At 41.1% G+C, this 45,655-nt stretch carries 35 protein-coding genes and 1 CRISPR repeat array (1 of these 36 only partly in view); of the genes, 21 read left to right on the plus strand and 14 right to left on the minus strand.

Features of this window, described 5'->3' with window-relative positions:
• A protein-coding gene (locus RMZ41_RS18415; RefSeq protein ID WP_322641535.1) for a DUF4347 domain-containing protein crosses the window boundary here: on the minus strand, nt 1-1,195 show its 5' portion. It extends 767 nt beyond the left edge of the window; only the first 1,195 of its 1,962 coding nucleotides appear in the window; it begins with the start codon at nt 1,193-1,195; its stop codon lies off the left edge, out of view.
• Between the two features lie 931 nt (nt 1,196-2,126).
• Here RMZ41_RS18415 and RMZ41_RS18420 point away from each other — a divergent pair.
• Nucleotides 2,127-3,482: a lipid-A-disaccharide synthase gene (locus RMZ41_RS18420; protein ID WP_322641534.1), complete on the plus strand. Its 1,356-nt coding sequence runs from the start codon at nt 2,127-2,129 to the stop codon at nt 3,480-3,482.
• A 124-nt stretch (nt 3,483-3,606) separates the two neighbouring features.
• On the opposite strand, the gene RMZ41_RS18425 is transcribed toward RMZ41_RS18420, so the two are convergent.
• Together RMZ41_RS18425 and RMZ41_RS18430 are read right to left on the minus strand one after the other, a co-directional pair.
• On the minus strand, nt 3,607-3,993 hold the full coding sequence (locus tag RMZ41_RS18425; RefSeq protein ID WP_322641533.1) for a hypothetical protein: 387 nt from the start codon (nt 3,991-3,993) through the stop codon (nt 3,607-3,609).
• Nucleotides 3,994-4,328: 335 nt separating this feature from the next.
• Entirely contained in the window at nt 4,329-5,276 is a 948-nt protein-coding gene (locus RMZ41_RS18430; RefSeq protein WP_322641532.1) for an NAD-dependent epimerase/dehydratase family protein, read from the minus strand.
• 396 nt (nt 5,277-5,672) lie between these two features.
• Here RMZ41_RS18430 and purD point away from each other — a divergent pair, with 396 nt between their 5' ends.
• Together purD and nblS are read left to right on the plus strand one after the other, a co-directional pair.
• Nucleotides 5,673-6,950 carry a phosphoribosylamine--glycine ligase gene (gene purD / locus RMZ41_RS18435; RefSeq protein WP_322641531.1) on the plus strand — a complete coding sequence of 426 codons (1,278 nt, stop codon included), beginning with the start codon at nt 5,673-5,675 and terminating at the stop codon, nt 6,948-6,950.
• Between the two features lie 137 nt (nt 6,951-7,087).
• Nucleotides 7,088-9,034, plus strand: a complete 1,947-nt coding sequence (nblS, locus tag RMZ41_RS18440; RefSeq protein ID WP_322641530.1) for a two-component system sensor histidine kinase NblS — start codon at nt 7,088-7,090, stop codon at nt 9,032-9,034.
• 72 nt (nt 9,035-9,106) lie between these two features.
• Here nblS and RMZ41_RS18445 read toward each other — a convergent pair whose 3' ends face one another.
• Nucleotides 9,107-9,478, minus strand: a complete 372-nt coding sequence (locus tag RMZ41_RS18445; protein ID WP_322641529.1) for a zinc ribbon domain-containing protein — start codon at nt 9,476-9,478, stop codon at nt 9,107-9,109.
• 261 nt (nt 9,479-9,739) lie between these two features.
• Between RMZ41_RS18445 and RMZ41_RS18450 the strand changes: the two genes are divergently transcribed.
• Nucleotides 9,740-11,125: an AAA family ATPase gene (locus RMZ41_RS18450; RefSeq protein WP_322641528.1), complete on the plus strand. Its 1,386-nt coding sequence runs from the start codon at nt 9,740-9,742 to the stop codon at nt 11,123-11,125.
• The gene (locus RMZ41_RS18455) at nt 11,122-11,829 is read left to right on the plus strand and encodes a chromosome partitioning protein ParB (protein ID WP_322641527.1); all 708 of its coding nucleotides are present in this window, start codon (nt 11,122-11,124) and stop codon (nt 11,827-11,829) included. Before RMZ41_RS18450 ends, RMZ41_RS18455 begins: the two co-directional genes overlap by 4 nt.
• A gap of 206 nt (nt 11,830-12,035) precedes the next feature.
• On the opposite strand, the gene RMZ41_RS18460 is transcribed toward RMZ41_RS18455, so the two are convergent.
• Together RMZ41_RS18460 and RMZ41_RS18465 are read right to left on the minus strand one after the other, a co-directional pair.
• Nucleotides 12,036-12,983, minus strand: a complete 948-nt coding sequence (locus RMZ41_RS18460; RefSeq protein WP_322641526.1) for a glycosyltransferase family 2 protein — start codon at nt 12,981-12,983, stop codon at nt 12,036-12,038.
• A gap of 74 nt (nt 12,984-13,057) precedes the next feature.
• On the minus strand, nt 13,058-14,077 hold the full coding sequence (locus tag RMZ41_RS18465; protein WP_322641525.1) for an Npun_R2821/Npun_R2822 family protein: 1,020 nt from the start codon (nt 14,075-14,077) through the stop codon (nt 13,058-13,060).
• A gap of 687 nt (nt 14,078-14,764) precedes the next feature.
• On the opposite strand from RMZ41_RS18465, the gene RMZ41_RS18470 reads away from it, so the two are divergent.
• Nucleotides 14,765-15,172, plus strand: a complete 408-nt coding sequence (locus tag RMZ41_RS18470) for a hypothetical protein (protein ID WP_322641524.1) — start codon at nt 14,765-14,767, stop codon at nt 15,170-15,172.
• A 595-nt stretch (nt 15,173-15,767) separates the two neighbouring features.
• Nucleotides 15,768-16,067, plus strand: coding sequence for a hypothetical protein (locus tag RMZ41_RS18475; RefSeq protein WP_322641523.1), 300 nt, complete (start codon nt 15,768-15,770; stop codon nt 16,065-16,067).
• 114 nt (nt 16,068-16,181) lie between these two features.
• A CRISPR array of direct repeats spans nt 16,182-19,105; the repeat unit is 37 nt; unit sequence GTTTCCATTAATTCCACTTCTAAATGATAGAAGTGAC.
• A 420-nt stretch (nt 19,106-19,525) separates the two neighbouring features.
• On the opposite strand, the gene RMZ41_RS18480 is transcribed toward RMZ41_RS18475, so the two are convergent.
• Complete coding sequence (locus RMZ41_RS18480) at nt 19,526-21,076, minus strand: metallophosphoesterase (RefSeq protein ID WP_322641522.1); 1,551 nt, start codon at nt 21,074-21,076, stop codon at nt 19,526-19,528.
• Nucleotides 21,077-21,228: 152 nt separating this feature from the next.
• A complete protein-coding gene (locus tag RMZ41_RS18485) occupies nt 21,229-22,200 on the minus strand; it encodes a YegS/Rv2252/BmrU family lipid kinase (protein ID WP_322641521.1) in 972 nt (323 codons plus the stop codon).
• Nucleotides 22,201-22,478: 278 nt separating this feature from the next.
• Here RMZ41_RS18485 and RMZ41_RS18490 point away from each other — a divergent pair, with 278 nt between their 5' ends.
• Nucleotides 22,479-22,901 (plus strand): lysozyme inhibitor LprI family protein, encoded by a 423-nt coding sequence (locus tag RMZ41_RS18490; RefSeq protein WP_322641520.1) that lies wholly within the window; start codon nt 22,479-22,481, stop codon nt 22,899-22,901.
• Between the two features lie 184 nt (nt 22,902-23,085).
• Here RMZ41_RS18490 and RMZ41_RS18495 read toward each other — a convergent pair whose 3' ends face one another.
• Nucleotides 23,086-23,733 (minus strand): response regulator transcription factor, encoded by a 648-nt coding sequence (locus RMZ41_RS18495; protein ID WP_322641519.1) that lies wholly within the window; start codon nt 23,731-23,733, stop codon nt 23,086-23,088.
• Nucleotides 23,734-23,874: 141 nt separating this feature from the next.
• Nucleotides 23,875-25,089, minus strand: coding sequence for a sensor histidine kinase (locus RMZ41_RS18500; RefSeq protein WP_322641518.1), 1,215 nt, complete (start codon nt 25,087-25,089; stop codon nt 23,875-23,877).
• A gap of 415 nt (nt 25,090-25,504) precedes the next feature.
• Between RMZ41_RS18500 and RMZ41_RS18505 the strand changes: the two genes are divergently transcribed.
• From RMZ41_RS18505 to RMZ41_RS18555, 11 genes are all read left to right on the plus strand, one after another.
• Nucleotides 25,505-25,876, plus strand: coding sequence for a hypothetical protein (locus RMZ41_RS18505; RefSeq protein ID WP_322641517.1), 372 nt, complete (start codon nt 25,505-25,507; stop codon nt 25,874-25,876).
• Between the two features lie 202 nt (nt 25,877-26,078).
• The gene (locus tag RMZ41_RS18510) at nt 26,079-27,359 is read left to right on the plus strand and encodes a S41 family peptidase (protein WP_322641516.1); all 1,281 of its coding nucleotides are present in this window, start codon (nt 26,079-26,081) and stop codon (nt 27,357-27,359) included.
• A 275-nt stretch (nt 27,360-27,634) separates the two neighbouring features.
• Entirely contained in the window at nt 27,635-28,600 is a 966-nt protein-coding gene (locus RMZ41_RS18515) for an RNA polymerase sigma factor, RpoD/SigA family (protein WP_322641515.1), read from the plus strand.
• Nucleotides 28,601-28,798: 198 nt separating this feature from the next.
• The gene (locus RMZ41_RS18520) at nt 28,799-30,316 is read left to right on the plus strand and encodes an efflux RND transporter periplasmic adaptor subunit (RefSeq protein WP_322641514.1); all 1,518 of its coding nucleotides are present in this window, start codon (nt 28,799-28,801) and stop codon (nt 30,314-30,316) included.
• Nucleotides 30,313-33,435, plus strand: a complete 3,123-nt coding sequence (locus RMZ41_RS18525; RefSeq protein ID WP_322641513.1) for an efflux RND transporter permease subunit — start codon at nt 30,313-30,315, stop codon at nt 33,433-33,435. Before RMZ41_RS18520 ends, RMZ41_RS18525 begins: the two co-directional genes overlap by 4 nt.
• A gap of 174 nt (nt 33,436-33,609) precedes the next feature.
• Entirely contained in the window at nt 33,610-33,768 is a 159-nt protein-coding gene (locus tag RMZ41_RS18530) for a hypothetical protein (RefSeq protein WP_322734344.1), read from the plus strand.
• 203 nt (nt 33,769-33,971) lie between these two features.
• Nucleotides 33,972-34,295, plus strand: a complete 324-nt coding sequence (locus RMZ41_RS18535; protein WP_322641511.1) for a DUF433 domain-containing protein — start codon at nt 33,972-33,974, stop codon at nt 34,293-34,295.
• 15 nt (nt 34,296-34,310) lie between these two features.
• Entirely contained in the window at nt 34,311-34,661 is a 351-nt protein-coding gene (locus RMZ41_RS18540) for a DUF5615 family PIN-like protein (RefSeq protein WP_322641510.1), read from the plus strand.
• Between the two features lie 201 nt (nt 34,662-34,862).
• Nucleotides 34,863-37,979, plus strand: a complete 3,117-nt coding sequence (locus RMZ41_RS18545) for an efflux RND transporter permease subunit (protein WP_322641509.1) — start codon at nt 34,863-34,865, stop codon at nt 37,977-37,979.
• A gap of 455 nt (nt 37,980-38,434) precedes the next feature.
• Nucleotides 38,435-38,959, plus strand: coding sequence for a GNAT family N-acetyltransferase (locus RMZ41_RS18550; RefSeq protein ID WP_322641508.1), 525 nt, complete (start codon nt 38,435-38,437; stop codon nt 38,957-38,959).
• A 245-nt stretch (nt 38,960-39,204) separates the two neighbouring features.
• Nucleotides 39,205-39,834, plus strand: coding sequence for a TetR/AcrR family transcriptional regulator (locus tag RMZ41_RS18555; protein WP_322641507.1), 630 nt, complete (start codon nt 39,205-39,207; stop codon nt 39,832-39,834).
• A gap of 115 nt (nt 39,835-39,949) precedes the next feature.
• Here RMZ41_RS18555 and RMZ41_RS18560 read toward each other — a convergent pair whose 3' ends face one another.
• A complete protein-coding gene (locus tag RMZ41_RS18560; RefSeq protein ID WP_322641506.1) occupies nt 39,950-40,663 on the minus strand; it encodes a gamma-glutamylcyclotransferase in 714 nt (237 codons plus the stop codon).
• Nucleotides 40,664-40,826: 163 nt separating this feature from the next.
• On the opposite strand from RMZ41_RS18560, the gene RMZ41_RS18565 reads away from it, so the two are divergent.
• On the plus strand, nt 40,827-41,609 hold the full coding sequence (locus RMZ41_RS18565) for a hypothetical protein (RefSeq protein WP_322641505.1): 783 nt from the start codon (nt 40,827-40,829) through the stop codon (nt 41,607-41,609).
• Between the two features lie 52 nt (nt 41,610-41,661).
• On the opposite strand, the gene RMZ41_RS18570 is transcribed toward RMZ41_RS18565, so the two are convergent.
• A complete protein-coding gene (locus tag RMZ41_RS18570; protein ID WP_322641504.1) occupies nt 41,662-42,411 on the minus strand; it encodes an SDR family NAD(P)-dependent oxidoreductase in 750 nt (249 codons plus the stop codon).
• A 68-nt stretch (nt 42,412-42,479) separates the two neighbouring features.
• A complete protein-coding gene (locus tag RMZ41_RS18575) occupies nt 42,480-43,964 on the minus strand; it encodes an MFS transporter (protein WP_322641503.1) in 1,485 nt (494 codons plus the stop codon).
• A 338-nt stretch (nt 43,965-44,302) separates the two neighbouring features.
• Here RMZ41_RS18575 and RMZ41_RS18580 point away from each other — a divergent pair, with 338 nt between their 5' ends.
• Nucleotides 44,303-44,506 (plus strand): hypothetical protein, encoded by a 204-nt coding sequence (locus RMZ41_RS18580; protein WP_322641502.1) that lies wholly within the window; start codon nt 44,303-44,305, stop codon nt 44,504-44,506.
• Nucleotides 44,507-44,915: 409 nt separating this feature from the next.
• On the opposite strand, the gene RMZ41_RS18585 is transcribed toward RMZ41_RS18580, so the two are convergent.
• Nucleotides 44,916-45,350 carry a CAAD domain-containing protein gene (locus RMZ41_RS18585; protein ID WP_322641501.1) on the minus strand — a complete coding sequence of 145 codons (435 nt, stop codon included), beginning with the start codon at nt 45,348-45,350 and terminating at the stop codon, nt 44,916-44,918.
• Nucleotides 45,351-45,655 lie beyond the last annotated feature (305 nt).

Here is a 45,655-nt window from a genome sequence, read left to right on the forward strand (position 1 = left end):
TGTAGGAAAGTGCTGCCTTGGCGGTTGGAAGTTTAGTCCCATTTTGGGAAAGGAAAACATCCAGTTTGTCGGTATTGCCATCGTACTCAATCCAAGCATTAATTGCCGTACCGGAGTTTAGATCAATTGGTGTACCTAAGTTAGAATCAGTGACACTACTCGTAGTTGCAAGCGCAGTATTCACATTACCATCTCGCAGCACTGCAATGTTGTTGTTGTTAGGATCTGTTCCATTCTTAAAAGTGTCAAACTTGATGGCCAGACTCTTAGTAATAGCGGTAGAAATCCCGCCATAGCCTAAGTTGCCACCAATACTACCCTTCGCATTCTCCTTTGCTGCACTATTTTGCAGCACAAAGGTAAATCCATCTGCTCCAAGAGTTCCACCTGTCAATTGAAATTGGAACTTGGTTTTAAAGGAAGTATTAGTATCGAATGCAATCGGAGTAGTATAGAAAACACTACCGGACTGAGATGAAGAGGCTGGAGTCAAACGCAATGCAGTACCAAATTGGGCTGAACTGCCGTTAAGTTTGAGTCCACTCGTGCTGGTAAAATTCGTGAAGTCAAAGCTAGCCAGCAGCCCATTATAGTTATTTAAAAGCGAAGGCTTTATGGCTAAAGGAGATTCAATTGTACCAGTTGTATACTCTAGTTCCCAGTTGCCACCTTGGGATACATTGCCAGTTAAATCTGTCGATGCAGCTACATCAGCCCCAGTCAATTGCCCCAGTCTAGAAACAAAAGTACTACCTGTTGTACCTTCTGCAACATTACAACCGTAGAGCAAGATATCAGCATCAGACACCAAAGCATCTGCCCAGGTTTCTAAGTCTTGACTTCGGCTGTTGAGTGTCTCAAGATTGACTAGAGAATCCCCAAACTTCAGTTCCCCAGAACTGCCGTGAGAAATAACGTGAACTCCTAAAAGATTGTCATAATCAGAAAGCGTCTCAGTGATTTGGGTAATACTATCTCGATCGGGCTGAAGGCCAACAATGAGGTCAGCACTTACACCTTGAAGAATTTGTTGTACATCAGGAAGACTTAAATCAACGAAGGCAATTGATTGAATATTTCGTAACTGTGCCTCATTTGAAAATGACTTAGTAATCAAGTCTGGTAGCATACTCTGATTTGAGGAAAAATCATTAAGCAAAGCTGCCGAATTATCGAAAACGTTTGTATCAAACATGTACGAGGCTTCTCAAATAAACTTGTACGAAAATTAAATTTCTGACCAAAAAGAAGAAGAAATTCCTGAAAACCACCTATGTTACGGAGCTAAGGGAAGAGGGGTATGATATTTTTTAAGTATCATATAAAAAGCACACTCAATTAGAGTACAGGATACTGACAGCAATTCCAAATTAAAATTTTCATAACGAGTACAGTTTAAGTAAGTCAGCGTCCAAAGTTGTAGTTGGAATAAATTAATAGATAAGAGGCAAAAGACTGTAGCTGAAAGGATTTTGTCTTTGTTTTTCTTATTTACATAGTTTGGTTTAATTTACTGACTTACTTGGCTGGGAGCCATGAATACTGCTGGTTTAAGGAACTTGTAAAGAATATTCTTATTTGAGCTAAATCTAAATTCACAAAAGTTGATTAAATGTAATCAGTAGCCTTTTTGATAACATTAGTAGTGCTATTTGATAGTTAATAAGATGTTAATTAAGTAATTGCTGTTGAAGTATCTGAGGTATAGCAAGGGACTGGGTGAAAAGTCCTTTTGTGTCTAAGTTTCATCATCTGTTGATGTCCTAACCACCTTGACCGTTGCTATAACTGAACAGAGCGATCGCCTTAATCCAGAGCGCAGGGTAGAATGCAATACGGTTCGGATAAGTATTTTTTATTTTCCTTGTGGTTTGGAGAAAGGTCAGATATCTAGCGCATAGATTTGCACCTCAGTGCTATTTAATTTGGCGATCGCTAAGGCATCATTCTGTGGCACATTATCGGTAAGCTATTTAATTGTTTAGCCAAAGTGAGTTAGGCAAAAGTGTTCTAATTGGGGTGCAACAGTTATGACTAACAAGCTACAGTATATACTGATGAGATCGGAATGAATTTATTAATATTTGCCTCTTGACTAATTACCCCTAACTCTTGAACATTAACTAATGACTCAAGTAGATATTCTCGTATTATCAAATGGCCCAGGTGAGATCACAACCTGGGTACGTCCAGTAGTAAAAGTTTTGCGGCAAAAACTAGGTGATGACCGTTCTGCGGTCAGAATTTCAGTGGTATTATCACCTTGTCCAAATGCTACTGGTAAAGAAGCAGCGATCGCACTTTCTTACCCAGAAGTAGATAGAGTACAAGGAGCAGAGCATTTTTGGCAATTTTTGCTCTGGGGTAAAACTTTTGATAATTGGGACTGGAGAAGTCAGGGTGTAGTTGTTTTTCTCGGTGGCGATCAAATTTTCCCCGTAGTCATAGGTAAAAAGCTGGGATATCGGACAGTGGTTTACGCCGAATGGGAAGCGCGGTGGTATAAGTGGATCGATCGCTTTGGCGTGATGAAACCCAAAGTTGCTGCTGCTGTTCCCCAAAAATATGCTCACAAATTCACCGTTGTAGGTGATTTGATGCTAGAAGCTAGTACTCAAGAGTCATTAGTCATTAGTCATACCCTGCGGGAAGGCGAAACGCCTATGTCCTTAGCAAACGAGAAAGGACAAATAACTAATGACAAAGATGCGTCAACAGCTTCCCACAAGGTAGAACAAGAGATTGAATTGATTGGTTTACTTCCCGGATCAAAAGCGGCAAAATTAGCTCAAGGAGTGCCATTATGTTTAGCGAGCGCTGAATACATACACGCTAAAAGGCCCCAAACTAAATTTGTGATTCCTGTAGCCCCAACTTTGGATTTACAAACTTTAGCTAGTTTTGCCGATCCCAAAAAGAATTTTATTGCTGAAATTTTTGGCTTTGGCGGTGCTTCCTTAATTGTTCCAAAGGACTCTACAGGTAAAGCATTACTCAAAACAACAACGGGCTTGACTGTGGAATTGTGGGAAGAAAATCCTGCATATCACTTATTATCACAGTGCTGTATATGCTTGACTACGGTGGGGGCAAACACTGCCGAACTCGGTGCTTTAGGAATGCCAATGATTGTTTTGCTGCCAACCCAGCAACTTGATGCCATGCGTTCTTGGGATGGTTTACCTGGGTTATTGGCAAATCTGCCAGGAGTAGGTACGGCATTTGCCAACGCTATCAATTGGTTATTCCTAACATTCGTCAGGCGTAAAGGTTTATTAGCATGGCCAAATATCTGGGCACAAGAAGAGATAGTGCCAGAACTTATGGGTAAACTCCAAGCGCCAGAAATTGGGGAAATGGTTTTAGAGTTTTTAACTCATCCAGAAAAATTGAATGAGATGCGAACCAAGCTACAAAGCATACGCGGCGAAAGTGGTGCAGCCCAAAAGATCGCACAGATTGTTAGTGAAGAAATTGGGTAATAATTACAGACCATTAGATCATAAATAGACCCCTACAGTAGGGACAATTAATAAATTGCCCTAAGAAGAAAATCAGGATTTCGGCTAGTGTTTGCGTAAGTCTTGAAATAGTCTGTCAACTGCCTTAATCTGAAGACTCTCCATCTCTACGCCCAAGTTCATAAATGCCAGCGCCCATACAAGCTAAGATTCCTGTACTAATTCCCCAACTTTCACCTAAACTAATTTCCAATCCCCAGTTACATAAAGCGCCGACTATCAAAAAAGGTACAATGCTAAATAATGAGGCGTAGAAAGCATTTTGGGATTCTCTAGCTTTCCGAGTCTTTTCAAACTCTGTTTGGCTGGTATAAAGCGATCGCTCGGCAAAGTTAAACCAACGGTTGAGTTGTTCGATTACCCATTGATTAACTGAGGAAAAACCTAGATATAGCGCCAATGACCACAAACTCGCTCCGGCGATGGCGATCGTATTTAACTCAAAGGAAAAAGGTAAAATTTCAGTCAGCATTGCTTATGAGAGTCCTGCAAAGGGTTAACTTTAGCTGTTAGTAGATGCTAAACAAACCTCTTGTGCAATTTTAAGCATAAAGGTTAACAAGATTTCAACTAGTTGCTAACTCCCCTGCTCTTTTAAGAACTCACAAAAGTCCCCACCCTCGAACAACTCTTGCTAGGGTGGGGATATGAAGCGGGTAATGACGATTAAAACGCAACTCGGCCGATCTCTTCTGCATACAGCAGATTGCAAGTAATTCAGATACAAAATCCAGAACTCAAAAGCAGAGAAAAAAGAATTTCTATCTCCTGCCCCCTGCTCCCTGCCCCCTGCTCCCTGCTCCCTGCTCAATACAACGACTTAATCCACTGCCATTCTTGCGTCAAACCCTCTTTTAAAGAGACTTTAGGCTGATATCCAAGAATTTTTTGCGCTTTAGATACATCAGCAGCAGTGTGGCGGGCATCTCCCATCGCTTTTTCTATGTGGTTTCTTTTAATTGGTTTCCCAACGATTTCTTCAATCGTGTCTAATACTTCTGCTAAAACTACCCTGCTACCACCACCGATATTCAAGATTTCTCCTACTGCTTCTGGTGCTACGGCGGCAGCTAAATTAGCGGCGATGACATCACCAACAAATGTAAACTCCCGCGTTTGCTGTCCATCGCCGTAAATAGGAATCGCCTCATCCTGCAAAATCGATTTAAAAAATTTATGAAACGCCATATCTGGGCGCTGTTTAGGCCCATAGACTGTAAAGTATCGCAATGATACAGATGGCACACCAAAGTTTTTATGATACAGTCTGCACAAAGTTTCAGCCGCTAGCTTAGTAATACCGTAAGGAGAAACAGGTTGAGGGCAAATTCCTTCATGAGTGGGTAATGTTTCTGCATCACCATATACACTTGACGAAGAAGCAAACACTAATCTTTTCAGGTTTTTAGCATCTTTGGCTGCTTCTAGCAAAACTTGTGTAGCATTAATATTGCGTTCTGTGTAACCTCGAAAAGCTTTACCCCAACTCGCTCTGACACCAGCTTGTGCTGCTTGATGGTAAACTACATCAACATCTTTTAAGAGTTCCTGCCAATCTAAAAATTGCATATCTGCTTCGATTAATGTAAAGCCAGATGAGGAATATAAATGTGCAACATTCTTACGCTTTAACATCGGATCGTAGTAATCATTGAATTCATCAATCCCGATCACTTCTTCCCCTTGTTGTAGCAATATATCTACGAGGTGAGAACCAACAAAGCCGGCAGCCCCAGTAACGATAATTTTAGCCATGTTACCTATTTTTTGATACTTTCATAAATTTCTATATTCACAGGTTAGTACTTATATTCAATAATCGTCATTACTTAAACTTGATTTTTTTATCAATTGTTGTACTATTTTGAACATAAGCATTACTTAAATAAATATACTTATAATTTAATAAACTTCAGTATAATTATTGAGCTATTGCTGTTAATAAATCTGCTAGTTGACAAAATTAAATCTTAAGAATTTAATTTCCAGCAACAGGATGGACTTAAAACCGATATAGATAATTCTTTCTTTCCTGTCTCTGCCTCTTTTAATCATGAGGGGGCTTGCACAAGTGTGATAATTGGTGAAAAAATTGATCCGCGAGAGCCGAATAGGGAATTCTCGTTTCGCAAGGGACGCACGAGGAAATCAGTGAAAGTTTTAGTCGTAGGTAATGGAGGGCGCGAACACGCTCTGGCATGGAAACTGTTGCAATCTAAGCAAATCGAGCAAGTTGTCTGTGTACCAGGGAATGGAGGCACAGCAAGTATGGAACGTTGCCATAACTTGCCCCTAGCAGTAGATGATTTTGAAAGCATGAGCCGATATGCTCTAGAAAATGGTATCAGTCTGGTAATAGTTGGGCCAGAAGTCCCTTTGGCAAAAGGAATCACAGATTACCTCCAAGACAAAGGATTGATGGTATTTGGGCCAGTCAGAGCCGGAGCGCAAATTGAAGCGAGTAAAGCTTGGGCAAAAGCCCTGATGCAAGAAGCAGGAATTCCGACGGCGCAGGCTGCGGTATTTACGGAGGCAGCAGCAGCAAAATCTTATGTAAGAGCTAAGGGAGCGCCGATTGTCGTTAAAGCTGATGGCTTGGCGGCTGGTAAGGGTGTAACGGTGGCTGAAACGGTTGCACAGGCAGAAAGCGCCATTGATGCAATTTTTCAGGGGCAATTTGGTAGTGCTGGCGAATTTGTTGTTATTGAAGAATGTTTAATTGGGCAAGAGGTATCAGTTTTAGCGTTAACCGATGGGTTAACAATTCGCCCCTTGCTGCCAGCCCAAGACCATAAGCGGATTGGTGACGGCGATACGGGCGAAAATACTGGCGGAATGGGAGCATACAGCCCAGCACCCATCGCTACGCCAGAGTTGATGGCACGAATTCAAACAGAAGTCTTAGAAAGAGCGATCGCAACCCTACGAGCAAAAGGCATTGACTACCGAGGTGTACTGTATGCTGGGTTAATGATTGCACCCAATGGCGACTTGAAGGTTTTGGAATTTAACTGTCGCTTTGGCGATCCCGAAACTCAGGTGATTTTGCCATTATTAGAAACACCCCTAGAAGAATTGATTCTAGCCTGTGTGCAGCAACGATTAAGTGAATTGCCGCCCATTGCTTGGAAAGGGGGAGCATCCGCTACTGTCGTTGCAGCTTCAGGTGGTTATCCAGGAGAATATGAGAAAGGTCAGGTAATTACTGGCATTGACAACGCAGAGGCAACAGGAGCAACAGTATTTCATGCAGGTACAAAGTTGAACCAGCAACAAGAAATAGTGACAGATGGGGGTCGAGTATTAAATGTGACTGGAATCGGAGAAAATTTTGAGCAAGCGATCACCCAAGCCTACGCTGCAATCAAATATATTCAGTTTGAGGGCATATATTACCGGAGAGATATCGGTCATAGAGTTAGGAGTTAGGAGTTAGGAGTTGCAAGTGCAGAATGTGAGGGAATAACTAATACCCAATGCCCAATCCCTAACATATTTGTCGAATTAACTGTTAATTTTTTAGTTGTTGGGCTTTATAACAAAGACTACTAACAACTTTATTTAAGATGCTAAGTCTGTTAAAAACAATTCGAGATGCGATCGCAAGTTGGTGGTCTGAATTCACACTCCAGACCAAACTACTGGCTGTAGCCACATTAGTGGTTTCATTGGTAATGAGTGGTCTGACCTTCTGGGCTGTGAATACGATTCAGCAAGATGCGCGGATGAATGACACCCGCTTCGGGCGTGACTTGGGGCTGCTACTTGCTGCCAATGTTGCTCCCCTAGTTGCTGACAATAATCTCACAGAGGTTGCCCAATTTTCTCAACGTTTCTACAGCAGCACCTCTAGCGTGCGTTATATGCTCTACGCCGATGAAAATGGGGAAATCTTTTTTGGCATACCTTTTTGGGAAGCAGAGGTAGAAAACTCTCTCACCATTAAACGGCGAATCCAACTACCAGAAGATTATCCTGGTGATGGCGAAAAGCCAATGGTGCGGCAACATACAACCCCAGATGGGATAGTTACCGATGTATTCATTCCTCTAATCGTTAATAAAAAATACTTAGGTGTATTAGCGATCGGCATCAACCCCAATCAGACTGCAATCATTTCCACCAATTTTACCCGCGATGTCACCATTGCCGTTTTTATCACCATTTGGGTAATGGTGATTTTAGCAGGAGTAATTAACGCCTTGACCATCACTAAGCCAATCAAGGAACTACTGGTAGGGGTAAAGCAAATTACTACCGGGAATTTCAAGCAGCGCATTAATTTACCATTAGGAGGCGAACTAGGGGAATTAATTTTAAGCTTTAATGAGATGGCGGAACGATTAGAGCGCTATGAAGAACAGAATATTGAAGAACTGACCGCCGAAAAAGCCAAGCTAGAAACCCTAGTTTCCACGATCGCAGATGGTGCGGTGTTGATTGATAACAACATGCAGGTGATATTAGTCAACCCCACAGCGCGGCGAATTTTTGGCTGGGAAAGTGCTGATGTGGTCGGCGGCAATTTATTGCATAACTTGCCGCCAGCAGTACAGATGGAAATCACTGGGACACTGTACGAAATGGCAGCAGGTGAATCTGAAAGCGCCGAATTCCGCATTTTTCTTAACCAACCCACCCAACGAACGATCCGCATTCTTTTGACTACAGTACTCAACGTCCAAAGGGAAAGTATCAAAGGTATTGCGATTACCGTTCAAGATATAACCCGTGAGGTGGAATTAAACGATGCAAAAAGTCAATTTATCAGCAACGTTTCTCACGAACTGCGAACGCCTTTATTTAACATCAAAACCTATATTGAAACTTTGCATGACTACGGCGAAGACTTAGGATTACAAGAACGGCAAGAGTTTCTGCAAACAGTGAACCATGAAACCGATCGCCTAACCCGCTTAGTTAACGATGTATTAGATTTGTCAAAACTCGAATCTGGCCGTCAGTATAACTTCGATGGGGTAGATTTAGCCCAAGCGATCGAACAAACCTTACGTACTTATCAACTCAATGCCAAAGATAAAGGTGTTGAACTTGTTCAAGAAGTTGCTGCTAATTTACCCTTAGTAATGGGTAATTATGATCTGTTAGTACAAGTGTTTGGCAATCTAATTGGTAATGCTCTTAAATTTACCAAAGCCGGTGGTAAAGTGGCAATCCGCGCCTACCAACTAGATTTTAAGCCCAATCACACCCAATTTTCTCCAGTGCGGATTGAAATCTCCGATACTGGAATAGGCATCGCCACAGAAGATCAGCACTCAATTTTTGAACGCTTCTTTCGCGTAGAAAACCGAGTTCACACCTTAGAAGGCACGGGTTTAGGATTATCGATTGTCAGAAATATCATCGACAGACATCGTAGTAAAGTCCATTTAGTGAGTGAAGTTGGCATTGGCACAACTTTTTGGTTCGATTTAGCCACCTTTGAAGAAAAAGCGCCACCGATACAAGTTGAAGCTATTGCCGAAGCATCCAAAATCACCACAGCTTGAGGGATTGTGCATTGGGGATGGGGCATTAGTTATTATTTCTCTCTCATCTCCCCACTCCCGACAAAAAACAAATCAAGGTCTTAATATCACGAACAAAAAACAGGCTAATAATAAACCTAATAGCAACAGCAAAGCCTGATTGCGTTTTACCCAAGTTTTCACAGTTACAGCAAAACTGTTAGTGTGACGCTGCTGTTGCAACTCTAACTTTGTCTCTTCAATATTTTGGTAGAGGGTACAGTCTTTGGCGTAAGGACGCTGAGGAAAATTGCAAGTATCATCAGCGTGATAAGTACAAGTGTCGCACAGATACCCGCCCCCAGTGGCGCGGTGCAATGGAATACCAGGATGACCGTAAGCTTTGAGTGTCGTCCGGCAATTGGGACAACTAATAGCTTGACTATCAACGAGTTGATGGCAGTGGGGACAAGATACAGTAGCCAAAACCTTTAGCACGAATAGGTTGAGTAAACTCTTTGATTCTAGCCATTTCCAAGGATAATGGGTAAATACATAGTACTTTGTTAATTTTGAGTATAGCTAGCTATCAGAATCGCTTATTTTATCAGCAAAAATACTAATTTTTGTTGATGATTTATATTTTTTAAGTGATTTATATCACTCAAAACAATTAAGGCTATGGCATAATCTAGCAAATATGAGGTTTTGTCCTAAGTCCAATAGTTATTTTGAGGTAGAAAAATATTGCTTTTTAATCCTGAGCTATGCCGTAACGAAAGCGAAGTTGAAAGCAAACTCATAGTGCAATATTTGCTACCACAGCTAGGTTATACTCCTGACACCTGGCATCAAGAGGTTGCCGTTGGTAGCATCCGCTTAGATTTTTTAGCATTTGCTGCACAGGTAATTCCCTTTGTCTTAGATGCCAATTCACCGTTAAGTGTCGTTATGGAGGCAAAGCATCCCAAACAAAACTTAAATCATCATGTCCCCAGACTTAGGCATTATTTAACCAGTTTGCATGTCAGGTATGGATTGCTGACTAATGGGAAAGAGATTAGAATTTATCAAAAATTAAAGGCTGACATTCAGTTAGTATTTCAATGTTCTGGGAAAGAAGTTGAGACGAAATTAGAAAATATTAAAAATTTAATTGGTAGAGAAAGTCTGAAAGAGGGACAGTTAGTAGATAAACCAGAAGTTCAAATAACTGAAAAAATTTTAATTTTGGAAGCAAAAAGGCAACATTCAATGAAAACAATTGCAATCTACCACAATAAAGGCGGCGTTGGTAAGACTACTATCGCAGTCAACCTTGCAGCAGCATTGAGTAAAAAAGGTAAAAGGGTACTTTTAATTGATATAGATTCTCAGGCAAATACTACTTTTGCTACAGGATTAATAAAATTTCAATTTGATGAAGATGACGATTTACGAGATTCTAATATTTATCATTTATTAGAATCAGGTGACTTTTACTTAATACCCGATGTAACTAAAAAATCACATTACTTCAATAATCCTGAATTAGATGTTATCCCTGCACATATTAATTTAATAGAAGGACAATATAAACTGAATCAAATTGATGCTAGTAAGACTAGGTTAGTTACGAAATTAAAAAAAGTAGAGCAAGATTACGACATTGTTATTATTGATACGCCTCCATCCAGAGATTTATATGCTAAAGTCGCGCTTGTCGCTGCTGATTACCTGATAATCCCTTCAGATTTAAAGCCATTTGCAAACCAAGGATTGTTAAGTGTCAAAAACTTTATTATAGAAGTTAATGAATTTAGAGAAATGATAGGAAAATCACACATTACATTAATGGGTATCCTGGCTTCAAAAATCTCTACCAATTCTAAATTTTTGCAATATACTTTTCCTAAACAAAGGAGCGTGATTTCAGAACGTTACAATCTGCCTTTAATGGAAGCAGTAATTTATGATAGAACAGTACTATCCGAATGTATGAATCAGACTATAACAGTTGGAGATTTAGAATATCCTGATCCCAAATCTGTTGTTAAATATGCAGAAGAAGTAAAATCAGATGCTCAAAAATCTGCTATGGAGTTTGACGTTTTAGCAGATGAAGTATTAGTAGGAATAGGATTACATAAATGATTAATTTTTCTTTGGTAGATGTAAAAAGTATTACTTCTAATGAACCTCGATCAAATTTTTCAGAGGCTGATTTGGAAAACCTCGCAGATATAATTATAGAAACTGGAGGAATTATCAGACCATTAGTTGTAAAAATGACAGGAGTAGAGAGTTATACGCTAGTTGATGGACATTTTGAATATTATGCTGCTGTCAGGGCGCGAGAAAAAAATCCTCGGCAAGCTGAAATGGTTAATGCCTTTATTATCTCTCCAAAGTTAGAGGATTTAGTGGTAAAGCAAGTTGGATTTCTCAAAGGAACTAATTCTTTTACTGAACAAGTAATACCACAACCTGAAACAACAAAATTAGAACCACGTCTAGCAAATTTAGAATTACGCCTTGAGAAGCAATTCAATGAATTTAAATCAGAATTTATACACGAAAGACAGAGAATAGAGAATCAGTTTAAGCAACTTGAAAACCTTATTCCCCAAAAGAGTGAACAGAGTAATCCACTTAGTTTATTGAACTCTTTAGACAAAGATGAGTTATCTATAAAGTTACAACGCTCTAGGATTCGTGGGGCTGAAAAACTTGCAAAAGGCATATTTGATGCTCGACATAAGAAACTGAAGCAAAAGTTTGAAGATTACCGCGATGTAGTTAAGTCTGTTAAAAACTTGGGTGAGCAAACAATATTGACTATTATTGATGAATGGTGAAGAAGTTATTAGATAATCGTAGGTTGGGTTGAACGAAGTGAAACCCAACGATTAAGGCTTAATGTTGGGTTTTGTTCCTCAACCCAACCTACGTAGCTTAAAGTTTTTAGGGCTAACTGAACCGTATTAGGAGAAGTTCTTCACAGTGTAAAAACCCTGTACAATTTTCTCTGCACTTCTATGTGAAATATTTCAATAACTATTTCCTAACCCCGCACTTGTCGCAGTGCATTAAACGCCTTACCTCGCAACCCAACTGGTAACAGCGATAATCCTAAGCCAGTCAAAGCTTTAGGAGTTGAAAAAGACTTTCCCGCTAAAACTAGCTCTCTGCCTTTTTGTGTTTCTCCCTTTTCGATTAAACGTAAACCTAATAATAATTGTGTTTCAGTTAAACGATTTTTCCTGATTGTCTCTAATTTTTCAGACTCAAATTTATAATTTTCTAAATACTTGATTTTATCAAATAAATAAGGAATAGCTCGATTGATACCTTGCTGTTCTGCATGAGTGCGATATTCCATCAATAATTCTGGTAAGTAATAACCTTTTTTACCAGCCAAAGCCAGACGCACAAATAAATCATTATCCTCACAATTTTGCAGATTTGGCTGCATATATCCTAATTCTTGCAAAGTTTTACGGCGAAATAATGTCGCCCCAACTTGAAAGCTTTGCTGAATAAATACAACTTCTAATAAATTATTTACAACACCTGCTGGTAAATTCTTCCTACCCCAGCGATGAGAATTTTCTTTAGTTTTTTCTTCATCCCGCACATTGTTAATATCAATTATCCAATGGTCTGTACCAACAAAATCAATGCTAGAGTCTTGATTAAGAATGGCTGCGGTATTTGCGAGAAAATCGGGTGTTAACCGATCATCATCATCAAATTTCATAAAATATTCACCACTGGCTGCATCAAAGCCAGAGCGCATATTATTACTTTTACCAATATTTTGCTGATGACGGATATATTTAATCCGTTCGTCTGTATACTGTGACATTAATTCGGGTGTGCGATCGCTAGAACCATCATCACAAATAATTAGCTCAAAGTCTTGCTCAGACTGATTTAGTACGCTGTCAATGGCATAAGGAAGAAGATGAACCCGATTAAAAGTAGGAATGCAAACAGTAATTTTAGGCATTTTATATATTACTAACTGGAGAATATAAAAATTTATTATATTGCTAATTTAAGGTATCGCCAATAAAGCTATATTTAGCGGAGAGTTCTTTGAATTTTATTCATTGCTTTGTTGAAAAGGTTATTAGTTTTAGCAATTATACTTAGTGCTTTTAGCTGTTTTGGCCTTTTTTGTGGCTGTTTGAGAAAACGATAATGTAAAAACTCATTTGCATACGAGATATTAATATCTTGTCCTTGACACAACTGGGCAAAATCACGAGAAGAATAGCTCATGTAATGGATGCGGTGAATCGGTTTTAGACCATCTTGGTTGTAAAGAACATTATTAATATTGACAAAGGGATCTGCATTGGCACAATTACCTGTTCTATCTTCTCCATTGGGGCTGAGTGTAAAGTTAAACAGTGGGCGATCGCAGCGCAAGGTCATGTAGTTAAACAAAAAAGCATCATCCCACCATCCATTTCCATTAATCCATTTAACTTCTTTCTGGGTAATTAATCGCTCCTTCATTATTTCAACTTCTTGCACAGAAAATAATCCTTTTTTAGAACCAAAAAAGCTGGAGCAATGCAGCTTAGGACGTATATCTGCTTCTGTATAAAGTCCAGTTTTCTCGATAAGTGGAATATTTAACGCTGCAACAGCTTTGTCTTTAATGTGTTCCCAATCATCAAAAATAAAGTCGTATTTTTCTAGCCGCTCAATTACATTATTAAGTGGCTTCATTGCCAAACTATCACCGTCATAAAATACGAATTTATCAAAAATTCCCTCAAAGCTAACAAACTTTCTTTGCAAATGACTTTTGTACCAACTAGGACGTGATAATTTTGACTCTTTTTCTCTAGGATGAGCAGCCCAAACCTGATGAGCAAATTCTTCCCAGCGTTGAATTACATCCCAATTATCAAACAGGGTTACATTCTTTCGAGCATTAACTTCTTGCCTAACTAAATCTAATTGATCGTTATATGGAATAATACAAATAGGAATATCTGCGCTAACATTCACCTCAATGCTGTTTAGCAAAGCTACTAATTGGTCAAACACCACATCATTAGCAAGGGTGTAAATCCCGAAAGAATCCATTGTGATAAATCCTTTTTATCTTTAGTTGCTGAGTAACGCAGATAATATTATCGTTATTTACTGAGATATTATTCCCAATTAACTAATAATATACACATCTTTACGCTTTATGCTGACGTGAGTTCGACGGCTTATTAAGGGGCGCGACAGTGCAAACACATCTAAATATTGATGAGCATAGATAAATGTAGAATGCACAAGAAGCTTACCTCATACTACTTTCAGAAAATTAAACATTCATTGGCAAAGAATGATAATCATTATGAGGGGGATTAGAAGCAACCGACGGTTGCTTTTTATTGACATTTTGAGATATTCCTTAGTTTTTATTAGTAGATAAGATGCGTTTGCCCTGGCTTCAGCCCCTTGTTTTGCATAACTAACGCTAATTATAAATATTTAACCGGACTTGATATAGGACTCATATTTGATTGTGTGAAAAAAACTCAGTACACCTTTATTCCTTCTTCCCAGTCCCCAGTCCTCAGTCCCTAGTCCTTAGTCTCTACGAGTAATTCTCCGAATCAAATGGGATTACTATATTAGTATTACTGATACATCAAAAGATAGAGACAATACGATTATATTTATTTTAAATCACTTCTCAAGATAGTAGATTGAACTCAAAAAACAGCCTAATCTAGGTTTTGAAGTTATTTAATAGATTCTTTAACAAGGACATAAATTATGGCTAATGAAGCAGTTAAGAGAGATATAGATTCATCCGATCGCGCTGAAGTAGATAATTATGATCGCGGCATTATCCCAGCAGAAACAGCTGCTCGAATGGAAAGAGAAGGAAATCTGTATAAAACAACCCCCACAGAAGAAAGGGAAGCAGATGCACCTACTGATGATCAAACCGATCCAGGAAGTATACGCACCACTGACGGCTATACTGTGGATAATGAAGGTTTGTTAAACAACTATGCAGTTGAACCGGAAATGTACTATGAAGAACCGGGTGATGCACGCCAAGAAGCAGCACAAGATACTGCTAACCGTGTTGAAGAACTCGGAGAAGTTAATCAGGACGAAGAAGGCAAGTTAACAGAAAAAGGTGACAAACGCGGTAGAGGCCCAGGAATAATTTAGTTAACAAACTTTTTGCTGAGTGCGATTACATGTAAAAAGGTTAAATAGGCAATTTGTAGAGACGCAATTATGATTGCGTCTCTATTTGTATGGGCGAATAAAGTCACTGCTCAGGCAGGTTTAGCCATTGTATAGTAGGGGACTGGGGACTGGGGACTGGGTGAAAAGTCTTTTTGTGTCTAAGTTTCATCATCTGTTGATGTCCTAACCACCGAGGCTTGTGCCATAACCGCAATTTACGATCGCCACAACTTTGTCTATGCAACCATGAATTGTGTAGGCGTAGCCCGTCGTAGACATCGCCAAACCTAAATCAGTTTATTGAATCTACCGAAATCAAAAAGCCAAATGCCATTTTGAGAAAGCAAAAGCAGCTTTGGAGAAAGTAATTGCGGATTTTGCTGATTAAATTTAAGCAAAATATGAAGTTTCGATAAAATTATTGAAAAAATTACTAATAAATGCTTATAAATTTCATCAAAGTACTTTACAAGTATAATTTTATACTCTAGTATCTTAATAAGAAAGGCGATCGCCCTCTGCCAAGAACCTGCGATCGCCTTTCCCTAAACCCCCATTCTGGGAGACTATTACAATGATGACACAACTCCAAAAGTTTGTACAAAATCAAGATTTCACCCAATCCGAACTGCAACAGTACTTGGATGGCGAAAACTTAAATATACCTGCCTTTAATCAACCTGCTCAAAATCCATTACCCAAAAGAGAACCGATTAAACATCTATTAATCGGTTCTTCAAAAGCGGTTAGCAGCACAATTCACTATCTGCAAGTCATTGGCTACGCTAGCATCGGCGATTGGAGTCCATTATTACCAACCGGCAATCCTGGCGAGGTGATGAGTATTTTAATCCGTCAGATTCTAATGCAATAAACGGTTGAGAAAAATAAAATCCCCGGCTTTCTAGAAAAGTCGGGGATTTTTTTTACTGCCCAATTTTAAGCGATCGGGAAAAATTCAGATTTGCAATGGCTCAGGAGGAGACGCGTTTCCATTAATTCCACTTCTAAATGATAGAAGTGACTAAAAAATGTCAAAATGGTAGTATTTTTAATGTTTCTGTTTCCATTAATTCCACTTCTAAATTATAGAAGTGACTTTGCTAAAAAAGTAATGTCTCGCGGTTAAAACTTGTTTCCATTAATTCCACTTCTAAATGATAGAAGTGACTTGAAGCTGGGCTGGTTCAATACTTTCAGCCACGTTTCCATTAATTCCACTTCTAAATGATAGAAGTGACTCTTCAGACCTTAGAAAGTGAGCATCGTTAGTAATGTTTCCATTAATTCCACTTCTAAATGATAGAAGTGACAACTACAAAAGATGGGTAACACGGAAGCGGAAATTGTTTCCATTAATTCCACTTCTAAATGATAGAAGTGACAAGCGAGTTTGCTCTTAACATTAGCGACGGAAAAATGTTTCCATTAATTCCACTTCTAAATGATAGAAGTGACTAAAGGGCGAGAAGGAACCCAGCGATGGAAAGCAGTTTCCATTAATTCCACTTCTAAATGATAGAAGTGACCAAAAATCCTTCTTCCCTTATAGAGGAAAGATTTGTTTCCATTAATTCCACTTCTAAATGATAGAAGTGACTTCTACGGAGATGGTGGCTGATGCTTATGGTGGTGTTTCCATTAATTCCACTTCTAAATGATAGAAGTGACGCTATAGTAAGTTACTAGCAAGCGCTAGAGAGTACTATGTTTCCATTAATTCCACTTCTAAATGATAGAAGTGACAAAGGAGAATTATATGCAAGGTTGGCACATTCAAGTTTCCATTAATTCCACTTCTAAATGATAGAAGTGACTCCTGCTTGACCATAACGAAGGATCTTGGGTTGAGGTTTCCATTAATTCCACTTCTAAATGATAGAAGTGACCAAGAAGTTTGGTATTCTTGCCAAAGATTCTACGGTTTCCATTAATTCCACTTCTAAATGATAGAAGTGACGCGCAGGATGAGAAAGCTATCGATATGTGCGAAGGTTTCCATTAATTCCACTTCTAAATGATAGAAGTGACTTTTGTCTCTATTTTCAGCACCTGCTAATCTGTGTGTTTCCATTAATTCCACTTCTAAATGATAGAAGTGACGCTTGGTGCAGTATAAGCCAATGCTCCAGATCCGTTTCCATTAATTCCACTTCTAAATGATAGAAGTGACTTATGGGGCGATCGCGTTACCATTTGTCACAAGCTTGTTTCCATTAATTCCACTTCTAAATGATAGAAGTGACTCATCTGAAAGTATTGAAAATACTGGGGTTCCAGGTTTCCATTAATTCCACTTCTAAATGATAGAAGTGACGTGTCAATAACTAGAATTCAATCCAAATATAATGTTTCCATTAATTCCACTTCTAAATGATAGAAGTGACGGTATACGGATTTGAAAGGCAACACTACTGCCAAGGTTTCCATTAATTCCACTTCTAAATGATAGAAGTGACAATAGCGATATTGCTCAATTGATGAATTGCGGCGTTGTTTCCATTAATTCCACTTCTAAATGATAGAAGTGACACGATCATGTTAAATCAAAGATGGGTACAAGTCGAGTTTCCATTAATTCCACTTCTAAATGATAGAAGTGACTGTATTTGCTTGGAGGTAATCATGTACAACATTAGTTTCCATTAATTCCACTTCTAAATGATAGAAGTGACTTTCTAGAGATAATGTAACCTGGCCTTGATTTTTGTTTCCATTAATTCCACTTCTAAATGATAGAAGTGACAAGGCTTTTGTTTCTTGTCCTGTTCCTTCTGATAATGTTTCCATTAATTCCACTTCTAAATGATAGAAGTGACGAAATGAATAATCTGCTGGTTGAAAGGGTGCTTGTAAAAGTTTCCATTAATTCCACTTCTAAATGATAGAAGTGACAGGCGTTGCATACAGTTGTTGCATAGATTGCTATTAGTTTCCATTAATTCCACTTCTAAATGATAGAAGTGACAAAAATTGGATTCGCAAGTATCTAGACACTAAAAGTTTCCATTAATTCCACTTCTAAATGATAGAAGTGACAAGTACGCATTGTTTCGCATATTGACATCCATCTAAGTTTCCATTAATTCCACTTCTAAATGATAGAAGTGACATAACCACAGGTGAACTAAGGCAGGCTGAAGCTTCTGGTTTCCATTAATTCCACTTCTAAATGATAGAAGTGACCTTGGATTTATCCCACTTATGGTACAACTGCATATGTTTCCATTAATTCCACTTCTAAATGATAGAAGTGACTCGGGAACTGATGCGGTAAGTTTTGCGTGGCTAAGTTTCCATTAATTCCACTTCTAAATGATAGAAGTGACCGTATTGTGTCAGTTTTGGTGGTTTGTGTAGTTCCTGTTTCCATTAATTCCACTTCTAAATGATAGAAGTGACGCGACGACCTGGGCAGAAGAAATACCCGCCGTAATATGTTTCCATTAATTCCACTTCTAAATGATAGAAGTGACCTTATTATATATACGGGCATACAAAGGACTTGCGGTTTCCATTAATTCCACTTCTAAATGATAGAAGTGACTTATAGCTTTTAAAACAAGCTAAATATAATAAAAGTTTCCATTAATTCCACTTCTAAATGATAGAAGTGACTTACCATTTGAACCAATCTCTAAGGAAGTCTATGTTTCCATTAATTCCACTTCTAAATGATAGAAGTGACCTTGCGCGTATACACTTATAGAGATATACTTGCTTTAGTTTCCATTAATTCCACTTCTAAATGATAGAAGTGACCTTCTTCGCGCTCGATTTTCTCCCAGAGCAGCCCTTCTCTGTTTCCATTAATTCCACTTCTAAATGATAGAAGTGACGTGGTGGGTAGGTGTAGTTGGGGTAGGGACGGCCTGGTTTCCATTAATTCCACTTCTAAATGATAGAAGTGACTGCTGGCTTTTGAAACCTTGATATTGCAAAGGTTTCAAAGCTAGTTTGCGCGAACCTAAAAAGAAAGTAGCATTTCAGCCTTTGACTCGTCAAGATATGATTTTTGCAAATCGCCTCAAAAGCATAACAGGTAAAGCTTTTAGGAATTGCGCGAATCTCCATATTGTAGTCATCCCACTCAAAGCTAGATGGCATAAGCTTTTGAACAATAAAAATTGCATCAAATTTTAAAACACCTATTAGTTCGCGCAAGTCAAACATCTTTAACCCACGCAAGCGGTGAGATTATGGCTACAACAAAGTTTCCCTTCACAAGCGACTCGTCAACCCGAAGGGCTTTGTCTATGTAACCACGAATTGGTGGTACTAGGAAATTTAGACCCTACTATAAAATCTGCTGTGCTTAGTTACTCTTTAGAATTAAATGATGAATGGCTCAAGTTCACGATTATGCCATTGTCGCTGATGCCATTCGGCAATCAAAGGACGGACAATAAACTTAGGCTGTGCATCGCCTTTAACGTCAATGCGTAAACCTGAGTAAGGTCGCCGCTTTTGAGAACCTTGACCGTTGCGACCAATAAAAAGATGCGATCGCGCCACTAATCGATTCTCCTCCATTAAATCTGCTCCCTCAATCCGTTGGCGGCGCAAACTAAACCCGCTACCACCACAAACAATCCAATGGATATGAGCATCAGCGTGTCCTGTATCCATTGTCTCTAAATGTTCCAAGCAGTGGGCGTGACCATTTAACACCAAGTCAACCAAAGGACGACCCTGATTTAAGGAACCGATTTCTTTAGCTACTGCATCCAGCACACCACGGAAGCGATCGCGAATTATCAAAGTTTGTGCTTGTTGCCACTTTGTCGCTTCAGTTACATAAGGTGGATGATGGAAATAAACTACTCTTCCCCGAACTTCTGAATTATTCCAAGATTCAATTAATCTTTGCTTGAGCCAGTCTAGTTGTTCGATATCAGTCAGCGTTGTTTTGTCAGCAGCTAATTGCTTCTTGATATCAACAATAATTTCTTCGATTTGCGATAGTTTGGCGTGAAAATCGTCTAATTGGTCAGCTTCAATGGGGTTTTCAGGACGAAGCTTGGCCGAGGTTTCAATAATGTGCTGCTTTTCTTGCTCTAAATCTTCACGACGCTTTTCTAAGATTTTGCGATCGGCATCACCTTGTTTTGTTTTAGGTAAAGGTGGCGGATCGTTAAATGTATTGGAATCTAAGGCAAAGAAATCAATCCCGCCATAGCGAAAAGTGTAGTAGCGATTGGGAAGGCGGGTAAAATGTCCAGGTTCATACTTAAGACAACGACCTGTATCTGTCTTACCTGTGTAGTACTTATCTAAATGGCTGCTTAACTCTCCGGGAAGCTGATGCGCTTTAAGATAGTCTAAAAATGCCTGTGCGTAAGCCTCACCGGTTCCTGAACCATGTAAGCCTACATCTAGGTCTAACCGCGATCGCAACAGGCGACGAATGGGTAATGTTGTTAGAGATGCCAAGCTCAATAAAATGGGCAAGTTATAGTAATCGTGATTTCCCGGTACTGGTAAAATAGGCAGCTTAAAAGTCATCTGGTCATAAGCAATCTTTCTCGGATGCTCTCCCCCCAAGATAAACTCTCGATAAGGCTCGATGAAATTTTGCTGATAGTATTCACTCGACCCCACTAAATAGATTACATCCCCGGTATGCAGCATAAACCGGGATTCATCGTGATGTGGCAACATGAGTTCAGCTATCTGTCGCTGGGGATTGTGCCCCCGATGCCTACCAGAACCACTATCACCCACAACTAAAAATGAGAACTCTGAATCGTCTGTTTGTCCATCCTCTAACACCAGGCGAGTTTGGTCGATGTTCCGTTCCACAATTAACGGATCTTGCCACCTTACTCGCTGATTCATCTTACGAATTTTGTTAGCGATCGCTGGATCAGATACAAGTTTCAATGTAACCTACTCCTGAATCTTGAATTGCAGGGGATGGGGGCAGGGGGCAGGGGGCAGGGGGCAGGGGAGCAGGGGAGCAGAGGAGAAGTTGTAGTAAGTCTTTCCCCTCTGCCCCTCTGCCCCTCTGCCCCTCTGCCTCTTTCCCAATTCCCTCACTCCTCTACCGTATCTTTCATTTCAATAGTTAAGTTAGGGAGTCCCTCTAATTTTTCGGTAGGCTCAACTTCTTCTACTAATGGTACAAAAATTTTCAACCCAGCTGGTACACATTTAATTTCTACTGGTGTTGTGCCGACTATTTCGCCATCGAGAACAACCTTTTGTGGTGGCTCAGTTGTAATTTTAAATTGTTTAGCTCTCAAAAAACCAATATCATCACGTTCTACCGCGTTACCTGTAGAAGCCGTTTGAAATAAATGGAATGTCGCAGCGATCGCACCTGCTTTGTTAACTGGAGCAACAATGGTTAAATCTAGTAACCCATCATCATAAATCAGACCTGCTGGCCCCTGAGCTAAGACTGAAGTCGGAGGCGCGGCATTTGCAACTGTTACTGAACAGCCACTAGTTTTAATTATCCTGTCTTCTGTTTCTATTTCAACATCAAAGTTTTTTAAATTTCTCAGCTGCTGAATTCCAGCGAAAACGTAGGCCATCATTCCAAAGCGATTTTTAGCTTCCCGATCTGCCAATTCTACAGTTTCAGCTTCAAAGCCAATACCTGCCAAGAGTACCATCGGGCGATCGTTGCAATAGGCTACGTCTACATGGCGGGTTCCTCCTTGCAAAATTGTTTCACACGCACCTGCGATCGTGTCAGGAATTCCTAAAGCTGTGGCAAAAGCGTTTGCTGTTCCTCGTGAAATGATGCCAAAGGCAATATCAGTACCCACTACAGCTGTCGCCGCCGCCGAGAGTGTCCCATCTCCCCCCGAAGCAATGATTGCATCTACTCCTCGCTCTACAGCTGCACAAGCTAGTTGATCGGCATCGATTTCTTCAGTTGTAAGATAAATATCTAGGTCAATCTCTGGCTCTAATATTGCCCGAATTTCTGCTAATTCTATGTCTGGATCACCCTGACCCGCAACTGGATTGAAAATCAGGCAAGCGGAACGATTCATAAAATATAAAAGCTAAACTTAGATTACTAAAATACCAAATTATTTCAGCATTCTCGTAAAATTTCGACTTTCTTCTGGGAAAAAAATTACATTTTGTAACGAATTCCGAGTTTTATCCGTCATAATATACCAAATCATGCATCACCATTGGTATATTTTATTGAAAGCAACGGGAAACTCCATTCCCCATTCCCCATTCCCCCATTCCCCATTCCCAAAAACTCCATCCCCTTGTGGGTGGAGTTTCCCATGTATACTTAAACAATAAAATTTTTGTGATGCGTCAATTATTACTAGTTTTGGCAAGTATGCTAACTCTCAGCAGTTTAGATACCCCTACGATGACAATGGCAGGCACAACGCCTAATTTATCGCAGATGCGCTTGGCTCAAAAATTAAACTGCAATAATGCTCAAACTCAAGCAGCAATTAATGAATGCGCGAGGTTATCTTATCAGAATGCAGATAAAAAACTAAATCAAGCTTATCAACAATTGCTACCTAACTTAGAAAGGTCTAGGAAACAGAAATTGATTGCTGCACAGCAAGCATGGATCAAGTTTCGGGATACCAATTGTGAGTTTGAAAGAAGCGAATATGAGGGAGGAAGTATTTCTCCTACTATTTATTTTGGTTGTCTGGAAAATGTTACAAAATTGCGTACCCAGCAATTACGGGAATATCTTAAATCCGATCGCTAAAATATAGCAAGGGACTGGGGACTGGGGACTGGGTGAAAAGTCTTTTTGTGTCTATGTTTCATTATTTATTGATGTCCTAACCACCAGAGCTTGTGCTGTAATTCGTAATTAAGTAATGCAAGCGTGATTTGTGAGCTAGACATCAAACGCAATCTTGTGAAGAATTAGTCACAGGTTTCTAAAGCTATTTAGCTTCACCAAAAAATGAATGAGCAAACAAAGCGGCTTGAGTGCGATCGCGTAAACTCAACCGACTCAAAATACTGGTAACATAATTCTTAACAGTGTTTTCTGAAAGAAATAGAGATTCAGCAATTTCACGGTTATTAGCTCCAGAAGCAATTAAGCGTAATACATCTAATTCTCTCGGTGTAAGTTGCGCCAATTCTGGAGGGGGTTGCACAGAAGAGACAGGTGCGGCAATGGGCGTGAGTGCTTTCTCAAACAATCCAGGCCCCAGTAGGGTTTGTCCCTTATAGACGGATTGAATTGCCAATATCAGTTCATCTGGTTCGGTATCTTTGAGCAAATAGCCCTTTGCACCCAGTCGCATCGCCTGGAAAACATACTCATCATCATCGAAGGTGGTGAGGACAAGAACCTTAATGTCAGGATATTGTTGAGCGATCGCTTTTGTTGCCGCAACTCCATCCATTACGGGCATCCGAACATCCATAAGCACAATATCGGGTTGCAGTGCCGGAATTTGTTCGAGTGCGCGTTGCCCATTTTCCGCCTCACCGATTACCTGCATTTCTGCATTCGACTCAAGCATACTCTTAAGTCCTTGGCGAATAAGATGCTGATCGTCAACTAATAAAATCCGAATCATATAAAAATCCGATAGCGAAGCGGTAGCGAGTCATCGAGCGTCTTTGATTACTGAATCACTTGTGGAGATGGGGAATGGGGAATGGGGAATTGGGAATGGATTTGTGCTGAGTTTTGTTCAAAAATTAAGTAGGAATCCTAGCTAAAATAACAGCTTTGATAGTGGCAAAGAAACAGAAATACAGCAACCTGTTCCTAGTTGACTGTGGAGATTTAACTGAGCGCCCAGTGCAACCGCCCGTTCTCGCATTCCTTGTAACCCAAAACCGGTTGTATTTTGAGTGGGGTTAAATCCTTTTCCATTATCTTCGATTGATAGATGAATCATCCCAGCGTGAGCCAGTAATCCAACAGTGACACTTGTGGCTTCAGCATGTTTGCAAATATTTGTCAGCGATTCTTGCACAATGCGGAAGAGGGCTGTGTTTACTTCTGTTGGTAAAGTGTACGGCACGTCAATTTTATAAGCTGGTTCAATGCCTGTGGTTTGCTGAAAATCTGTTAACAGCTTTTCAATGGCTGATGTGAGAGATTGTGCTTGCAAAGGATTTGAACGTAATACAGAAAGCGATCGCCGAACTTCTAGCAGCGCCTCAGCCCCCAATTCTTTTGCCTGTTTGAGAAATGTCAATGCTTTGTCATTATTTGATTCCCAAAACAACAGGGTGTTATTAATCTGAATAGTTTGGGCAACTAGAGTGTGTCCCAATCCATCATGAATTTCACGGGCAATTCGGTTGCGTTCCTGCAAGGTTGCCTGATCTTCAATCCGTAGCGCATACTGACACAGTTGTTGATTGGTGATCTCTAATTGCAGATGGGCAATTTCTAACTGCTCTCGACTTTGCCGCTCTGCAAGCAGGGCATTAATTAACAATAAAGCGAATACTAACGTTAAGCTAAACAATAATATATTACTTAATCGCCAATCCCAAGACATGGCGATTATATCTCGCCTAAAATTCTCAGGTATAATTGGTCTTGATAAAAGTAGTGTTCCATAGGTGAGCAGAGATAAAACTAAGGCAAGCAGCTGTCCCGATTGCTTAAATATCAAACAACTCCGCATTACCAGTACCAGGCACAGCAGGAAAACTGAGCGACTAGATAAGCTATGATGAGTCGCCGGCAGTAAAATTAAACCGAATTCCAGGACTGTATAAAATAATTTCGTTTCCAGCTTCACCATCGGTAGTCTCAAGCCCATCAAGCTGAAAGTTGCGATCGCAACAACTTTTAGCAACAATGACCAGGACAACTCAAATGGCAGCAGAACTTCCATGAACATTGCCGTGGCTAACAACAGCCACTCTAGGTAAAGCAACAGACGAAATGATGGGTAGGTCAAGCGAACCATAGAACTGTTCCAACTCAATGGCCTTTGTAACAAAACCATAGGTATTTTCACAATTTTAGGATGAATCTCTTCTTCCTATATAACGAATCTGTCTCTAAAATCGATAGAGCCGTTCGGACTGATTAATTATTCCTAAATTAGGAAAAAAGTCACAATACCTTAAGTACTTTTTTCCTGGTCAGGTTAGGAATTCTAGTTCATGCACAAATCTATCTTAACTTTTAAGATTAGCTGGTGTGAGTCAAGCAGTAAGGGACTTCTAAATAAAAAATATCCTATCGCTTTAATGGCAGGGGACAGGGGGAGAGAAAGTCGTAGTGAAGTTTATTTTCTGGAGTTTCATAATTTTTCAAACAGACATCCTCTAATTTGAGTCTAAACAATCGCATTACTTACAACAAAACCAAAAAAGTAAATGATTAAAAAACAGATAATTTTACCAACCCTTTTATTAGCAACTATCCTCATTGGAGGAATGACAGGTTGCAGCAGTTCTAAGTCTCCCGATGTGTCTCAAGGTGACAATGGGGGAACAAAGGTATCTGATACCAACACTTCTACTCCAAGCTCTCCCGGAGCAAATACATCGGAACGCACCCAGAAGCGTGAAGCAGTTCGCCAGCAAGTTGAGGCAGTTTTGACCCCAGATCAAGTGAAAGAATTGTCAGCAAAATTGCAACAAGGTGAAAGAATGCGTAAAGCAGTATTCAGCTTGAATCTTACGGCTGAACAAAAGACTAAAATTCAGGATATTTTTAAGACTGCCTATCCCCGCCGTAAAGGGTAATTCGTAATTCGTAATTCGTAATTCGTAATGACATTTGGGGACTCGTTAACGTAATTCGTAATTATTGTTAGGTAGTGGTTTTAGATATTTGAATTTGGTCATACTATTGGGATGTAAATTTTGTTTGGTGTTGCGTTTTAAAACGGTGTGGATTGAAATTTTTCACTGATTGTATTTTGTATTCTTCTTTAAGAGTTAAATTATGTTCAAACAGAAGTTGATCCTCAAGATAGAAACTGCTGTGATTGCTGCAATCTTGACAGGAACTAGTCTCTACTCTTACAAAGCTTTAGGTAAAACCCAATCTAGCCCTCAAAAGCTTGTGGATGAGGTGTGGCAAATCCTCGATAAAAATTATGTTGATGTCAGCTTTAACCATCAAGATTGGAAAGCTATTCGACAGCAGTATCTAAGCCGTTCTTATAGTTCTAAGAAAGAGGCTTACGGGGCAATTCAAGAAATGGTAGGTAAATTAGGCGATCGCTATACGGAGTTTTTTGACCCCCAAGAATTTAAAGCCCTAAATAGCGATATTTCTGGCAATCTTAGTGGTGTAGGGCTGGAACTGGCAGAAAATGAAAAAACTAAAGCCTTAACTGTTGTTGCCCCAATTGAAGGAACGCCTGCTTTCAAAGCGGGTATTTTGCCGGGTGATTTAATTGTGCAGATTAACGGTCAAATAACTCAGGGAATGAAAATTGAGGATGCCGTTAAGCGAATTGTAGGCCCGGTAGGAACTAAGGTAGTACTCACGATTCAACGAGGTAGCCAACCCCAAACTTTTAAACTTACCCGCGCAAATATTGCCATTCATCCTGTAACTTATAATACTCAAACAACGGCGGCAGGTAAGATTGGTTACATTCGTTTACCAGAGTTTACCCAAACTGCGCCCGCAGAGATGCATCGAGCTATTGAAGCATTAGAAAAACAGCAAGTGCAAGGCTATGTTTTGGATCTGCGTTCCGATCCGGGTGGATTACTGGATGCAAGTTTGCAAATTGCCAGTATGTGGTTGAAGCAAGGAGCGATCGTATCTTTGGTAAATCGAGATCAAGTTAAAGACAGTTACAATGCGTCGGGACATCCTCTCACCAACAAACCTTTAGTGATACTAGTCGATAAGGGATCTGCCAGCGCCAGCGAAATTCTGTCGGGAGCGTTGCAAGATGATAATCGCGCCACCTTAGTAGGGACTCGCACCTTCGGTAAAGGTTTAGTTCAAGCCGTAGAGCCTCTGGAGGATGGTTCAGGGTTGAAACTAACGATCGCTAAATACTACACACCGAAAGGTCGAGATATCAATCATGTGGGTATTGCACCAGATATTAATGTGGAGTTAAGCGAGGTACAACAGAAAGCATTAATAGAAAACCGAACCTTGGGAACATTAGCCGATCCTCAGTATGCTAGCGCCGTTGCTGACTTGAGCAAATTGATTCAATCGGGGACTAATCATGTGAGTTTGCAGGGTGGGAAATAATAATTCGTAATTCGTAATTCGTAATTACGCTCCTGCGTTGCTAAGGTAATTCGTAATTATTCGAGTCACTATCTGCGATTTTTCCCTAATCCAAAATAACCTAATTAATAGGCAATTAACTCACTATAGGAATCCGGTTTGATTTGGAGAAAATATACGTTGGATGTGAGCGCGGAGAGTATGGGATCAAAGCCGTGATAACAGTGCGTTACGAACTCCGTTCTAACACACTCTACAACACCTAATTTCGTTCAAAAATCAAATAGTAATCCTATATGAGTAACTTAACATTTTCCGAGACTCAAGCTAGTAACACAAAGACTACTGATACAGTCCGTGCTTATCTTAAAGAAATTGGCAGGATACCTCTGTTAAGCCAAGAGCAAGAAATTATTTTTGCCCAAGAAGTTCAGCAGATGATGTTAATACTTGCTGAATCAGAAAAATTGGCTGCTGAATTAAAGCGTAAACCCACGCTAATAGAATGGGCTAACCGGATGCAGTTAAGCGAACAAGAACTACTTCAGCAGCTAAATCAAGGGAAAAAATCGAAACAGAAAATGATAGCGTCTAATCTCCGGCTTGTGGTATCGATTGCCAAGCAATATCAGAGACGTAACTTAGAGTTGATGGACTTAGTTCAAGAAGGTACATTAGGTTTGGAAAGAGGGGTTGAGAAATTTAATCCGGCTCTAGGATATAGGTTTTCAACCTACGCTTATTGGTGGATTCGTCAAGGAATTACCAGAGCGATCGCTCAACAAGGACGCGCGATTCGATTACCTATTCACATCAATGAAAAATTAAATAAAATTAAGCGTGTTCAGCGAGAATTATCTCAACAGCTGGGTCGTATTCCCACCAGTACGGAAATTGCTGATGCACTTTCCTTAAAACCTAGTCAGATTCGAGAATTTCTACTCTTGGCTCGTCAAACTATCTCTTTAGATATTAGAGTCGGCGCAGATAAAGAAATACAATTACAAGATTTAATAGAAGATCGAAGATATTCTTCCAATGGCTATAGCACTGGAGAATCTCTCGATGAAGAGGTTGAAAATTTATTATCAAATCTGTCTCGCCAACAACGAGAAATATTAAATTTACACTTTGGATTGACAGATGGTAATGAACTTTCTCTACAAGAGATTAGTCACCGTTTGGGTATTAGTCGGGAACGAGTCAGACAGATAGAAAAACAAGCTCTTAAGCTTTTACAGCAGCAGTTAAGTAAGTATTGAAAAAGAATTCAGAATTCAGAATCCAGAAGTCAGAATGAATTAGTTAGTATGAATAACAAATTGCCTGCACAAAAGTTCGCAAAGAGCGCAAAGAAATGAGAGCTTGAGAGATATTTTGCTTAATTCCTATCATACTGAATTCGGAATTCTGACTCCTGAATTCTGTTTTTAATAGACTAAAATCCAGTGGAGGTTCTGATGAACCATGAAATTGTGAATGAGAGTTTGACTGAAAACGAGAATAGTATGGAGCCGGAGCCAAAGTTACCGCGATCGCCAAAAAAGATTAGTTTGGTAATTTTGGGTATGCTGTTGCTGGCTGGGCTGGGTATTTTTGGTATCCATACGGTTGCAGCCAAGTCAGACAAAACTGAAAAATCTGGGCGCAATAAACAGCAAGTGACACCTGTAACCGTGGCAATGGTGACACAAAAAACGGTTCCGGTGCAATTGCAGGCGATCGGGAATGTGCAATCTGGTTCTACAGTATCGATTACGCCCGAAGCTAGCGGACGGATTATTGGAGTTTATTTCAAGAAAGGTCAAGATGTGAAAAAGGGACAACTTTTGTTTACCCTTGATGACCGATCGCAAACTGCTGCAATCCAGCAAGCTCAAGGAACTGTCGCCAAAGACTTAGCCTCGGTGCAACAAGCTAGAGATGGATTAGCCAGAGATTTAGGTCAGGTAGACCAAGCCAGAGCTACTTTAATTAAAGACCAAGCCTTGGTACGACAAGCCCAAGCGAATTTGGCCAAGGATCAAGCACAAGCTGAATTTGCCAAAGGACAGAGCGATCGCTATGGTGCGTTATATCAGAAGGGCGCGATCAGTTTGGATCAAGCACAGCAATACGCTTCTAATAGCAAATCGGCTACAGCAACCCTACAAGCAGATCGAGAAGCGATCGCTAATGCTGAAGCAGTTTTGAAAAGCGATCGCGTGGCGCTGACTAATGCAGGCGCAGTTGTCAAAGGCGATCGAGCTGCGATCGCTAATGCTCAAGCTGTTGTCCGTTCCGACCAGGGAGCATTAGACAATGCCAAGGTGCAATTATCTTACTCCAAAATTTATGCGCCGATTGATGGACGGGCTGGCAATATTCTGGTGACTCAGGGCAATGTGGTACAAGCTAACAGCACAACTCCACTTGTTACGCTAACTCAAATTCGCCCGATTCAAGTTGCTTTTTCTATTCCTGAAACAAATCTGCCCCAGGTACAAAAGTATATGCAGAATGGCAAGCTGAAGGTGGATGTGACGTTTCCCAACGATCAAAGTCATTCTGTTCCAGGTACTTTGTCATTTGTAAATAATACGGTCGATAACACCACAGGAACAATTCAACTAATTGGCGACTTTGATAACACTCAAGGACATTTGTTTCCCGGTCAATTTGTTAACACAACGCTAACGTTGACCGAAAAACCCAATGCAACGGTTGTACCCTCCCAAGCCGTGCAGAATGGGCCAGATGGTCAGTTTGTTTTTGTAGTTAAGCCAGACATGACGGTGGAAAATGTTCCAGTCACGGTTAGCAGCAGCATTGATGGACTAGATGTGGTTGAGAAAGGGCCGCAACCAGGCGATAAAATCGTCACCGATGGTCAAGCGAATCTCGTTTCTGGGAGCAAAGTTCGCGTCAAAAGAGGCGGGGGGGCAGGGGGCAGGGAGCAGGGGGGAAAATCTCCTAAGTCAGGTGGAGGTGATTCATGAACCTTTCGGAACCATTTATTCGCCGCCCGATCATGACAACTCTGGTGATGACGGCAATTTTAATCTTCGGTTTTATGAGTTATCGCCTGCTGCCAATCAGCGATTTACCCAGTGTGGATTATCCCACAATTCAGGTCAGCGCCTCCCGACCGGGAGCTAGCCCGGAAACGATGGCAGCATCGGTTGCCCGTCCTTTAGAAAAGCAATTTTCCAGTATTGCTGGACTTGATTCGCTCAACTCAACCAGTACTCTGGGACAGACTCAAATTACCCTACAATTCAACTTGAGTCGCAACATTGATGATGCAGCCCAAGATGTGGAGGCAGCAATATCGGGAGCATCAGGGCAAATTGCGAATGACTTACCCAATCCTCCCACCTACAGCAAAGTTAACCCCGCAGATCAACCGATTCTTTACCTTTACCTCGATTCTCCCACACTGCCCCTTTCCCAAGTAGACAATTATGCCGAGACTTATTTGGCGCAAAAGCTATCTACAATCAATGGGGTAGCACAGGTAGCTGTCTATGGTTCCCAAAAGTATGCGGCTCGAATTCAACTCGATCCGCAGCAATTAGCAGCACGGCAGATTGGATTAGATCAGGTGACAACGGCGATTCAACAGGGTAACGTCAATTTGCCTACCGGCAGTCTTTCGGGAAATCATAAGAATTTTACAGTCCAGACTAACGGGCAACTTGAGGATGCGGCTGCTTATCGCCAGTTGATTGTGTCTTATAAGGATGGAATGCCCATCTATCTGAATCAATTGGGTAGGATTATTGACAGTGTAGAAAATGACAAAGTAGCAAGCTGGTACAACAATACCCGCGCTATTATTCTCACCATTCAAAGACAGCCGGGAACCAATACGGTACAAGTCGTAGACACGATTAAGAAATTACTCCCGAATTTGCGATCGCAGATTCCGGCATCCGTGGAAATTGGGATTCTCTATGATGCGTCTCAATCGATTCGAGATTCGGTAGATGATGTCAGATTTACGTTGATCTTGACGATCGCTCTAGTTATCTTAGTAATTTTCATCTTTTTACGAAACCTCTCGGCGACGGTGATTCCGAGTTTGGCGTTACCCGTTTCGTTGATTGGTACGTTTGCGGTGATGTATTTGCTGCATTACTCACTAGATAACTTATCGCTGATGGCGTTGACCCTTTCGGTGGGTTTCGTCGTGGATGATGCGATCGTCATGCTAGAAAATATCGTCCGTCATATCGAAATGGGCGAACGTCCCCTAGAAGCGGCGTTGAATGGATCGAGAGAAATTGGTTTTACAATTCTGTCGATGACCCTTTCTTTAGTTGCAGTCTTCATCCCCATGTTGTTCATGAGTGAAGTACTGGGACGATTATTTCATGAATTTGCTGTGACGATCGCAGTTGCAATTCTCGTCTCTGGTTTTGTGTCTTTGACTTTGACTCCCATGTTGTGCAGCCGTTTTCTGCGTCCTGTAGATCATGCTCATCAAAGTCGCTTATATCAAGCTTCTGAATATATCTTCGATCGCTTCCTCGCTCTATACGATTGGAGTCTCAAAAAAGTCTTAAAATATCACCTCACGACAATGATTTTATCTGCCTTTCTATTGGCGGTGACAGTTGGGTTGTTGGCGATCGTTCCCAAGGGCTTTATTCCAAGCGAAGATACCGGACAAATTACAGGCATTACCCAAGCAGCCCAGGATGCATCCTTCGATAATCTTGTGCAGCATCAACAGACAGTTGCTAACCTGATTCGCCAAGACCCGAATGTAGATGCAGTCAACTCCAATATTGGCGCGGGAGCTAGTGCTAGTGGCGGCGGGGCGGCAGTTGCAGCCAATTCCGGGAGTTTGTTCATTCGGTTAAAACCGCGATCGCAACGCCAGCTTGGTGCTGATGAAATTGTTCAAGAGTTGCGAACCAAACTCGCCACTGTTCCAGGCATCCAAGTATTCTTACAAAATCCCCCAGCAATACCCATTGGCGCTCAACAAAGCACCGGACTTTATCAAGTTGCACTTCAGAGTTCTGATGTCAAGCCCTTACAGGAATATGTTCCTCAACTTGTTACCAAGATGAAGAACTTGCCAAAACTCCAGGATGTCAACAGCGATTTGCAGTTTGCTTCCCAGATTCAAATTGACATCGACCGCGATAAAGCCTCAACTTATGGGATTACCGCCGAGCAAATCGAAAATACTCTAAGAAGTGCTTACGGCTCTTACCAAGTGTCAACTATCTATGCAGCCACCAATGAGTATCAGGTAATTTTGGAATTAGCACCCCAGTTTCAGGAAGATATCAATGCTCTGTTGACGTTATACATTAACTCCAGCACAGGAGTTGCAGTTCCTCTCAAAACATTCGCCAAACTATCTCAGGGAATCAGCCCGTTAATGGTTAATCATAACGGTCGGATGAACGCCGCGACCATTTCCTTTAATCTCGCCCCTGGTGTGTCCTTGGGAAATGCCAACGAAGAGATCGAAAAACTTATTGATGAGGTGATTCCTGCCAGTATTAGCACCAGCTTTCAGGGTGCAAGCCAGGTATTTCAAAGTTCACTGCCGAGTTTGGGTTTATTGTTAGCGATCGCCATCCTAGTAATTTATCTCATCCTGGGTATTCTCTACGAAGATTTCATTCACCCAATTACAATTCTTTCCGGTTTGCCTTCAGCAGGTTTTGGGGCATTGTTAACGCTGATCATATTCCATGTTGAACTGAATGTTTACTCGTTCATCGGCATAATTCTGTTGGTGGGCATTGTGAAGAAAAACGGCATCATGATGGTGGACTTTGCAATTGAAGCCCAGCGAGAAGAATTGAAAAAGCCGTCCGAGGCGATTTATCAAGCCTGCTTAGTGCGCTTCCGCCCGATTATGATGACGACGATGGCAGCATTAATGGGAACCTTGCCTATTGCGATCGGATTTGGCGCTGGTTCCGAATCCCGCCGTCCTCTAGGGATTGCAGTTGTAGGCGGACTGGTGTTTTCTCAGATATTGACTTTGTATTTAACGCCTGTGTTCTATATCTACATGGAATCGTGGCGGAAGAAGCTTAATCAAGTTAAGTTTCGGCGGGTGTTCTCATTTACAGGTGGGCGATCGTGATGTTCAACAAGCAATATAGCCATCTTCAATCCGGTGAGGTACAGGTATGCAAATAGACCTAACCCCTTAACACCCTAACAGAAGCAAGAAGGGGAAACAATTCAAAGCCTCTCTACTTGTAGGCTACGACACAAATGTTTTAAAGTTGCTGCGTGAAGTAGGGTCGGTTAATTTTTGCAGGTCGATGCAACAAAGGTGCAGGTTGATGCAACAAAGGTGCAGGTCGATGCAACAAAGGTGCAGGTCAATGCAACAAAGGTGCAGGTCGATACAACAAAGATGCAGGTCGATACAACAAATGTGCAGATTAAAAGACTTGTGTGTACACCATAGCTTAAAAGGAGAGAGGTCAAAATTGTACCTCACGCTTGTCAAGAACTGCTATATCAGTCTTTCATATACACTCGATTTAATATCAATCCTGTAAAGGAAGGCTATAGATTCAAATAATTCGTAGTTCGTAATTCGTAATTACGAATTACGAACTAGCAGCAAACTAAAATATTAGATATTAGCGTTTTTGGAATAATTACACTATGACTTTAGCACTAGAAAAAGAAATTCCTCCCCTAAATGAAGATGCAACAGGTGCAATTCGAGTAGGTAATACAAGGGTTTTGCTAGAAATGGTTATTCGTAGCTTTCAAGATGGTGCATCACCTGAATCTATTGTTGGGCGTTATTCATCCTTGTCATTATCCGATGTATACCTGACTATTGGCTACTATCTTCGACATCGAGATGCTGTGGAAACATATCTCGATCGACGCGAACAATTAGCTGAATCTGTTCATCAACGTCTTGCAAGTGTTCAACCTGATTTGAGCCTAATTCGTTCTCGCTTATTAGCCCAGCAATAATCTTAAAAAATATCAATGCTGAAGTTATTGAGCGATGAGAATTTCAATGGCGATATTGTACGAGGACTATTTCTGCGTCAACCGAATATTGATTTACTTCGCGTTCAGGATGTTGGTTTGCAGGAAGTAGATGACCCAGCAATCTTAAATTGGGCAGCAGGGAGCGATCGCATAATCCTCACTCACGATCGGGCAACAATGCCAGATTTCGCTTACGAGCGATTGTTAAAAGGAGAGCAAATGTTGGGTTTATTCGTAGTGAACGATCGGATGCCGATTAGACAGGCAATTGATGAATTGCTGTTGCTGATTAATTACAGCGATCGGTCTGAGTGGAAGGGGATTGTCCTATATTTGCCCTTATGAAATATAAACTCAAAACAATACAAACTGAGCAATTAAATTGCACATACTCATTAGACCTCTTGCAAAAAGAACTTTTGCAAGAGGTGGGAAAAGGGAAAAGGTTAAAGGTGAAAGGGAAAATAACAAATCTTTCCCCCTTTCCCCTTCACCTTTTCCCGACTTTTGCAAGAAGTCTATTACATTTCTGGGATAACAAAACCCATGAACCTTTCAGAACCCTTCATCCGTCGTCCAGTCATGACCACTTTGGTGATGATCGGTATCCTCATCTTTGGTTTGATGAGTTATCTACTATTACCCATCAGCGCCCTACCCAACGTTGAATATCCTTTTATTTCTGTCTCTGCTAGTCTCCCAGGTGCTACCCCGGAAACGATGGCATCTTCCGTCGCCGCACCGCTAGAAAGACAGTTTACCGAAATTGCCGGACTCAATTCATTTAATTCCACCAGTTCAACTGGTAGTACCAACATCTCTCTACAATTTGACTTTAGCCGCAGAGTGGAGGATGCCGCCAAAGATGTACAAGCAGCCATCTCAGCCGCCGCCGGACAACTGCCCGCCGGAATGCCTCACCCCCCCACTTACCGCAAAGTCAACCCATCTGTCTCACCAGTTCTCTACCTCTATATGTATTCTGAGACACAGCCAATCTCTACAGTAGACGAATACGCAGAGGTAACAGTTGGTCAACCAATCTCAATGATTAATGGTGTTGCTCAGGTACAGGTTTTTGGTCAACAACAATATGCAGTCCGCGTCCAGCTTGATCCACGAGAGTTGGCATCGCGGGGAATTGGTCTAAATCAAGTGAAAACTGCCATTCAACAGGGAAATGTCAATTTACCAACTGGCAGTCTTTCTGGCACTTACAAAAATTATACAATTCAGGCGAATGGTCAACTGACCGATGCTGCCAGCTATCGCCAGTTGATTGTAACTTACAAAAATGGTGCTACCGTGCGACTCCAAGATTTGGGGCAGGTGATTGACAGCGAACAAAACGTCAAAGTCTCGAATTTGTATAGCGATCGCAAAGTAACAAACCGCCATTCTGTTGTTCTCGCCGTACAGCCGCAGCCGGGAGCTAATACTGTAAATATTGTTGATGCTATCCAAGAACTTTTACCTACACTCCGCGAACAAGTTCCCAAATCCATTGAGATGGGGATTATGTACGATCGCTCTCAAACTATTCGAGCCTCTGTTAGCGATGTAAAATTTACCTTGGTTCTGTCGATTTGTCTAGTTGTCTTAGTTATTTTCTTATTCTTGCGCGATACAACTGCGACGCTGATTCCCAGTTTGGCGCTACCTGTAGCCATCATTGGCACTTTTGCTGTGATGTATCTGTCGGGTTTCTCCCTAGACAACCTCTCACTCATGGCGTTGACCCTTTCTGTGGGCTTTGTCGTGGATGATGCGATCGTGGTGTTAGAAAATATCGTCCGTTATCGAGAAATGGGCGAATCTCCCTTAGATGCGGCATTGAAGGGTTCGAGGGAAATCAGCTTCACAATTTTGTCAATGACTCTCTCGTTGGTGGCGGTGTTCATCCCCATCATGTTTATGAGTGGAATAATCGGGAAATTATTTCATGAATTTGCCGTGACGATCGCTGTGGCAATTTTGGTTTCGGGTTTTGTTTCCCTCAGTCTCACCCCAATGTTGTGCAGTCGTTTCTTAAGTTCATCACATCAGCGAAGACCAAATTTGTTGTATCGCGTCTCAGAACGAGCATTTGATTTACTACTGCAAGGATATGATTGGACACTCAAGCCGATCTTAAAATACCGCCTAATGACGCTCATCGGTTCTGGCATTCTCTTGCTAATGACTGTCTATTTGTTCGTCATCGTTCCCAAAGGTTTTATTCCAACCGAAGACACCGGTCAACTGATGGCGAACACCAAAGGAGCGCAAGATATTTCTTTTGATGATATGCGTCGTCACCAGCAAAAGGTTGTTGATATCATTCGTCAAGACCCCAATATTGAAGCAGTTGACTCCATTGTGGGTGCAAGTGGCCCTAACGCCTCGGTGAACTCTGGGCGAATTACGATTCGGCTCAAGCCACGTTCAGAACGGAAACTGAGCGCTGACGAAATCATTCAAGAGTTAACCCCCAAATTAAGGCGTGTGGTTGGCGTTAAGACATTCCTCCGTTCTCCGCCAGCTATTCCCATCGGTGGACAACAAACTAATTCTACTTATCAGTTCACGTTGCAGAGTTTAAATCTGCAAGACTTACGCCAATACGTTCCTAAACTTGTAGATAAAGTCAAAACTCTACCAGGACTCCGGGACGTTGACAGCGATTTACAACTCAGCACTCCCCAAATCCAAGTCAAAGTTGACCATGATAAAGCCGCAACCCTTGGCATTACTGCCCAACAGGTTGAACAAACCCTGAGCGCTGCTTATGGTTCTAGCCAGGTTTCTACTATATATACTCCAAATGACCAATTTTATGTAATTTTGGAAGTTAAACCGGAGTTTCAACGAGATCCTAGCGCCCTATCGATGCTCTATGTGCAATCGAGTACTGGGAAACTGGTTCCTTTGAGTGCGATCGCCAATATTACTCAAAATGTCGGCCCCCTCACTGTCACTCACGTTGCTCAACTCCCCTCTGCAACTATCTCTTTTGACACGCTTCCCGGAACGTCTCTAAGTCAGGCTACAGATGCCATCAAGCAAGCAGCCAGTGAACTATTACCCTCAACAATTACTCCCAGCTTTCAAGGTTCAGCCCAAACCTTTCAACAGTCCTTCAATGATTTAGGCGTGCTGTTGCTGGTATCTATCTTAGTAATTTATCTAATTCTTGGTATCCTCTATGAGGATTTCATTCACCCAATCACTATTCTTTCCGGTTTGCCTTCGGCGGGTTTTGGTGCATTACTGACGCTGCTAATTTTCCAGGTTGATTTAAACCTTTACTCTTTCATCGGCATCATTCTGCTAGTGGGCATCGTCAAGAAAAACGGGATTATGCTGGTGGATTTTGCCATTGAAGCGCAACGCAAGGAAGGTAAAAATTCCTTTGATGCCATCTATGCGGCTTGCTTGACTCGCTTTCGCCCAATTATGATGACAACAATGGCAGCTTTAATTGGCACACTCCCCATTGCTCTAGGGACGGGAGTCGGTTCAGAAGCGCGTCGTCCTTTAGGAATTGCGATCGTTGGTGGATTGCTGTTCTCTCAGATATTGACTCTCTATCTAACTCCAGTGTTTTACATCTACATGGAGACACTGCGGAAAAAGCTGGGACAACCTAAGTTTTCCCGATTTTTTTCAAAACTTAGTAACTAGGAATAGCCCTTTCAAGGTGGGTAAAATTTTTGGACAATAATTCTTCTTTTCTGGATGTTCTCTGCGTCTGGAGTGGTTTAATAAAATACTTTTAAACCGCAGAGGCACAGAGAACGCAGAGGTTTTAAGAGTCATTTTGAAAAGGCTATTACGCACTGTACAAAATAATCATATTGTGTATCAACGTAAATACCTCGTTTCAGATTTTCATTAATTATTCTTTGATAATAAATAGATCGCGCTGTAGGGGCAATTCATAAATTGCCCCTACAGCGCAGATTTTTATATGATTCAATTGCAAACTGCTAATATCAATAAAGGATTTATATAGCACAAGCCTTGGTGGTTAAGACATCAACAGATGATGAAACTTAGACATAAAAAGACTTTTCACCCAGTCCCCAGTCCCCAGTCGCCAGTCCCTTGCTATATCAGAAATTCCAGCAGTATGTAATGTGAATGCTAGCTCTGAACCCATGAGTGCTAACCAAATATCTCTTAGACCTGCCCAAGAAACAGATGCCTGGGTAATGAGTGCAATTCATATTGCTGCTATCAAAGCTCTACCTGCAACTTTATACACTGAAAAAGAACTTTTCGCTTGGCGTAATTATCGCGATGAACCTGATGGTTCAAATATCTTGAAGAGTATGAAACTGGAGACTTGCTGGGTTGCGATCGAGAGAGATGTTGTTATAGGTTTTGCTAGTTTTATTGTTGATGAACTGATCGGGTTGTATGTCCATCCTAAATCTCAAGGTAAAGGGATTGGACGTGCTTTAGTTCAACATTTTTGTGATGAAGCAACTGAGCAAGGTGTAGATAAAGTAATTACAACCGCTAGTCTTTATGCTGAAGGATTTTATTTACGACTGGGATTTACTGCCATCCAAAGAACACCTCATTATTTAAGAAGTGGGATAGTTGTGCCAGTTACTAAAATGAGTAAAACATTAGCTATTGCACCGAAAGAAATTTGAGCTAATAAGTAGATTGGCTCAAATAAACTTAACTATATAATCAAATATAAAATATTCAAAACCCTTGTGAATGCTTCACTTCGCTTTGTTAAGTTTGCAATAACATAGTTACAAATTCTCTCACCTACGTATTTATAATATTTCTTACTAATTTAAAAAATGCTGGCATCAAGATTATTTTTACCCCAATTGCCGACCAATTTTTTCACATAATCTATGATGAGAGTAAGTACTTGCCAGCATAAATGAATAAAATCATCCGTTCATCAACTCTCACCCGTACACGTTTGATAGAAGCCGCCTCGCAGGTATTTGCCAGTTTAGGTGTTCAAGGAGCAACTACCCGTGAAATAGCTCGTGTTGCTGGTGTGAACGAGGTAACTTTATTTCGCCACTTTGCTAGCAAAGAACAACTTCTGGGAGCAGTAATCAAAAATGCCTTAGCACTCCAGACAGAAGCCCTTGCATACCCTGAAGCGTGGACGCAGGATCTAAAAATTGATTTAACACGGTATGCCTATCTTTACAATACTATGTTAGAGACACAGGAAGACTTAATTCGTACCTTCATCGGAGAAGCTAAACGTCATCCTGATGCAGCTAAACAAGTTATTCAAGAAGCTTCCAAACCTTTAGGAAAAAAACTGATAGCTTATCTGCAATCGAGCCAGAAACGAGGCATTGTCAGAGCAGACCTCGATCCATTTCCAGCAGTCGATATGTTTACAGGAATGCTGTTAGCTGGAATGTTATGTCGCACTGTAAAATTCAATCAAGGTAGCTATAGCTGTGAGGACTATATCGAAACCTGTGTAGATATTTTTGTGCGCGGTATCAGTACCTCTGACAGTTCTCAATGTCGCTGTAATTTATGAGCTAAATTAGATAATTTATATTCGGAGTAGTTGAAATTAATTTTGAGGGATAACTCCTTTTCATAATTTAAAATTTGTCCCCCAATTCAATTATTTAATTTCAAATTTATAACAGTTATTTAGAAGTAGTACTTTGAGTAAAGCCGCCACTAACTAAAAGCGCTTGTTGTGTTGCCAGCACTTGTTTGCGTAACAAGAGCAATTTTCTATCTTTAATGCCTTCTGCAATTAATCCATCGACAGTGTTTATGAGATAATCAGCACAGGAACCTAATTTTCCAGATGCAGTGGCAATACTATTAACAGTGGTTGTGAATGGTATCTGATGAGCGTACCTGGGATGTTGGCAATTAGCAACAAAGGCGATCGCTTTAAATTCTTCCGTACCATCAAATACTCTTACCCAACGAGCAACGTAGACACCGGCTAACATCTCCCGTCGCCAAATTAACAGTAATTCGGATGGTACATCAGCAGCAGCAACCCGATAAATAATACCACGACAACTACCGCCGCGATCGAGTCCTAAAAGCAATCCCGGATTCTCTGGAGTTCCGCGACCGAGGATCATCCATGTACAAAAGCGCCGATGCCAGCCATAAATGACCCCAGCACGGCGTTCTACGTATTTGATTAGAGGATTCCAAATCAGCGAACCGTAGGCAAATATCCAGATATCAGAATTTGGTGGTTGCTGTTGTAGTATTTTATCGAGCGATCGCAGTAACTCATCTTCAGTGAGGCTAGTTAGCTTGATTCCAGAGTGTGATGCTTCTAATAGTCTCGTCTGTGCGTTTCCGGCTTCGAGGTCGCTACGACTGATTGACATAATAATAGACTATTTCCTTTTCTGTAAATTTTCAGTAATTTCACTATATCTTTAAGAGAAATTAATTATTGCATAACTCGCTTTTCCGTAGGATTAAGAATAAGCCTAATTACAGGCGGCAGTATCTTAATGATGCTAATCCACGACATAAGGAGTAATCTTGGTGGTATTTGCAATAAATCAATTATTAAAGTCCTCAATCAAATATTTACCGGCAATTGCCACTAAACTAGCAATTACAACTCTAATAGCAGTTCTCCCATTACCAGTTAAAGCAGTTACATTAGTAACTAGTCGTGCCGATTTCGCAAGCAATGACGGAATTGATTGGTCAAGTTTGGGTAAAGTGTTCAATCCCTTTGCTCCCAATCCTTCGACTTTTTTGCCTAACTCCTTTTCAGCAGTATCCGAAAGCGGTTTAGGTCTAAATGTAACTGTACCTCAAGTTAATGACCCTAGTATTACCCCACCTTTTGTTTTTCAAACCTCTTTTATACCCAAAGGTATTCCGACCAACTTCGCTGATGGCGATTATCTTCTCTTTACAGGCTTTAACCCACGAAGTGGTTTTCCTGCGGTTGGCAACCCAGGGCCTTTGACCATTAGTTTTGATCGGCCTGTTTTCGGTGCTGGTACTCAAATAGCTGTAGATGATATTCCAGAATTCAACGTGTTTGTCTCAGCTTTTGATAGTGGCAATAACCTATTAGGTAGTTTCTCAGTACCGGGAACTTCTTCAGTCACATTGGATAATTCGGCATTGTTCCTTGGAATTAACAGTGAAACTGCTAACATCTCACGACTAGTTTTCAGCACTTCTGAGTCAAATAGGGCTTTTGCCATCAACAGGGTCAGCATCATTGCAGTTCCCGAACCAAATTATTCTGTGGCTATATTAGTTTTCGGTGTTTCAGGTGTCATGTTGAGAGTACGCAAACGTAGTTAATAATTATTACCTCAAAGAGCTAAGAATCAGAATCTAACTCCTATTTGATTTTTTAATGTTCTTGTCCCGTTGGCCGGATGAGGATTTCGTTGACATTAACGCGCGATGGCTGAGTGACAGCATAAACGATCGCAGCGGCAACGTCTTCGCTATGCAGAGGTGTAATTGCCTTACGCCGTTCTTCTATGCGTTGTTTGGCCACGGGATCGGTAATTTGGTTGTCGATTTCCGTATCCACCAAACCTGGTTCGATAATGGTGACGCGAATATTGTCCTTGTGGACTTCTTGGCGCAATGCTTCCGAGAGAGCATTAACACCCCATTTAGTAGCATTATAAACACCAATACCTGCCCGCGCTGTCCGGCCGGCTACTGAGGAAATATTGACTATATGCCCTGATTTTTGCGCCTTTAATAAAGGCAAAACAGCGTGAGTAGCATATAACAGTCCTAGTACGTTGAGGTCGAAAGATCGCCGCCAGTCTGAGCTATTTCCAGCTTCAATAGTGCCGAGTAAGGCAATCCCTGCATTATTCACAAGGATATCGACTCTTCCCAATTCTGCATTTGCCTTTGCCACCAAGTTATTTACCTGGTTTTCATCAGTCACATCGGTGACAATGGGCAACGCCTTGCCACCACTAGCTACGATGCGTTCTGCTAATGCCTGAATGCGATCGCCACGCCTAGCAGCCAGTACTACTGTCGCTCCAACTGAAGCTAGAGCGATCGCAGTTGCTTCACCAATTCCTGCTGAAGCCCCAGTGATAATTGCTACTTTTCCTGCTAATTTCTCTGTCATTTATTTAACTCCTTAATAATTGGTAATTGGGAATTGGGAATTGGAAATTGAAAATTGGGGAGAATACATTACCTTACCTCTTTCCTCCTGCTCCCTGCTCCCTGCTCCCCTGCTCCCCTGCCCCCTGCCCCCTGCCTCTTATCGATCCTTAAAACGGATGCAACTGCTGCCACACAAAGGATTAGGGCTGCAAAGCGAAAAGTTCCTTGGAACCCTGCAACGATCGCATCAGGAGGAGCAACAGAGACATCTGCACCCGCAGACATGCTAGCGATTAAAGCTCCAAATACTGCCCCAATTAAAGAAACTCCTACTGTGTTCCCTGATGTCCGAGACAAAGACAGCAGCCCAGAAGCAATCCCTAGCCGCTCCCTTGGTACTGCTCCCATGACAGTGCTATTGTTAGGTGATTGGAATAAACCTAGTCCAATGCCGTAAATAAAATAGCGCGACACATAACCTAGCTCAGTAATTTGAGCATCAAAGGTGCTAATCCCCAAACAGCCTCCGATCATCAATCCCAATCCAATTGGGGTGATTAGTCGAGCGCCAAAGCGGTCTGCAAGTGTTCCAGCTAGTGGAGCAATTAACCCACTAAGTACAGGTGACACGGCTAGTAGCAGCCCCACTTTTACTGTTGGATAATGCTTAACGCCCTCTAGAAAGAAAGGGACGATGAGTAGGGAACCGCCTATAACAATGAATGCTAGCCAGCCACTTAGCAAACCCATACTCAACTGAAGATTGCGAAACAAGTGTAGTTCTAGTAGCGGTTGCTTGACGATCGCTTCAACTACCAAAAAAATTGTGAAACTTACGGTGGCGATCGCTAATAATATCAATGCGTTAGTACTACCAAAGCCCTGGCTTTGCCCTAATGTCATACCCAGCCCAAAACTACCCAAAGTCAACAAAGCTAAAATAGCTCCAAAAAAGTCAAATTTCTGTTTACCCTCAATGCGTACAGAAGGTGGCACTACCCTAGCTATTAAGAAACTAGCTATGATTCCCAACGGTACATTGATGAAGAATATACTATGCCAGCCTGATAAGCTTAGGAGTAGTCCGCCAGCCGAAGGGCCAAATGCAATTCCCAGTGACACAACACTACCGATAACGCCAACAGCCCGACCTCGTTCGGAAGATGGAAAAACCTCTGTGATGATTGCCAAACCAAGCCCAGAGATGAACACAGCACCCAGTCCTTGAAGGGCGCGAAAGGCAATCAACCACTCAATACTAGGTGCAAAACCACACAACAGCGAACTGAGAGTAAACAGAACAAGTCCCCCCTGATATAAGGACTTTTTGCCCCACATATCTCCCAAGCGCGTTGCCCCCAGAACTAAACCGGAACTGACCAACTGGTAACTCAATACAGCCCATTGAGTTGTAGGAAAACTGGTATCAAAGGCTTGCACCAATGTGGGTAAAGCAACATTAATGATGCCCACATCAAGGGTAGACATGAACACTCCAAGCCCGACACCGAGTAAGACCCAATTTTTTTGAGCGCCTGACAAAGCCAGAGGTTGTGCTTCCAATTGTCCCAATATTTAGCCTCCGCCTTTGATTTTACGGTTATGAATAGTTTGCATACGTATATTTATTGTAGGTTGCTATTGTGACTACCAAGTTCAGGAAACTAAATTAGCCACCTCCATTTAAAGACTATGTATTTCATCTTTAGGATTGCTGATTTTGGGAAAGAGCGATCGCAGCGCTTCATTGAAAAATTCAGGTATATATGTGATTCAAATACATGAAAACTGCTGTAACGATGGTATTCAATAAAATACGGTAAATTTATTGACTTACCGTATTTTACCCTATTTAGGAAAATATCATAGACAATCCTCAGAAGCAAGTTCTAGAGGTTTTTGTACAAGCAATGACTCAAAAAGCTGCCTTATCTCGATTTGCTTTAGCATTTATTGCAGGCTTTGTATCTGTTTTGCTATTTCACCAAGGTGTGTTGGTGCTACTACATACAGTGAATTTCACGCCTCGCGCCCCCCAGGGCAAACGCATCTTATCTACTAATACAGCACCTCTTGCTGCTATGAGGTACAAATACTTGGGATGCTATTGGTAGTCTGTCAAGCTAATAATGAAAAGCTTGTAGTAAGCACTTTAGTGCTTAGAAAATAAGGACTTCAGTCCTTACTACGAACTTTTTTACCCGACTATTAGCACAGTTCAACGATAATTCGATCAATTAGTGTACCTCATAACTTCGGGAAGTGCTGTAAAGTGCCACCTAGCCATCTGCCCCACAAATCACTGCTATTATTGCAATCGTCAAGCACACAAATTTTTCAAGGGGTCTATACCTCTAAAACCTTTAGCTGGCTGGGTTTAGAGGTATAGACCCCTTGAAGTATCCTAGTTGAATGGTTGAAAAGTTTATAGGACTTACGCAAAACTATACGGCGTAGGGGCAATTCATGAATTGCCCCTACCGGAGAATAAAAGTTTTGGTTATTTTTTGCGTAAGTCCTAATTTATTCGCCCAGAAATTGATTTTTAAGTGATTGAATTTCGTCGGCTAATTCTTGTCGAGTTGAAGCCTTCAATAGATAACGGGAAACAAACCAAGTGCCGTAACTAATTCCAACTAATTCAAAGAATGGCGATAGTAATGGAATATCATTGATTGCGTCTAGTACTGCTAGTACTAACTTAGCTGTAACAATGGCAGCAAAAATTAAACCAACAGTTGTTAGAGGCTGCTTATAATCCTGAAAAAAGCTACTTAAGTATTCGGGTAGTTTATCTAAAAATTGAGAAACTTGTCTACTAATCTGCTGCAATTGAGATTCAGGCTCAGATGCTGGTGGTAACTTTGGTAAGTTTACAGTATCTACACCTTCAAGTGCTAGCGTACCTTGTGATAAAGAGGTATTGATCGATTCACGTTGCTGTTGTTCGGTTTCCATAGTTTTTATTTTCGGTGATTACAAAAGTTACTGTAACTGAACTGAGCATCAATAAATATAAGACTACTATTTGATTTTCGAAAAGATACGTAGGGGAGCCAGTCGCGTGGGCGGGTTTCCCGACTTGAGCAGTAGCGACGCAGGAGCGTCATCGGCGTTGCGTTAGTGCGGAGAGTACGACACCAAAGCCTTAAGAATGGTGCGTTACGGCTTACGCCTAACACACCCTACTGGACTGACACAGCTAAAATAGTGCAATAGATATGCCAAGGTGAGGACTCGAAAGTGGGAAGAGGTCGCCGAGA

The sequence above is a fragment of the Nostoc sp. DedVER02 genome (assembly GCF_034530675.2).
Lineage (GTDB): Bacteria > Cyanobacteriota > Cyanobacteriia > Cyanobacteriales > Nostocaceae > Nostoc.

Coding starts and splice junctions, on each gene's coding strand:
- RMZ41_RS18505 (WP_322641517.1), top strand. CDS start 25,505: ATGATTAAAAAACAGATAATTTTACCAACCCTTTTATTAGCAACTATC.
- RMZ41_RS18535 (WP_322641511.1), top strand. CDS start 33,972: ATGACTTTAGCACTAGAAAAAGAAATTCCTCCCCTAAATGAAGATGCA.
- RMZ41_RS18460 (WP_322641526.1), bottom strand. CDS start 12,983: ATGCCTAAAATTACTGTTTGCATTCCTACTTTTAATCGGGTTCATCTT.
- RMZ41_RS18430 (WP_322641532.1), bottom strand. CDS start 5,276: ATGGCTAAAATTATCGTTACTGGGGCTGCCGGCTTTGTTGGTTCTCAC.
- RMZ41_RS18545 (WP_322641509.1), top strand. CDS start 34,863: ATGAACCTTTCAGAACCCTTCATCCGTCGTCCAGTCATGACCACTTTG.
- RMZ41_RS18465 (WP_322641525.1), bottom strand. CDS start 14,077: ATGGATTCTTTCGGGATTTACACCCTTGCTAATGATGTGGTGTTTGAC.
- RMZ41_RS18585 (WP_322641501.1), bottom strand. CDS start 45,350: ATGGAAACCGAACAACAGCAACGTGAATCGATCAATACCTCTTTATCA.
- RMZ41_RS18570 (WP_322641504.1), bottom strand. CDS start 42,411: ATGACAGAGAAATTAGCAGGAAAAGTAGCAATTATCACTGGGGCTTCA.
- RMZ41_RS18580 (WP_322641502.1), top strand. CDS start 44,303: ATGACTCAAAAAGCTGCCTTATCTCGATTTGCTTTAGCATTTATTGCA.
- RMZ41_RS18425 (WP_322641533.1), bottom strand. CDS start 3,993: ATGCTGACTGAAATTTTACCTTTTTCCTTTGAGTTAAATACGATCGCC.
- RMZ41_RS18510 (WP_322641516.1), top strand. CDS start 26,079: ATGTTCAAACAGAAGTTGATCCTCAAGATAGAAACTGCTGTGATTGCT.
- RMZ41_RS18485 (WP_322641521.1), bottom strand. CDS start 22,200: ATGAATCGTTCCGCTTGCCTGATTTTCAATCCAGTTGCGGGTCAGGGT.
- RMZ41_RS18520 (WP_322641514.1), top strand. CDS start 28,799: ATGAACCATGAAATTGTGAATGAGAGTTTGACTGAAAACGAGAATAGT.
- RMZ41_RS18500 (WP_322641518.1), bottom strand. CDS start 25,089: ATGGTTCGCTTGACCTACCCATCATTTCGTCTGTTGCTTTACCTAGAG.
- RMZ41_RS18455 (WP_322641527.1), top strand. CDS start 11,122: ATGATTAATTTTTCTTTGGTAGATGTAAAAAGTATTACTTCTAATGAA.
- RMZ41_RS18525 (WP_322641513.1), top strand. CDS start 30,313: ATGAACCTTTCGGAACCATTTATTCGCCGCCCGATCATGACAACTCTG.
- nblS (WP_322641530.1), top strand. CDS start 7,088: ATGCTAAGTCTGTTAAAAACAATTCGAGATGCGATCGCAAGTTGGTGG.
- RMZ41_RS18475 (WP_322641523.1), top strand. CDS start 15,768: ATGATGACACAACTCCAAAAGTTTGTACAAAATCAAGATTTCACCCAA.
- RMZ41_RS18515 (WP_322641515.1), top strand. CDS start 27,635: ATGAGTAACTTAACATTTTCCGAGACTCAAGCTAGTAACACAAAGACT.
- RMZ41_RS18540 (WP_322641510.1), top strand. CDS start 34,311: ATGCTGAAGTTATTGAGCGATGAGAATTTCAATGGCGATATTGTACGA.
- RMZ41_RS18555 (WP_322641507.1), top strand. CDS start 39,205: ATGAATAAAATCATCCGTTCATCAACTCTCACCCGTACACGTTTGATA.
- RMZ41_RS18560 (WP_322641506.1), bottom strand. CDS start 40,663: ATGTCAATCAGTCGTAGCGACCTCGAAGCCGGAAACGCACAGACGAGA.
- RMZ41_RS18495 (WP_322641519.1), bottom strand. CDS start 23,733: ATGATTCGGATTTTATTAGTTGACGATCAGCATCTTATTCGCCAAGGA.
- RMZ41_RS18490 (WP_322641520.1), top strand. CDS start 22,479: ATGCGTCAATTATTACTAGTTTTGGCAAGTATGCTAACTCTCAGCAGT.
- RMZ41_RS18470 (WP_322641524.1), top strand. CDS start 14,765: ATGGCTAATGAAGCAGTTAAGAGAGATATAGATTCATCCGATCGCGCT.
- RMZ41_RS18420 (WP_322641534.1), top strand. CDS start 2,127: ATGACTCAAGTAGATATTCTCGTATTATCAAATGGCCCAGGTGAGATC.